This window comes from Vibrio sp. KUL80 (assembly GCF_059725495.1).
The window spans coordinates 1,845,138-1,902,808 of record NZ_AP045842.1 but is presented as its reverse complement, the minus strand read 5'-3'; the positions used below and the strand labels follow the sequence as shown (position 1 = coordinate 1,902,808).

At 44.4% G+C, this 57,671-nt stretch carries 54 protein-coding genes and 2 pseudogenes (1 of these 56 only partly in view); 18 read left to right on the top strand and 38 right to left on the bottom strand.

All coding sequences use genetic code 11. From position 1 onward, the window contains the following. Positions 1-366: 366 nt before the first annotated feature. Positions 367-642 carry an HlyU family transcriptional regulator gene (locus AC6I8U_RS25105; RefSeq protein ID WP_446568529.1) on the bottom strand — a complete coding sequence of 92 codons (276 nt, stop codon included), beginning with the start codon at positions 640-642 and terminating at the stop codon, positions 367-369. A gap of 297 nt (positions 643-939) precedes the next feature. Between AC6I8U_RS25105 and AC6I8U_RS25100 the strand changes: the two genes are divergently transcribed. Next, positions 940-2,178, top strand: a complete 1,239-nt coding sequence (locus AC6I8U_RS25100) for a GGDEF domain-containing protein (RefSeq protein WP_498018948.1) — start codon at positions 940-942, stop codon at positions 2,176-2,178. A 19-nt stretch (positions 2,179-2,197) separates the two neighbouring features. Here the strand turns inward: AC6I8U_RS25100 and AC6I8U_RS25095 are convergent, their stop codons facing one another. Beyond that, entirely contained in the window at positions 2,198-3,151 is a 954-nt protein-coding gene (locus AC6I8U_RS25095) for a Solitary outer membrane autotransporter beta-barrel domain (protein WP_498018947.1), read from the bottom strand. A 156-nt stretch (positions 3,152-3,307) separates the two neighbouring features. Continuing rightward, entirely contained in the window at positions 3,308-4,270 is a 963-nt protein-coding gene (locus tag AC6I8U_RS25090) for a GGDEF domain-containing protein (protein WP_128648724.1), read from the bottom strand. Positions 4,271-4,505: 235 nt separating this feature from the next. Here AC6I8U_RS25090 and AC6I8U_RS25085 point away from each other — a divergent pair, with 235 nt between their 5' ends. Continuing rightward, positions 4,506-4,943, top strand: a complete 438-nt coding sequence (locus AC6I8U_RS25085; RefSeq protein WP_042471605.1) for a DUF3069 domain-containing protein — start codon at positions 4,506-4,508, stop codon at positions 4,941-4,943. Between the two features lie 45 nt (positions 4,944-4,988). Here AC6I8U_RS25085 and modC read toward each other — a convergent pair whose 3' ends face one another. The 4 genes from modC to AC6I8U_RS25065 are packed head-to-tail and all read right to left on the bottom strand — an operon-like array spanning position 4,989 to position 9,051. Continuing rightward, a complete protein-coding gene (gene modC, locus AC6I8U_RS25080; protein WP_498018946.1) occupies positions 4,989-6,101 on the bottom strand; it encodes a molybdenum ABC transporter ATP-binding protein ModC in 1,113 nt (370 codons plus the stop codon). After that, entirely contained in the window at positions 6,098-6,790 is a 693-nt protein-coding gene (gene modB / locus AC6I8U_RS25075) for a molybdate ABC transporter permease subunit (protein WP_234496772.1), read from the bottom strand. The genes modC and modB overlap by 4 nt, the downstream gene beginning before the upstream one ends. 1 nt (position 6,791) lies before the next feature. Further along, positions 6,792-7,565, bottom strand: a complete 774-nt coding sequence (gene modA / locus AC6I8U_RS25070) for a molybdate ABC transporter substrate-binding protein (protein WP_498018945.1) — start codon at positions 7,563-7,565, stop codon at positions 6,792-6,794. Between the two features lie 7 nt (positions 7,566-7,572). After that, positions 7,573-9,051, bottom strand: coding sequence for a cobyric acid synthase (locus AC6I8U_RS25065; RefSeq protein ID WP_498018944.1), 1,479 nt, complete (start codon positions 9,049-9,051; stop codon positions 7,573-7,575). Positions 9,052-9,291: 240 nt separating this feature from the next. On the opposite strand from AC6I8U_RS25065, the gene AC6I8U_RS25060 reads away from it, so the two are divergent. Next, entirely contained in the window at positions 9,292-9,828 is a 537-nt protein-coding gene (locus tag AC6I8U_RS25060) for a hypothetical protein (protein WP_446568522.1), read from the top strand. 101 nt (positions 9,829-9,929) lie between these two features. On the opposite strand, the gene AC6I8U_RS25055 is transcribed toward AC6I8U_RS25060, so the two are convergent. The 4 genes from AC6I8U_RS25055 to nrdD form a co-directional block, all read right to left on the bottom strand. Beyond that, on the bottom strand, positions 9,930-10,631 hold the full coding sequence (locus AC6I8U_RS25055) for an ATP-dependent zinc protease family protein (protein WP_498018943.1): 702 nt from the start codon (positions 10,629-10,631) through the stop codon (positions 9,930-9,932). Between the two features lie 41 nt (positions 10,632-10,672). Beyond that, positions 10,673-11,860 (bottom strand): amino acid aminotransferase, encoded by a 1,188-nt coding sequence (locus AC6I8U_RS25050; protein WP_498018942.1) that lies wholly within the window; start codon positions 11,858-11,860, stop codon positions 10,673-10,675. Positions 11,861-12,073: 213 nt separating this feature from the next. Then, complete coding sequence (gene nrdG / locus AC6I8U_RS25045) at positions 12,074-12,544, bottom strand: anaerobic ribonucleoside-triphosphate reductase-activating protein (protein WP_128648722.1); 471 nt, start codon at positions 12,542-12,544, stop codon at positions 12,074-12,076. Between the two features lie 39 nt (positions 12,545-12,583). Next, positions 12,584-14,704, bottom strand: a complete 2,121-nt coding sequence (nrdD, locus tag AC6I8U_RS25040; protein ID WP_498018941.1) for an anaerobic ribonucleoside-triphosphate reductase — start codon at positions 14,702-14,704, stop codon at positions 12,584-12,586. A 308-nt stretch (positions 14,705-15,012) separates the two neighbouring features. On the opposite strand from nrdD, the gene AC6I8U_RS25035 reads away from it, so the two are divergent. Further along, positions 15,013-15,897, top strand: a complete 885-nt coding sequence (locus AC6I8U_RS25035) for an endonuclease/exonuclease/phosphatase family protein (protein WP_498019661.1) — start codon at positions 15,013-15,015, stop codon at positions 15,895-15,897. Between the two features lie 75 nt (positions 15,898-15,972). Beyond that, entirely contained in the window at positions 15,973-17,283 is a 1,311-nt protein-coding gene (locus tag AC6I8U_RS25030; protein ID WP_498018940.1) for a patatin-like phospholipase family protein, read from the top strand. A gap of 2 nt (positions 17,284-17,285) precedes the next feature. Here AC6I8U_RS25030 and AC6I8U_RS25025 read toward each other — a convergent pair whose 3' ends face one another. The 6 genes from AC6I8U_RS25025 to AC6I8U_RS25000 all read right to left on the bottom strand — a co-directional run bounded on the left by AC6I8U_RS25025 (position 17,286) and on the right by AC6I8U_RS25000 (position 23,186). Next, entirely contained in the window at positions 17,286-17,474 is a 189-nt protein-coding gene (locus tag AC6I8U_RS25025) for a YgaP family membrane protein (protein ID WP_042471591.1), read from the bottom strand. Positions 17,475-17,562: 88 nt separating this feature from the next. Next, the gene (locus AC6I8U_RS25020) at positions 17,563-20,751 is read right to left on the bottom strand and encodes an efflux RND transporter permease subunit (RefSeq protein WP_498018939.1); all 3,189 of its coding nucleotides are present in this window, start codon (positions 20,749-20,751) and stop codon (positions 17,563-17,565) included. 8 nt (positions 20,752-20,759) lie between these two features. Next, entirely contained in the window at positions 20,760-21,764 is a 1,005-nt protein-coding gene (locus AC6I8U_RS25015; protein WP_498018938.1) for an efflux RND transporter periplasmic adaptor subunit, read from the bottom strand. Positions 21,765-21,946: 182 nt separating this feature from the next. Next, positions 21,947-22,390: a DUF6691 family protein gene (locus tag AC6I8U_RS25010; protein WP_498018937.1), complete on the bottom strand. Its 444-nt coding sequence runs from the start codon at positions 22,388-22,390 to the stop codon at positions 21,947-21,949. 9 nt (positions 22,391-22,399) lie between these two features. After that, positions 22,400-22,816: a YeeE/YedE family protein gene (locus AC6I8U_RS25005; RefSeq protein WP_498018936.1), complete on the bottom strand. Its 417-nt coding sequence runs from the start codon at positions 22,814-22,816 to the stop codon at positions 22,400-22,402. 91 nt (positions 22,817-22,907) lie between these two features. Then, the gene (locus tag AC6I8U_RS25000) at positions 22,908-23,186 is read right to left on the bottom strand and encodes an ArsR/SmtB family transcription factor (RefSeq protein WP_252017229.1); all 279 of its coding nucleotides are present in this window, start codon (positions 23,184-23,186) and stop codon (positions 22,908-22,910) included. A gap of 213 nt (positions 23,187-23,399) precedes the next feature. On the opposite strand from AC6I8U_RS25000, the gene AC6I8U_RS24995 reads away from it, so the two are divergent. Continuing rightward, positions 23,400-25,112 carry an FAD-dependent oxidoreductase gene (locus tag AC6I8U_RS24995; RefSeq protein WP_498018935.1) on the top strand — a complete coding sequence of 571 codons (1,713 nt, stop codon included), beginning with the start codon at positions 23,400-23,402 and terminating at the stop codon, positions 25,110-25,112. Positions 25,113-25,168: 56 nt separating this feature from the next. Here AC6I8U_RS24995 and AC6I8U_RS24990 read toward each other — a convergent pair whose 3' ends face one another. The 7 genes and pseudogenes from AC6I8U_RS24990 to AC6I8U_RS24960 form a co-directional block, all read right to left on the bottom strand. Beyond that, positions 25,169-25,567, bottom strand: coding sequence for a cytochrome b562 (locus AC6I8U_RS24990; RefSeq protein WP_498018934.1), 399 nt, complete (start codon positions 25,565-25,567; stop codon positions 25,169-25,171). A gap of 111 nt (positions 25,568-25,678) precedes the next feature. After that, positions 25,679-25,759 (bottom strand): annotated as a pseudogene (locus tag AC6I8U_RS24985) (phosphatase); the annotation flags it as partial. Next, a pseudogene (locus AC6I8U_RS24980) lies at positions 25,745-26,422 on the bottom strand (phosphatase); the annotation flags it as partial. The pseudogenes AC6I8U_RS24980 and AC6I8U_RS24985, both read right to left, overlap by 15 nt. Before the next feature lie 74 nt (positions 26,423-26,496). Further along, complete coding sequence (locus AC6I8U_RS24975; protein ID WP_498019660.1) at positions 26,497-27,021, bottom strand: RNA-binding S4 domain-containing protein; 525 nt, start codon at positions 27,019-27,021, stop codon at positions 26,497-26,499. A 118-nt stretch (positions 27,022-27,139) separates the two neighbouring features. Beyond that, positions 27,140-27,637 (bottom strand): hypothetical protein, encoded by a 498-nt coding sequence (locus AC6I8U_RS24970; RefSeq protein WP_252017180.1) that lies wholly within the window; start codon positions 27,635-27,637, stop codon positions 27,140-27,142. Positions 27,638-27,647: 10 nt separating this feature from the next. Further along, positions 27,648-29,792, bottom strand: coding sequence for an LruC domain-containing protein (locus tag AC6I8U_RS24965; RefSeq protein WP_498018933.1), 2,145 nt, complete (start codon positions 29,790-29,792; stop codon positions 27,648-27,650). 115 nt (positions 29,793-29,907) lie between these two features. Next, a complete protein-coding gene (locus AC6I8U_RS24960; RefSeq protein WP_498018932.1) occupies positions 29,908-30,849 on the bottom strand; it encodes a DMT family transporter in 942 nt (313 codons plus the stop codon). A 110-nt stretch (positions 30,850-30,959) separates the two neighbouring features. Between AC6I8U_RS24960 and AC6I8U_RS24955 the strand changes: the two genes are divergently transcribed. The 5 genes from AC6I8U_RS24955 to AC6I8U_RS24935 all read left to right on the top strand — a co-directional run bounded on the left by AC6I8U_RS24955 (position 30,960) and on the right by AC6I8U_RS24935 (position 37,324). Beyond that, positions 30,960-31,859: a LysR substrate-binding domain-containing protein gene (locus AC6I8U_RS24955; protein WP_498018931.1), complete on the top strand. Its 900-nt coding sequence runs from the start codon at positions 30,960-30,962 to the stop codon at positions 31,857-31,859. Between the two features lie 171 nt (positions 31,860-32,030). Further along, positions 32,031-32,969 carry a ribosome biogenesis GTPase YlqF gene (ylqF, locus tag AC6I8U_RS24950; RefSeq protein WP_498018930.1) on the top strand — a complete coding sequence of 313 codons (939 nt, stop codon included), beginning with the start codon at positions 32,031-32,033 and terminating at the stop codon, positions 32,967-32,969. Between the two features lie 396 nt (positions 32,970-33,365). After that, positions 33,366-35,543 (top strand): YccS family putative transporter, encoded by a 2,178-nt coding sequence (gene yccS, locus AC6I8U_RS24945; RefSeq protein WP_498018929.1) that lies wholly within the window; start codon positions 33,366-33,368, stop codon positions 35,541-35,543. Positions 35,544-35,742: 199 nt separating this feature from the next. Continuing rightward, on the top strand, positions 35,743-35,904 hold the full coding sequence (locus AC6I8U_RS24940; protein ID WP_234496816.1) for a hypothetical protein: 162 nt from the start codon (positions 35,743-35,745) through the stop codon (positions 35,902-35,904). Between the two features lie 160 nt (positions 35,905-36,064). Then, on the top strand, positions 36,065-37,324 hold the full coding sequence (locus AC6I8U_RS24935; RefSeq protein ID WP_498018928.1) for a hydroxymethylglutaryl-CoA reductase: 1,260 nt from the start codon (positions 36,065-36,067) through the stop codon (positions 37,322-37,324). Between the two features lie 76 nt (positions 37,325-37,400). On the opposite strand, the gene luxQ is transcribed toward AC6I8U_RS24935, so the two are convergent. The 5 genes from luxQ to AC6I8U_RS24910 form a co-directional block, all read right to left on the bottom strand. Further along, complete coding sequence (luxQ, locus tag AC6I8U_RS24930) at positions 37,401-39,974, bottom strand: quorum-sensing autoinducer 2 sensor kinase/phosphatase LuxQ (protein WP_498018927.1); 2,574 nt, start codon at positions 39,972-39,974, stop codon at positions 37,401-37,403. A gap of 19 nt (positions 39,975-39,993) precedes the next feature. After that, a complete protein-coding gene (locus AC6I8U_RS24925) occupies positions 39,994-41,067 on the bottom strand; it encodes an autoinducer 2-binding periplasmic protein LuxP (protein WP_498019659.1) in 1,074 nt (357 codons plus the stop codon). A gap of 99 nt (positions 41,068-41,166) precedes the next feature. Next, positions 41,167-41,460, bottom strand: coding sequence for a GIY-YIG nuclease family protein (locus AC6I8U_RS24920; RefSeq protein WP_498018926.1), 294 nt, complete (start codon positions 41,458-41,460; stop codon positions 41,167-41,169). 56 nt (positions 41,461-41,516) lie between these two features. Further along, entirely contained in the window at positions 41,517-42,182 is a 666-nt protein-coding gene (locus AC6I8U_RS24915) for a YceH family protein (protein WP_498018925.1), read from the bottom strand. Positions 42,183-42,227: 45 nt separating this feature from the next. Further along, on the bottom strand, positions 42,228-42,440 hold the full coding sequence (locus AC6I8U_RS24910) for a hypothetical protein (RefSeq protein ID WP_252017166.1): 213 nt from the start codon (positions 42,438-42,440) through the stop codon (positions 42,228-42,230). A 190-nt stretch (positions 42,441-42,630) separates the two neighbouring features. Here AC6I8U_RS24910 and AC6I8U_RS24905 point away from each other — a divergent pair, with 190 nt between their 5' ends. From AC6I8U_RS24905 to AC6I8U_RS24895, 3 genes are all read left to right on the top strand, one after another. Then, complete coding sequence (locus tag AC6I8U_RS24905) at positions 42,631-42,948, top strand: DUF496 family protein (RefSeq protein WP_006072802.1); 318 nt, start codon at positions 42,631-42,633, stop codon at positions 42,946-42,948. A 290-nt stretch (positions 42,949-43,238) separates the two neighbouring features. Beyond that, entirely contained in the window at positions 43,239-43,487 is a 249-nt protein-coding gene (locus AC6I8U_RS24900; RefSeq protein ID WP_042471521.1) for a YgjV family protein, read from the top strand. A 326-nt stretch (positions 43,488-43,813) separates the two neighbouring features. Further along, positions 43,814-44,167 carry a DUF1428 domain-containing protein gene (locus AC6I8U_RS24895; RefSeq protein WP_128650100.1) on the top strand — a complete coding sequence of 118 codons (354 nt, stop codon included), beginning with the start codon at positions 43,814-43,816 and terminating at the stop codon, positions 44,165-44,167. Positions 44,168-44,191: 24 nt separating this feature from the next. On the opposite strand, the gene AC6I8U_RS24890 is transcribed toward AC6I8U_RS24895, so the two are convergent. After that, positions 44,192-44,767 (bottom strand): SOS response-associated peptidase, encoded by a 576-nt coding sequence (locus tag AC6I8U_RS24890; RefSeq protein ID WP_498019658.1) that lies wholly within the window; start codon positions 44,765-44,767, stop codon positions 44,192-44,194. 380 nt (positions 44,768-45,147) lie between these two features. Further along, positions 45,148-46,857, bottom strand: a complete 1,710-nt coding sequence (locus tag AC6I8U_RS24885) for a bifunctional metallophosphatase/5'-nucleotidase (RefSeq protein WP_498018924.1) — start codon at positions 46,855-46,857, stop codon at positions 45,148-45,150. Between the two features lie 259 nt (positions 46,858-47,116). Between AC6I8U_RS24885 and AC6I8U_RS24880 the strand changes: the two genes are divergently transcribed. Next, complete coding sequence (locus tag AC6I8U_RS24880; RefSeq protein WP_498018923.1) at positions 47,117-48,748, top strand: ATP-dependent endonuclease; 1,632 nt, start codon at positions 47,117-47,119, stop codon at positions 48,746-48,748. A 44-nt stretch (positions 48,749-48,792) separates the two neighbouring features. Here the strand turns inward: AC6I8U_RS24880 and AC6I8U_RS24875 are convergent, their stop codons facing one another. Further along, complete coding sequence (locus AC6I8U_RS24875; RefSeq protein WP_498019657.1) at positions 48,793-49,272, bottom strand: DUF1097 domain-containing protein; 480 nt, start codon at positions 49,270-49,272, stop codon at positions 48,793-48,795. A 126-nt stretch (positions 49,273-49,398) separates the two neighbouring features. Continuing rightward, positions 49,399-50,304, bottom strand: coding sequence for a LysR substrate-binding domain-containing protein (locus tag AC6I8U_RS24870; RefSeq protein ID WP_498018922.1), 906 nt, complete (start codon positions 50,302-50,304; stop codon positions 49,399-49,401). Positions 50,305-50,682: 378 nt separating this feature from the next. Here AC6I8U_RS24870 and focA point away from each other — a divergent pair, with 378 nt between their 5' ends. After that, positions 50,683-52,131, top strand: coding sequence for a formate transporter FocA (gene focA, locus AC6I8U_RS24865; protein WP_234496825.1), 1,449 nt, complete (start codon positions 50,683-50,685; stop codon positions 52,129-52,131). Positions 52,132-52,291: 160 nt separating this feature from the next. Here the strand turns inward: focA and AC6I8U_RS24860 are convergent, their stop codons facing one another. The 5 genes from AC6I8U_RS24860 to AC6I8U_RS24840 all read right to left on the bottom strand — a co-directional run bounded on the left by AC6I8U_RS24860 (position 52,292) and on the right by AC6I8U_RS24840 (position 56,313). Continuing rightward, on the bottom strand, positions 52,292-54,457 hold the full coding sequence (locus AC6I8U_RS24860; RefSeq protein WP_498018921.1) for a YadA C-terminal domain-containing protein: 2,166 nt from the start codon (positions 54,455-54,457) through the stop codon (positions 52,292-52,294). Between the two features lie 37 nt (positions 54,458-54,494). Continuing rightward, positions 54,495-54,641 carry a hypothetical protein gene (locus AC6I8U_RS24855; protein WP_498018920.1) on the bottom strand — a complete coding sequence of 49 codons (147 nt, stop codon included), beginning with the start codon at positions 54,639-54,641 and terminating at the stop codon, positions 54,495-54,497. Positions 54,642-54,808: 167 nt separating this feature from the next. Continuing rightward, entirely contained in the window at positions 54,809-55,378 is a 570-nt protein-coding gene (locus AC6I8U_RS24850) for a YceI family protein (protein WP_128650096.1), read from the bottom strand. After that, positions 55,375-55,923, bottom strand: a complete 549-nt coding sequence (locus tag AC6I8U_RS24845; protein ID WP_498019656.1) for a cytochrome b — start codon at positions 55,921-55,923, stop codon at positions 55,375-55,377. Before AC6I8U_RS24845 ends, AC6I8U_RS24850 begins: the two co-directional genes overlap by 4 nt. 153 nt (positions 55,924-56,076) lie before the next feature. Then, positions 56,077-56,313: a DUF2164 domain-containing protein gene (locus AC6I8U_RS24840; RefSeq protein WP_498018919.1), complete on the bottom strand. Its 237-nt coding sequence runs from the start codon at positions 56,311-56,313 to the stop codon at positions 56,077-56,079. 198 nt (positions 56,314-56,511) lie between these two features. Here AC6I8U_RS24840 and AC6I8U_RS24835 point away from each other — a divergent pair, with 198 nt between their 5' ends. Both AC6I8U_RS24835 and AC6I8U_RS24830 read left to right on the top strand, forming a co-directional pair. Next, positions 56,512-57,156: a helix-turn-helix domain-containing protein gene (locus tag AC6I8U_RS24835; RefSeq protein ID WP_128650094.1), complete on the top strand. Its 645-nt coding sequence runs from the start codon at positions 56,512-56,514 to the stop codon at positions 57,154-57,156. Between the two features lie 57 nt (positions 57,157-57,213). Beyond that, positions 57,214-57,671, top strand: partial view of a hypothetical protein gene (locus AC6I8U_RS24830; RefSeq protein ID WP_498018918.1) — the 5' portion only. The gene runs 175 nt beyond the window's last position; only the first 458 of its 633 coding nucleotides appear in the window; its start codon is at positions 57,214-57,216; the stop codon falls past the right edge of the window.

Below are 57,671 nucleotides of genomic sequence, written 5' to 3'. Positions count from 1 at the left end.
GAAGTATTGTTCTTTTTTAACCAACTGAGTTCGTAACATCAAGTGATTTGTAACCGAAAAACATAATTTCATTACATATAACGGAAAGTAATGACTTTTATACAAACCAATCTAGTAAAAAAACCACACGAAAACCCCAAAATGGAGGTCATACCAGTGCAATAATACCGACTCTCGGGAACTTTTCGTGTAAGTAGGTCATATTATGACAATTATTGCTGCAAACAGATGACCAACATCAATTAAATCAATCAACTGAAACTGGTCTTTCCAGAACAAAAATGCATCAGGATGATTACCAAATCTTATTAAAAAGCCCTTCATATCAATGAAGGGCTTTCTGATGGTATGCAATCTTGAAACAGATTAAAAAATTGACTCACCCATCTGATCAATGAACATCTGTGCTTTATTGAGCATCAGTTCGTTCGCATCAGACTCCGAACCGAGTACATCAGAGCGAATGAACTTATGCTCTTTTAGTTCGCCATCAACTTCTTTGGTGATTCGACCGGCGATACGATATTGCCCATTTTCCGCAATAGCCTCTTGGTAGATAAGAAACCCTTTATACTCTACGGGCTCAACCTCTTTTGGTTGCGGTGCTTTGCCGCCTCCGAACAGTTTTGAAAAGAATCCCACAAGCTTTCCTTAACAAGCAGTAATATTGATGATTCATGGTGGCTATTTTCTTGTGGAGGGTCAACCCAAAAGTGTAAAAGTTATCGGTGCATTTACGTAAAAAGAGTTTCTTGGATAGTCGTTGTGTCAACGACCAATGTTTTCTAAACATTTAACCTCTATTGAGATATTTATAAACTTTGCGGATGAGCATCGGCTTTTGGGTGCAAGAATGACAAAATACTTGGCAAAACATTAAATTACCGTATCCTAAAGAATCGAATTATATACAACCTGAAGTACCTGAGTTCTTAGTTAATGGCGACCTCTTTTACCAGCTCCAATCTGTTTCGTCTCTTCATGCCTATGTTGATGATGATTGGTGTAATGGTCAGCGTAAATCACATCATTGACGCGACTAAAGCGAATTCAGGGTTCGTCACCAACCTACCTTATATATTGTTTGGAACCGCAGTCGCCCTCAGCCACACATTCAAACAATCTAGAATGGCGATGGTCGCTTTATCCATGCTTGTCGCCTACCTTGTTATACAACTTCGATTACAAAGCCCCCTTAGCTCGGGGACGACATTACTTGAGCTTTCTTTGCTAAGCTTGCTGTTACCTGTGTCGTGCAGTTTGTCGTATTTGTTCTCAGATACCGGAGTCATTAGCAAAGGCATGGCTATCTTTGGTGCTATTCTGGTCAGTTTTATCGGATGGACCGCGCTCATCCTGTCTCATTTTGCAACTGGTGGCTTTTTAGGCTTCGACAACGATCTTTTGATGGCAGTACCTCAGATATCTCGACTGCCACTTGTTCTAGTTCTTTACACACTTGCTATTATCGGCGCCACAGGCATTTTCTTGCTCAATTTCAATCGTCCAATTGATGCGGCTGTTTATGCATCCATTTTTATGGCCGGTGGGACATTTATTTTCTTTCACATCCCATATATCTCAAGCACCCTGTTCTCACTAGCCGGTGTCCTAATAATTATCTACGTCATATCTGCAAGCCATCAAATGGCGTTCAATGACCGACTGACTAATATTCCTGGTCGCCGTGCTTTAGAAATGGATATGAAGCACTTAGGACGTAAGTTCACCATTGCGATGCTAGACGTTGACCACTTCAAATCGTTCAACGATACCTACGGGCACGATACTGGCGATGACGTACTCAAACTTGTCGCATCTCGTATGCTCAGTGTTGGCGGAAACGCTAAAGTCTATCGTTATGGTGGTGAAGAGTTCACTGTATTGTTCAAGGGAAAAACCGCGAAAGACAGTAAGCCTTTCTTAGAGGAACTAAGAGAGGAGATTCAAAACTACGAAATGGTCATTCGTGACGAACTAAAACGCCCCAATGACCACAAACAGGGGGCCAAGAATCGCGGTTCTAACAGTAAACAATCTACAGTGAGCGTAACGGTGAGTATCGGTGCGGCAGACAGTAAAAATACTCGTAAGCCTGAAGACGTTCTCAAAAAGGCAGACAAGGCACTCTACTCCGCTAAAGAGAAAGGACGTAACCAAGTTCAATGCGCCCGCTAAAGCATTTTAACCTGATTGATTAGTCTTGGTTAAAGAACAGTACAATACTCCCGCCCTTTAAGTCACTTCCGTAGTTTACGCTCAACCCAATGCCAACATTGTCGACAAATGGCACATGAAAAGGTGGTGTCATTAACCACCCGACCGTTCCTTCGTAGTAATGACTTGAGCCTAGGATGCCAAGTGTGTCTCCACCAATATCTACTCGACGTATACTTGTATACACGGTTTGGATTGATCGACCCCAATCAGTAACATCGTAAAATAGCTTCGCTTCATTTGACCAATACCAACCCTCTGGCGTGCCGACGTCTCCCTCGTTTGCTTTACCCCAACCGTATCCAGAAAAATAATTAAACGTTGATTTCAATTTAACCAGACCCCAGCCTTTATCTTTGGAGTAGTTAAAGCCCATTTTGGGTTGAACTGACGTTGCCCATGCAGATGTATTGACCAATTTTCCATCAATAAATCTTTGAAAGAGTTTGGAAAACGGTGATTGAAAGTCATAGTTGCTATGTAAGTATTGAAGATGAAGGCCCATGCCTGTCTCAAACGTCCAGTGTTCACTGAAGCTAATCTCCTGCTCATAGCCTGTGAACACCCCTAATACGTATTTACGATGACTATCGCCAATATCTAAGATTTGATCTTCGATGCGCAATGCGGAAAACCGGAGGGTCGCTCGTTGTTGAAACTGCTTGTTGTCGGATAAATCAAATGTCAGAGGCAGTGCTGAAACGCCAATATTCTTGCGTCTATCTAGAGCTTCTTGTGACCCAATTTCATCATTATCAATATTAAGTAAGTCATTAGGGTCAAAATCCTTGAAGCCAAAGGTTAATGCGTCACTGTCCGTTAATATGATCGCGGCTGCAAAATCTTCTTCGAAGATATCTTTAAACTGTGGGTCAGCACGAGCCGTCAGATGAGTTAATGCGATAATAGATACAGTGACCGTTAAAAGTCTCAATGGACAAACCCCAATAACGATTGATGAACGCTAACAATAACAAAAGCGTTACTTTTTACAGTAACGCTTTGTATTAAGTGTAGAAAAACATGGAAAAAAGAGAAGCGTACAATGAAATAATTGCCGCTCTCTATATGGGCGTGATTCTAGAAGAGTCTATGAGGTGGTACTAACAATATCGTTTTCGAGTTGTGAAACGTAGCGATTTCGACCACTTCTCTTCGCTTGATAAAGCAGCTTATCAGCACTTTCGTACAATTCGCTTAATGACTCATTACCATTAGGAATGGTGCTGTACACACCAAGTGACAACGTCACCCTATCAGAAGTCTGGGAGAATTCATGAGGAATGTTTAGCGAGACGATGCCATCTTTTACCCTTGCTGCGTTCTCTTCAGCTTCGTGAACATCGCTTTTGCTTAGTAAGATAACGAACTCTTCACCACCGTATCGACCTACATACTCTCCAGAGCGAATAAACATAACGTCAAGAAACTGCGCAATGTTTATCAAACACTGATCGCCCTCGGTGTGGCCATAGTTATCGTTGTAGGCTTTAAAATGGTCTACATCCATAAGAATGACAGACAAGGGCATTTGGTGTCTTCCATGCCATTGAATCAGCTCTGTTAGTTTGTCGTCCATATAGCGACGATTAAACAACTTAGTTAGACCATCTTCGTTGGCTTGGTGCTGCAGTGCCCTATTAGCTTCTTCGAGCTGAGAGCTTGCCTGTTTTAACTCGCGACGCATTTGAGCGATTCGTTGCATCGCAATGAGTTTGGACTGCAAGACTATTTTGTTCACGGGTTTAACCAAGTAGTCATCACCACCTGCATCGATAGCTTTCGCAATCATTTCAGGTTCATCGTGACTGCTTAAAAAGATGATTGGTATCCAGTCAGCTTTGTAACGCTGTCGAATTTCAGCTGCCACCTCAAACCCATCCATCTCCGGCATAGAAATGTCGAGTAAAACGAGTTCTGGGTCAAACGTGGGATACAAAGCAAGCGCCTCTCTACCGCTAGCCGCTACCTCTACCTCATGCCCAAGTTGTTTGAGGCGTATCTGTAACTGCATACGCTCCAACTGAGCATCATCTACGAGAAGAATTTTCATCGAAGATTCTATGGACATTATGAGCATCCTTGTCTTTGTATAACACCAACATATGGTTAATATAAACCACATATTAGGATAATATTCAAACAGTCCCACTAAAATTGCAGTAATAACAGTTTGTTTGCGCCCAAATCACAGTTTTGAGTGGGCATTCTGACTCGACTTGGATTATTATTGACGTTTGAAATGATGATCTCTGGATCATCGACAATCTTTACACAGAGAAAGCTGTATGTCTGAAACACAAAACACCGAAACCACTATCGTAGACCTAGAGACAGTCTCCGCTGAGCTTAAACAGGTAATCCTTTTTGATGAGGTACCAGAAGAGCTGTACAACATGGTGGTATCTATCCACGAAGTGACTGAAGAAGCGGTTCGTGAAGCGTGGAACTCTCTGCCAGCAAGCGCGCAGAATATTCTTGATAATTTTGAGCAGTTTCATGCACTCATCTCTGTGAGTCAAGCATTCGCAGGCGTGAGCGCTTTAGAAGAGTTTACTACGATGGAACTACCATCAGATATGAGCGATGACGATAAAGAAGCATACAAAGCAGAGCTCCTTGATAAAGTTCTGCAAAACTGCATTAAAGACATGGTTAAGCAGATTAAGAAAGCGCGCCGTGATGCTATCTTGAAGCGTGATTTCAAAGAAGTTTTTGTAAAATAATTCGTCTCAAAGATGCTAAAAGAGCCACTTTCTGTGGCTCTTTTTTTATAGGTGCGGTTCGAGTGCCACATCTTTTTGCGACACACTCACCCCTTTTATTTGTGCGTACACTTTTTGTCCTTCCTTCAAGCTCAAGTCATCTATCGCCCACTGTGTAACCGTCGCAACTAGCTCACGCTCTTCATCTAGTGACAAGACCACTTCCACGCTTTGCCTCGGCGTTCCCTTACCGCCCAGAGAAATTGATTTTACGACACACGGAAGAATGTTTCGTATTGATGTTTTCTCCGCTCTGTTTAAAGAGATAGAAACATCGCTGGCTCTGACCCGCAACCTAACATGTTCCCCAACATCAGCATTGGTATGTTGGACCCATAAATAATGCTCAGGCGTCAAGGCTACCTTGGTTAAACCATAGGTGTCGTTCTGTTCTAACACTGTCCCTTTGAATAGCGCGCTTTTATCTGAAAACGACTGCCATGATTGCATCAATTTACTCGCCCACACTCGTTCGATTATGTCGGACTCAACAACCTTACCGTCATCAATCACTACTAAGTGTTGAGCTAACCTGAGGATCTCGTTCTGGCTATGCGTAACATAGAGTATCGGTATATCCACCTGATTAGAAAGTGCTTCTAAAAAAGGCATTAGCTCTCTCTTTCTTGGTGTGTCTAAAGATGCCAGAGGTTCATCCATAAGCAGTATGTTCGGCTTGCTTAATAAAGCTCGTCCAATGGCTACTCGTTGCTTTTCACCACCAGATAAATGACTTGGATAACGATCGAGAAGCGCCTCAATAGCGAGTAGTTTTATGATTTCGTTGAAGTAATCCTCATCCCTTTTAGTGACGCCGTAACATAAGTTTCGCTCGACCGTCATATGTGGAAAGAGTCTAGCGTCTTGGAATACGTAGCCGATCTTGCGTTTTTCGATGGGCACATTGATGTTGTGTCGAGAATCGAATAACGGCTCGTGATTAATTGCGATATAGCCTGCATCAGGTTCGACCAACCCACTGACTAAGTTGATAAGCGTCGTTTTCCCCGCACCAGAGCGACCAAAAATGGCAGTAATACCTTTAGCCGGTAATGATGTTTTAAGGTGAAAAGACTGAGACTCGAACTGCTTCTTAACATCGATGCTAATTGTGCTCATTTCACCACTCCTAAACGACGCCCCATCCAGCGATTAAGCGACTCAGAGAAATAGAGGGACGCCAATGAAATAGCAATTGAAATGACACATAAACGAAACGCAGCGGATTCTGCCCCCGGGGTTTCGAGAAAACTATACATAGCCAAAGGAATAGTCTGCGTTTCTCCTGGAATATTGGAGACAAAGCTAATGGTTGCTCCAAATTCACCCAAGCTTCTAGCAAACGACAGCATGGTACCGCTAATTATGCCAGGGATGATCAAGGGTAAGGTAATAGTCCAAAATACTTTTTGGGGAGAAGCGCCTAAGGTCCGGGCGGCTTGTTCTAGCTTGTAATCCACGTTTTCCATAGATAAACGAATAGATCGCACCATGAGTGGTAACGCGACAATAATGCAAGCTAGCACCGCACCTCGCCAACTAAAGCTAAAACTCATACCCGTATACTGATAAATAAACTGCCCAATGAACCCTTGTCGACCCATAGAAATAAGCAACAAATACCCTACCACGACGGGAGGTAAAACCAGCGGTAAATGGACAACGCTGTCTAAAAGGCTCTTACCAACAAAATCCTTTTTACTCAACAACCACGCCAAAAACACACCGATTGGTATTAACCATATTATCGCAACTGACGCGACTTTCAGGCTCAAAAAGATCGCTTCTACTTCGTATTCTGTCAACATATTAACGGGTTAACGTCCCTTCAGTGATAAATCCATAATGTCTCAATATAGCCTGTCCTTTTTCCGAACGCACAAATTGCGCGAACAGAATAGACTCTGGAGAGCCATTCAAACTCGCCATTGGGTAATCAATCGAGTCATGACTTGAAGCTGGAAACACCGAAAGTATAGTGACACCGTCACTCGCTAGTACATCAGAACGATAGACCACACCGAGCGGCGCTTCTTGTCTATCCACGAGCGCCAATACCTGCCTTACATTATTCACAGGTGCCAGTTGTTTTCTTACATCACTCCAAATCCCTAAAGATTCTAGCGCCTGTTTTGTATAGATCCCGACGGGAACGGCATCTGTTTGCCCTATAGCAAGCCTGTTATCTTTCAACAACGACCTCCACTGCGCAGATGAAGATAAATCAAAGGAGTCCGCCTCGAGCTGTTCATGCTTTAATGGCTTACTGGTAATAAGGGCTAACTCATTATGGGCGACAACATGTACGTTTGAAGCTTCAACCGCCCCCTTTGTCTGTAAGTAATCCATCCAACGAGTATTGGCTGAGATGAATATGTCTGCAGGTGCTCCTGTGAAAATTTGTCGCGCTAAAGAGGACGATCCCGCAAACACCGTTCTTACCTTAATATTTTCTTGGTTCTCAAATTCTTCTGCTATCTCATTAACCGCATTCGTCATTGAGCTGGCAGCAAATACAGTCAATGTTTTTGCCAATGAAACGTGTGACAGCGTAACCAACATGACTAACAGTAAATAACGCATAGATACTCTACTCTGCTCTAGCCGCTTCAGTTAGATCTGGCCAAAGCAGATCCAGTTTCAAATGTTCTTCAATCGAGTCAGCAATGCGATCAATCGCATTCTCTTTTTCATCGTTAATGGCGAAACTTTCTACATTAGCGCCATTCACCCACTGCGAGATAACGCTGACGACGTCAGGCAAGTCAAAGAAACCATGAACATACGTTCCTAGAACTTGATTGTCTTCGCTGATTGCACCATCTTTAACGCCATTAGAGAAAGTCACCGGCTGAACTCCCGAGACGTTTGATTGACCCGCGTGTATCTCATACCCCTCGATTTCAACAGTACGTTCACCAAGGTTCAAGCAGCCTTTCACATTCGTTAATTGCTTCTCAGCTTCGAGTTGAGTAGTTAAGTTCAGTAGCTTTAAGCCTTCACTTCGACCAGGCTTTCCTTCAATACCATGCAAATCAGCAATCTCATCACCCAACATTTGGTATCCACCACAGATACCGACGACCTTACCTCCGAATCGAAGATGGCGAGCAATATCTTTGTCCCAGCCCTGTCCACGTAAATAGGCGAGGTCATCGCGCACAGATTTTGTGCCAGGCAGTATGATCAGATCTGCTGAGTCTAAACGCTCGCCTTTACCCACATAGCGAAAGTCGATATCAGGATGTAGACGAAGTGCATCAAAATCCGTGTGGTTACTGATTCTCGTAAGCACCGGAACAGCGACGCTCAACTTGGTGTGGGACTTTTCGTCATGGGAAGCATCGATCGCATCCTCGGCCTCGATATTTAACCCATGTAGGTATGGGATAACGCCAATGACTAGCTTGCCCGTCTTTTCTTCTAGCCAATCCAAGCCGGGTTCTAATAATGATATATCGCCGCGAAAACGGTTAATAACAAAGCCAATTACACGCGCCTGCTCTGACTCAGATAATAGAGCTAAAGTGCCGTAAAGGTGCGCGAAAACACCGCCACGATCGATGTCTGCTACGATTATCACCGGAACGTCTGCTTCTTCTGCAAACCCCATGTTTGCAATGTCATTTTCTCTGAGGTTAATCTCCGCTGGACTCCCAGCGCCCTCAATCACAATTGAGTCAAATTCTTTGCTGAGTTTATCAAATGAGTCCATTACAAACGGCATTGCCATACGTTTATAGTCATGAAAACCGACGGCATCCATATTTGCATGCGCTTTACCTTGAATGATAATTTGCGCACCAGTGTCTGAATTAGGCTTAATGAGCACAGGATTCATATGAACGGTTGGATTCACGTTGGCTGCTTGAGCTTGCACTGCTTGCGCGCGTCCTATCTCTCCGCCGTCAGATGTTACTGCACTGTTTAACGCCATATTCTGACTCTTAAAAGGGGCAACGTTTATCCCTTTACGAGCCAAGACACGGCATAACCCTGCCACTAAGACACTTTTACCTGCATCTGATGTGGTTCCCTGTACCATTAGGGCTTGTGAAGTACGACGCATATTGACCTGTTTTTATTGGTAAGACTCTATGAACAGTTTACCTTGTTTGACTTAGCTGACCAACGGTTTGCTTTGAATTCTAAGTACTTATAACGCTTTGTAGAGCTTGATCAGGCTCTAATTATGGTGACAATATCTCGATATAATCAAAATGGTCTGTATTTTGCAGTACTTTTTTTTATATACTGATTTAATTAAATATTCGAGTTTATATCGAACACTTTTTATCATGGAGTTCTCATGCTAGGTAAAGCAAGTCGTGCTGCACTTTTAACATTAGCAGTCGCCGCCCCTGCGCTGGTTCAAGCAAATAATTTTAACTATAACTCTTTTGAGGTTCGCTTGGGTGCTAACCCTGGTACTATGGGCACTGAGTTTACGACCTTTTTTACAGAAAACACCCATTTTATTGCTCGTGCAGACAGTCGATTTGAAGGCGACTGGGATATCGCGGGTGGTATTGGGTTTAACGGTCCTATCGGTCAGTTTGCAGACGTATATGGTCAACTATTGGTCCACAACGTTAAAACAAAAGACGACGAAAAATTCGACAGCGAGTTTATGTCGGAATTCAATATTGGTTCACGCGTTTGGCTTCTTCAAAATGTTGAAGGTGTTGGGCAAGTAGGTATGCTTAACCGTCGAGACGACACCGTGTTTATCTGGAGTGTTGGTGCTCGATTCCATTCTACTGAGGCACTCTCTTTAGGTGCTGACCTTAAAGACGGTGGTATTTATGGACCTCAAGTTCAAATGTCTGTAGAGTTTGGTTTCTAATCAAAAATTTGAGTTTGTTGTAAACAAATATAGCGTTATAAGATAGCATTAAAAAAGGGTTTTCCTATTATGGAAAACCCTTTTTAGTATCAAGTAGAAATCTAAGGCTTCGGTTGTACGTATTTACGGCTTACGTCGACAATCGCAACATCCCTAAAGAAGCTTCGACCCAGTAGCACTGGATATTTTAGGTGCGTTCTATCCGCTAACGTAAACTCTGTTTTGCTAGTCATGTCGCCAATTTTGATGACTGAAACAATCACAGGTCGCTTGTCGCTTTCTTCTGAGCTAGATTGTTTTACTTTAACCCAACGCTCAACAGGCAATGACACTTCTTTCGATTCCACACCGTCGTGCTTCATCTTGAACTTAACCCAATCTTTACCATCACGCTCAAAAGGTACGATGTCTACCGCACTGAGTGAAGATGTTGTTGCACCTGTATCGATACGTGCCTTAGTCGATACTTTGATGTCTACCAGGCTTACATACTCCTGCTCACCAAGAATGAGTTTGCCATCTTCACTCTTTACAGGGGCTGGCTTAGCCACTGGTTGCTCAGGCTTTTTCTCAACGACAGGCTCTTCGGGCTTAGGTTCTGGCTTTGTCTCCGTCACCTTTTCATCTGGTTTTGCCTCTGGCTCTACGGCCTCTGGAGCTGTTTCAGTATCAGGAGTCTCAGGAGTGACCTCCGTTGAAGGTTGCTCTACCACTGGCGTCGTCGCCGTTTCCGTTGGTGTTGTCGAACATGCGACTAAACCACCTGACAGCATCAGGGGCAAAATTACTTTCCAAGGTTTCATTCATTCACCTTTATTATTGTTAGCTCGTTGCGTGTGTATCTTTATTTTTGACTTACTGCTGCTAGTGCATCAGCAACATATGGCAATTGAGACTCAGACAGACCCGCAATATTAATACGACCATCATCAACACCATAAATGCCAAAATCGTTGCGTAGGCGTTGCATTTGTTCTGCTGTAAATCCTAGCACAGTAAACATGCCTTTGTGAGACATGATGAAGTCAAATTCATCCGTTGAATGTGAATTTTTCAATGCTTTGCAAAGACCATCACGAAGCGACACAAGTCTCTGTTGCATCTCAGAAAGTTCTGTCGTCCACATATTCGTCAGATACTCATCTGCTAAGATAGTTTTTACTAATGCAGCTCCGTGATCAGGCGGCATGGTATAGGTAGCTCGCGCAAGGGTAAGCAGTTTACCCTTGGCGTTATTAGCCTCTGCTGAGTTTTTACCGATTACGATTGCTGCACCAGTACGCTCTCGATAAAGGCCAAAGTTCTTGGAACAAGATGTGGTTAGCAACATTTCCTCGACGTTTTCAGCCATGTGGCGCAGACCTAATGCGTCTTGGTCGAGACCATCACCAAAACCTTGATAAGCCACATCTACAAACGGAACAAAACCATTTTTCACGCTAAGCTCTGTGATCGCTTTCCAGTCATCTATTGAAATGTCAGCACCCGTTGGGTTATGACAGCAGCCATGCAGTAAAACGACATCGCCCTGACCTGCTTGACTTAGATCCGTCAGCATTGCATCGCGGTCTACTTGTTTTGTCGCTGCATTAAAGTAGCGATAGAACTTAACGGTGAGACCCGCGGCCTCCATGACTGGCTTGTGGTTTACGTAACTTGGGTTTGACAACCAAACTGTGGTACCTGGCGCTGCCACGTTCATTAGGTCTCCCAACATACGAAGACCACCACTTGCACCTGGTGTTTGAATCACTGACATACGGTCGTAGATCGGCGTTTCACCGAAAACAACCTTGGCAATGCTTTGGTTGAACTCTTCGCATCCAGCAAGACCCACGTAGGCCTTAGTTTGCTGCTGTGCGGTGACGATACGCTGAGCTTCAGCTATCGCCTTCATAATAGGAGTTTGACCGTCGCTGTTTCTGTATACACCGATACCTAAATCAACTTTGTCGGTACGGGGATCATTTCGGTAAGCAACGGAAAGAGAAAGAATTGGATCGAGCGCTGGCTCGGGTAACTGAGAGAACATGAAAGTCACAACCCTTTGAAATTCAAGCAATGGGCTTCACGTTATCATTAGATTAAAAATATTGAAATAGTTTTGTTATAAGTGGGCGATATTCATTCTGTAAAGCGCACTGTAAACCAGATTATCTATATGAGCCTTGATGAAACCCACTAAGATAGCTCTTGAGCTAGTAACAAGGTAAAACGCAGCAAAAAAGGAGCCGAAGCTCCTTTATCATAAATCAGTAAAGCGATGGATAACCTGATTAGCGCTACCACGCCATTCAAGCTCTGGATCGGCAAGATCTTTTTCAAACTTACCGTCCACCAGCACATCGACAAGATCAACGACTTGTTTTTGCTCTGGTGTGAGTTCACTTAGAAGATAACCCGACCAAAGCCAAATGTCTTTACCCACACACTCAGCTTTAACTCGTTGAACGAGTTTAAGCACAGCAGCGACATTCGCAGGATGAAGTGGATCGCCTCCCGACAAAGACAGACCGCGCTTTTTGATGCGAGTATCATTGAGATCAGCAATGATTTGGTCTTCAAGCTCTTGAGTAAACGGATGCCCAGAATGCAGAGACCATGTTGCCTGGTTATAGCACCCTCGGCATTGGTGAACACAGCCAGAAACAAAGAGAGTACAACGCGTACCAGGTCCATTGACCACGTCGATTGGATGATACTGATGATAATTCATTGGTTGTGACTCTCTTCTATTACTGGTGTTACTTGTTCTTTACAGGTGTTTGACGCGGCGCTTAACTTCTTCTTGTTTACCGAAGTTAAATGGACGAGCATCAGGACTACCAAGATAACCACAAACACGACGAGTTACAGATACACGCGTAGAATCGTGGTTACCACATTTAGGGCATGTAAAGCCTTTGCTGGTACAGTCAAATTCACCCGTGTAGCCACACTCATAACACTCATCAATTGGTGTGTTGGTACCATAGTAAGGAACACGACTGTAACTGTAGTCCCACACGTTCTCCAACGCTTCGATGTTGCGTTGCATGTTCGGGAACTCGCCGTAGCAGATAAAGCCGCCTGATGACACCTCTGGGTATGGCATCTCAAAGTCGATCTTATCGTAAGGGTTTACTTTCTTCTGTACGTCTAAGTGGAAACTGTTGGTGTAGTAACCTTTATCCGTCACACCCTCAATAACACCAAACTCTTTCGTATCGATTTGGCAGAAACGGCTACATAGGTTTTCACTCGGCGTACCGTAAAGGCTGAATGCATAGCCTGTCTCTTGTGCCCACTGGTTTACCACACTCTTCATATGCTTGATGATATCCAACGCCATATCGCGCATTTGGTTATCGTCATACATGTGAGTGTCGTTTCCAAACAGTGCAGTCATTGTCTCGTGGATACCGATATAACCAAGAGAAATCGACGCACGACCATTTTTAAAGATCGGAGCAATCGAATCATCAGCTTTAAGTCGGACGCCACACGCTCCTTCCATATAAAGGATTGGAGCCACACGTGCCTTAACTTTCTCTAAACGACTAATGCGAGTCTCAAGCGCTTTACGTGCCAGCACTAGACGGTCATTCAGTAGTTCATAGAACTTATCGACACTGCCATTCGCCTTGATTGCAATACGAGGAAGGTTAAGACTCACCACACCAAGGTTGTTACGCCCTTCATGCTGCAGTTCGCCATTCTCTTCGTACGTGTTTAGGAAACTACGACAACCCATCGGCGTCTTAAACGAACCCGTTACCTCGACTACTTTGTCGTAGTTAAGAATATCTGGGTACATACGTTTTGATGCACACTCTAAAGCCAGTTGCTTAACATCGTAGTTAGGATCTTCCGACTTGTGGTTCAATCCATCTTTAATGGCAAAGACCAGTTTCGGGAATACCGCCGTCTTTTTGTTCTTACCTAGACCCGCAATTCGGTTCTTAAGAATAGACGTTTGAATAAGCTTAGATTCCCAACTGGTGCCAAGACCAAAACCAAAGGTTACAAACGGAGTTTGACCGTTAGCAGTATGCAGGGTGTTCACTTCATACTCTAATGACTGGAACGCGTCGTAACACTCTTTTTCTGTACGAGCCGTTGCAAATGCTTCTGGCTGGTGGATGTCCCACTCTTGCGCAATTTGAAGATGCTTGTCGTAGCTTGCTTTAACATACGGTGCTAATACTTCATCAATACGGTTGATTGTCGTACCGCCATAAATATGGCTTGCTACCTGAGCAATGATCTGCGCCGTTACCGCTGTCGCCGTCGAAATAGATTTTGGCGTATCAATCTCTGCGTTACCCATTTTAAAACCGTGAGTAAGCATGCCTTTAAGATCGATCAGCATACAGTTAAACATTGGGAAGAAAGGTGCGTAATCTAGATCGTGGTAGTGAATATCGCCTTCGTCGTGAGCTTGCACAACATCACGCGGCAAGATGCGCGTTTTTGCGTAGTGCTTAGCAACGATACCTGCAAGCAGGTCGCGCTGAGTTGGAATCACTTTACCGTCTTTGTTAGCGTTCTCATTAAGAAGATCGGCGTTGCTCTCTTCGATAAGACCTTCAATCTCTTTAGTCAGAGCGCTCTTCTTCTCACGCGCAACATCGCGGTCGTGACGGTATTCGATGTATGAACGAGCCAGCCCTTTATATGGACCCTGCATTAGCTCATTTTCTACATGCGTTTGGATTTCCTGAATATCCACATGTTCGCAATCCTGCAGCTTAAGTTCGACTGCTAACGCCACATTTTTAGCGTATAGTTCGAACTCTTTGTCTGCATGTTCCGCCGCACTTACCACAGCAGCTTCAATACGATCCTTTGTAAACGGAGCACGAGAGCCATCTCTCTTGATTACGATTGTTTTCACCCTTTCTCCTTACCCCTAACATACTCACAGAGTTATCCACAAATACACTATATAGGGTTGTTAGCATTTATTCTGACACAATATATTGTGGTGTATTTAACGAAAAGCACCAACCGAAAGTATTGATTTGGATCAATAAAAACTGGGTAGTGAACAAGAAGAATTCGATCTAGATGAAGTGGATCTCATATGGGGCAATTTCCAAAATCAACGCCAAATTTTCAGGAAAAACAGTTGCATTTTTGCCAAGGCTTGCGGCACATTGCTTGAAACGATTTTTATGAATGGCAAGGGAAATGATAAGAACAATCCGTTATGGTTACCTGACGTTTTCCCTACTAATAGGAATATCACTTTTTCCTACACTAGTAGGCGCAACCACGATAATGACTTGGAACATAGAGTGGCTTACAACGACGCCATCGAAAAAGTTTCCAACGAGTTATCGTACTCAAGATGACTTTTCCGCACTGAAGACGCAATTCCTGCAAACCAGTCCTGATATTCTCGCATTCCAAGAAGTAGACAGCGTAGAGGCAATTTCTCAAGTTGTGGGACCCGATTATGACATCTACCTTTCAGACCGATCATTACCCAGCAACAAACAGCACCAGTTCTCAGAAATAAACCAGTATACCGGCTTTGCCGTTCGTCATGGTCTTACTGTAAAAGACGTTGCTGACTTCCCACTAAGCAAAGGTGGGCGGCTTCGCTTTGCCTCTGCTATTGAGTTGACGTTAGAGAATGGGTCTAGGATTAACCTCCTTTCTGTGCACCTTAAAGCAGGATGCAGTGGCAAATACACATCTAACAACTCGTGTAAGACACTCAAACAGCAAGGCAGAGTTCTTAACAGTTGGCTCAAGCAGCTTGAATCTAATGATGAATCGTATGTATTACTTGGAGACTTTAACCACAATCTCGCTTTTTCAGGCGACTGGCTCTGGGCAACACTCACGAAAGATCTCAATGCTGTGCCAAGGCTGACAACGAAATCCACTAAAGCCGAGTGTAAAGTGCGTTCTAATCGAAACTCGAACAAGACTCATCAGTTTCGGTCGCTAATCGACCATATAATCGTCAGTCCCGATTTACGCAGCAGTCCAGCCCTACAAAATGTCATGCCGACGAAGAGTGTTCTTGATTACCAAATGAGCGATCATTGCCCAATTTCACTAAGACTGTATAAATAAACAGTTATTAGTAAAAACGGTGAAGATGGCTAAGCTTAGGAAACACGTATTATAAATTCGCTTACTGCATACCCAATGAAATTTGCCGTCATTTCTCTGTTTATTGTTTCCCTCTGCGGCTGCGCTACTAAAGGCGCGATAGAAAATGAGCCCATGGTCAACAGTAGTGATTTACCACCCTATTCCGTTGGCGAGTCTATTAATCAGAGAGATGAAGGTGATATCTCTGTGACTCTCGCCTTTTCCGGCGGCGGCGTTAGGGCTGCAGCGCTCGCATACGGCACGCTGTTGGCGCTTCGGGATACCAAGATCATGACCTCAAAGGGCGAAGTTAGACTTTTAGATGAAGTCGACTATATCGCGTCTGTGTCGGGAGGTAGTTTCACATCGGCCTATTATGGTCTGTACGGGGACCGGATCTTCGAAGACTACGAGTCAGAGTTTCTCTATCGAAAAGTTGGCGACGACCTCATTCATCTATTGTTTAGCCCGACCCTGTGGTTTTCAGAAAATGGACGCTCGGAAAAAGCGATAGAGTATTATCAAGAAGAACTGTTCCACAACGCAACGTTTGCTGACCTGCAGCGTTCAGATGGACCAATGATCGTCATTAACGCGACGGATTTAGGTGGTGGTGTGCGCTTTTCCTTCCTTCAAGAATATTTTGATTTGATATGCTCAGATCTCCATTCGTATCCAGTCGCAAACGCAGTGACCGCATCAGCAGCAGTGCCCATAGTTTTTAATCCCGTCGTACTTAAAAACCATCACGCCTGTTTGAGAGATACTCGATTCGTGTTGGATAGAGAAAGCGATAATGCGCAAATTCAAAATACGTTGGAGGGACTGCGCAGCTACAGTGACAAAGATGCTCGCCCTTTTATCCATCTAGTAGATGGTGGAATATCGGACAATCTAGGATTACTGGCGATATATGAGGTTGTTGAAAGTGCTGGCGGTGACCAAGAGTTTTTCGAGACAATAAGAGCCAGACCACTATCCGACTTTGTCATCATTGTTGTCGATGCCTCGACGACACCCAAATACGGTTTTGAGCTCTCAGACGACGAACCCAGCTTTGCTGATACGTTTAATGCGATGAGTGATGTACAACTTCACCGATACAATGACGCAACCAAAGATCTCATCAGAAAGAAGATGCCAGAATGGTCTGCCGCTGTCGCCAATGAAAACATAACTCCCAAGCCGCATTTCATCGATATCACGTTGAACTCGCCTCACTACAAAGACAAAAAATTCCAACTTAATGCGATACCAACGGATATGTCTCTCGATGATGAGTCAGTCACTTTACTCATCGATGAAGGGCGACAACAGCTTCTGAACAATCCTACCTTTCAAGCCTTGGTAGAATCGCTTAAATAGGACTATTCCTTTAGACCAAGCTTTAACAACAGTCTTCGTGGCGGACAAAAACCGGTGAAACCACTTTGAATCAAATTAAGACCGATAAATACCGTAAACCAGACAAAATGATGGCTAACGTATACAGTCAGTATTAACGAGATCAAAACCATGGTTCCTGCGAGAATTCGAATGCCGTTTTCAACTTTCATAAACAACCTCTTAATAAGATATAGCTAATATAATTATGCAAATAAAAGCTCCGTTTCTAACACGGAGCTCTCCGCTACGACGGCATTACTACACTGCCGCTTTCACTATGCCGCGATTCAATGCGACGTAATACAGAATCGGAATCACAAGTAAGGTTAATAATGTCGATACGAAGATGCCGAATATCAAACTTATCGCTAACCCATTGAAGATTGGGTCATCTAAGATAAAGACCGCGCCAATCATCGCAGCCAGTGCGGTGAGCATGATAGGTTTAGCACGGACGATAGCCGACTCAATCACCGCTTCACCAAGCTCCATTCCATCTCTTAACTGATGGTTAATAAAATCCACCAACAGTATTGAGTTTCGAACAATAATGCCCGCAAGCGCTATCATGCCGATCATCGACGTCGCGGTAAACTGAGCCCCCAGTAATGCATGACCCGGCATCACGCCGATAATAGTCAAAGGAATCGGCGCCATAATGATCAGCGGCACTAAGTACGATTTAAACTGTGCGACTACCAGCAAGTAAATCAGCACCATACCAACTGCATAGGCAATACCCATGTCTCGGAAAGTCTCGTAGGTAATCGTCCATTCGCCATCCCAAAAGATCTCTACGCCTTTGAGTCCTGAGGGCTGATTGACAAAGTACTGCTCTACATCCATGCCTTTATCCGAAAGGCTTGCTGATATATCGGCCATACCATAGAGAGGGCTATCGAGTTCACCGGTCATGTCACCCACAACCATGATCATTGGAACTAGGTTTTTATGAACAATATAGTTATCCATCGCTTGCTCACGTACCTTAATTAAATCGGCAAGGATATACTGCGTACCCGATGAAGAATTGATCTTCATATTCATCACCTGCTCCAAACGCACTTTGGCACTCTCTTTGGCCTGGATCTGAATTGGGATCGGATATTTGCTCTGCTCGCTATGCAAGTAACTCACAGGCTTTCCGCCTACTGCAGTCGCAAGTGAATCGACAATTGATGAATAGGCGACGCCCAAGCGAGAGGCTTTACTACGATCAATGATTACCTGCCATTTTTGATGCGCTTCTGGTAAATAGAGATCGACATCAACAATGTCATCCGTTTCGCGAAATATCTCTCTAAGTTGCAGTGCGGCTTGTTCGCGGACTTCTTGTGTCGGACCGTACACTTCTGCCAAAATTGGTGACCACACGGGTGGACCCGGAGGCACTTCAACCACTTTCACTTTGCCACCAAATTTCTGTGCAATCTCTACAAGCTTTGGTCTCACTTCGACAGCAATCTCATGGCTTGAACGAGCGCGCTCTGACTTATCCACTAAGTTAACTTGAATGTCCCCTTTCTCTGGTGCTTGGCGCATGAAGTAGTGGCGCACTAATCCGTTGAAGTTAATAGGTGCCGCAGTGCCTGCGTAAATCTGATAATCACTGACTTCTTCGACATCATTAAGCGCATCGCTGAGCTCGAACAACACGCGTTGCGTGCGCTCTAACGAGTTGCCCTCTGGCATATCCAAAATCACTTGGAACTCAGACTTATTGTCAAACGGCAACATTTTCATGACGACGAGCTGCTGTACAGGTAGCCACATTGATACGGCAATCGCCACCAAAACACCGACACCTAGCAATAAACGATTGCGTTTTTGCACTCGACTAACAACAAACGGTGACATGACCTTTCTAAAGAAAGCCGATTGTTTGCTACTGACCTCTTCTTTATGGTCAGTGCCCTTTTTCAATAGGATTCGAGCTAACCATGGCGTTAATACAAACGCGATAATCAACGAGATCAACATCCCCATTGACGCATTGATCGGAATTGGGCTCATATAAGGGCCCATCAAGCCAGATACAAACGCCATTGGTAACAAAGCAGCGATAACAGTTAAAGTCGCTAGGATAGTGGGTCCACCAACTTCATCGACTGCACCAGGAATAAGCTCCGCCAATTTTTGCTTGCCTTTCACCATATGTCGGTGGATATTTTCCACCACAACAATGGCATCATCGACCAAAATCCCGATCGAGAAAATAAGCGCGAACAACGACACACGGTTAAGGGTAAATCCCCAAGCCCATGATGCGAATAGAGTCAGCAACAAAGTGATAATGACTGCGACACCAACCACAACCGCTTCGCGTACGCCCATAGTCACAAGAACCAACAGAACGACCGCTCCCGTTGCAAAAGCAAGCTTACCAATCAATGTATTGGCTTTATCCGCAGCAGTCTGGCCATAATCGCGAGTCACATCTACCTGAATGTTATCTGGAATTAGAGTGCTTTCGAGCTCACCTAAACGTTCATCAACCGCTTTAGCCACATCCACCGCGTTCTCACCGCTTTTCTTAGCTATCGCGATTGTCACCGCTGGTTTAATGTCACTCTTGTCACTCGTCCAAACAACTTGCGTTGGCGTATCTATTCCTAAATTAATATCTGCAATATCCGACAAGTAGACAGGCTGACCATCATGTAAACCGACCACTAGCTGCTTAACCTCATCAACGTTGGTAAGAAACTCACCTATTTGCAGAGGTATGGACTGGTTGTCTTGTGTCAAAGCAAGCATAGGTGATGCTGAGTTAGCATCCGGCAACATCTGATTAAGCGAATCTATAGTGACACCGTAACCTGACATTTTTGCAGTGTCGAGTCTAACATCGACAATTGTTGGCTGACGGCCAACCGTGTAGATATCTCGCGTACCTGGAATGCGTTTTAACTCTGTTTCCAACCCATGAGCCACACTGGTGATCTCTTCTAGCGATGCTGAGTCTGACTTAGGTGACAAGGTCACGTTTACAATCGGAACATCTTCGATACCACGAGGTTTGATAATAGGCTGCCCAACCCCCATGTTTGCCGGCATCCAGTCGTTGTTGGAATAGAGCTTGTTGTATATCTTAACCACGGCTTCATTTCTTGGGATCCCGACTTCGAATATCGCAACAATCATTGCTCCACCTGGTTGGGAGAACGAGTATATTTTGTCAATGCCGTTGATCTCGGACACGATTTGCTCAGCCGGATTGGTAACTAGACTCTCTACTTCTCTAGGTAACGCGCCCGGAAATGGAATGTAGACATCGGCGAAGGTCACATCGATTTGCGGTTCTTCTTCTTTAGGCGTCACGGCAATCGCCATCAATCCAAGCAGCAGTGCAATCAAAGCTAATAGAGGCGTCATTGCCGATGACTGGAATGCGGCTGCAATACGGCCAGAAATTCCCATCTTCTCGTCGTTTATGTTATGACTCATACCGCCCCCTACTTCTCGGCCAAATAGCTGACGACATCGGTAACAATTTCATCGCCCACTTCAAGGCCACTAAGTACTTCAAGTTGACCGTTATGGGATTGACCCACTCGTACTGGATTCATCGCCACTTTTTCATCGTCGACACGATAGACAACACTCAGTTCTCCGCGGTGAATAACAGCGGACTCTGGAATTTGAATCGATGGTTTTTCATCATAGGTAAAGGCGACTTTCACCCACTCACCTGGTAGTAGGTTTTGTGGCTGCTCGAGAAGCTCAAGACGAAGGCGGAAGGCACGAGATTTTTCATGAGCGTAGTTAAACAGCTTAGCCTCGTATGGCTCAAGGGTCGCGCCATTGAGAGTGGTTATAGAAAACTGATTGGCATCTGCGACTTTTTCACGGTAGCGCTGAGGAATTTCTGTTACTACACGAAGTGGCGACAGTGAAAAGCCTGTCATCAATTGACTGCCTGGAGCGACCGTTTCGCCCAGTTCGACATGACGCTGAGTAACAACTCCCGTATAAGGAGCACGAATGCTGGTGTAGCCCAACGACTCTTTCGCCTGTGCGACAGCGGCCATTGCTCGTTTAACCTCTGCAGCAGAGGAGCGCGCTTCGGCTTCAGCTGCATCTAAACGTTCTCTAGAAATTGCACCTTTAGGAAAGAGTTCGCGATATCGCTTTATCTGTGCTAACGCCTTAATATTTTGAGCATTGGCGCTGTTTAACTGGGCTAATGCTGCATCTAATGATGCTGATTGTTGCTCTGCACTGATTTCTAGGAGTACATCACCTTGGCTAACGATGTCATTCACATCAGCATTCACAGCAACGATGCGACCGGAGGTTTGTGCAGATAGCGTTCCGCGATTAACGGCTTCTACGGTGCCATCTAATTCCACAATAGAATCAACGCGTTTGATAGCAATGATTGTGGTGTCGAAAGCGTAGGCTGTTGGTGTTCCCAGAACAGCGACTACTACTGCCCACTTAGCTAGAGTAGATTTCATTTTGACCTCACGAGTTTATAATTAGATATTGCTAATATAACCATATAAATTAGCTTTGTCTAATGTTAAATTTAGAATTTGCTAATTTACCTAATTAGTATCACTATCCCTCTAAAAATTAGACAAAAAAAAGGCCCGATCGTACGATCGGGCCCACAAAAACTATCTTTAATTGGTTGATATTATGACTGGTTTGCCAACTCTGATGTTGCGCGCTTTTCCACGACTATGTCGGTAAGCACCATGCCAACTAACATAGCAGCCACAAAACCCAAAATCCCAAAACTGCCATTTGCCATAGATGAAATCGCTGGTCCAGGACAAATACCTGCAATACCCCAGCCGATGCCAAACAACGCGGCGCCACTCAACAGCTTTTTGTCTATCTTGTTATTGTCACTTAAACAAAACTGATCGGTACAAACTGGCTCTTGCTTCTTACGAATCACCAACCAATAACTCGGAACAAAGACAAGTAGCGCACCGCCCATTACGAACGCCAAATCTGGAGACCAGGCTCCAAAGATATCTAGAAATGCCATGACGTTGGCTGGATCGCCCATGCCTGAAATGATCATGCCAGCACCGAACAAAAATCCACTTAGTATAGAAATAACACGTTGCATCTTTGTCTCCTAAAGTACATGAAGCATAACGAAGGTCGTTACCATGGCAACGCCCATAAAAGTCATTGTGGCAGCAATCGAACGCTTAGATAGACGCCCCATTCCGCAGATGCCATGACCACTCGTGCAGCCATTACCCAGCTTGGTACCAATGCCAACTAGTAGTCCACTGACTATTACGAGTGGAGTAGACACCACCATTTCAGCGGGTTCGATACCTAGCCATTTTGCAGACAGCACACCGCCGAAAACCATGCCAAGTACAAACAACACGCGCCAACTGGTATCGCCAGTTTTAGCTTTGTAAATGCGACCGACAATACCACTAATACCGGCTATTTTACCGTTAAACAGTAACAGTAAAGTAGCTGATACACCGAGTAGCATTCCGCCCAAGAGCGAACCCCAAGGAAATGTAAATTCCATAACTACCTCATTGAATTTAAAACTTAAAATGATTTAAGTTGCAGAATTCATGAGAAAACTCTGCAAGTTAAACCAACTTAAACGGTGGGGTTTAATGACAGTAGAGCGAATGCAATTGTTGGATCAGCCCAATTACACGTTCATCCTTCAGTGAGTAGTAAACGTGTTGGGACTCTTTTCTAACCGAAACTAACTCCGCCTTTTTCAAGACAGTTAGGTGTTGAGAAAAAGCGGATTGGCTAAGATCTGAGTTTTCCTGTAGTTGTCCAGCACCCATCTCTCCTTCTACTAACTGGCACAACACAAACAAACGATCCGGGTGAGCCAGTGTTTTTAGTACGTCAGCGACATCCACGACTTTCGCTTTCATTTGCGGTAAGTTCACCTTGCTACCTCAATGTGTTGAATAATTGGATGCATTATCTAAGTACTCATTAATTTAGTCAATACTTAATTAGGTTTTTAATATTTAGCCAAAAATATATTAGACATTTCTAATTATAGGAATTATAGTGTTGCTCATCCGTTAGTGAACTGAATTAATTTTTTGGGCAAAGTACCAAAGAAAACAAAGAGGTAAGGTATGACTAAGATTGTAATTGTAGGTGGGGTTGCTGGTGGCGCTTCCGCTGCTGCGCGTGCTCGTCGTCTGAGTGAAGACGCTGAAATCATCATGTTTGAACGTGGACCATTCGTGTCATTTGCAAACTGTGGACTGCCTTACCACATTGGAGGAGACATAAAAGATCGCTCCAAACTGCTACTTCAAACGCCAGAGAGTTTCTTGGCGCGCTTTAACGTCGATGTTCGAGTAATGAACGAGGTAAAATCGATCAACCGAGCTGACAAAACGGTGACGATCAAAAATCTTCTAGACGGAAGTGAATATCAGGAATCTTACGACTTCCTTCTATTAAGTCCAGGTGCGGCACCGTTCGTTCCTGCGATTCCGGGAATTGATAATCCCCTGACCCATTCGCTGCGCAACATTCCTGATATGGACCGCATCATTCAAACCATTCAGATGAATAAGCCAGAACATGCAACGGTTATTGGTGGTGGATTCATTGGCCTAGAAATGATGGAAGCCTTCCACCAGCTGGGTATCAAAACAACGCTTATCGAAATGGCTGATCAGGTAATGACGCCTGTCGATAAAGAAATGGCTGGATTTGCACACGCGGAAATCAAGCAACGCGGCATTGATCTGCGACTGGGTGCAGCGCTTGAATCTGTTGAGTACATCCCTTCAACTCAAGTTGCTGATACCAGTGCCGGTGAATCAAGTGAACATCAGCATCTCCAAGGTAAGTTGGCTCTATCATTGAATAATGGCGATACACTCGAAACCGACTTACTGATTATGTCAATCGGTGTACGCCCAGAAACTAAGCTAGCACAAGAAGCAGGTCTACAACTTGGCGAACTTGGCGAACTTGGCGGCATTTATACCAACGACAGTATGCAGACGAGTGATCCTTCGATCTACGCGGTTGGTGATGCCATTGAAGATAAAGACTTTGTCACAGGCAAAGCGGGATTTGTTCCACTCGCTGGACCGGCAAACCGCCAAGGTCGTATGGCTGCAGACAACATGCTGGGACGCAGTGAAACATACCAAGGTACACAAGGCACTGCCATTGTGAAGATCTTTGATTTGGCCGTAGCGTCAGTTGGCAAAAATGAAAAAGTCCTTAAACGTGAAGGCATCAACTACGAAAAAGTATACGTTCATACTGCAAGTCACGCTGGATACTACCCAGGGGCAGAGATAGTGTCACTGAAACTACTCTTTAGCCCTGAAACAGGCAAGATCCTCGGAGCACAAGCGGCTGGTAAAGACGGTGTCGACAAGCGTATTGATGTGCTTGCGGTGGCACAGCGTGCAGGCATGACGGTTGAACAGCTCCAACACTTAGAGCTTACTTATGCGCCTCCGTACGGTAGCGCTAAGGATGTGATCAACCAAGCCGCATTTGTAGCAAACAACATACTGAAAGGCGATGCAACACCAATTCACTTCGATGAAATAGACAACTTGAACGACGATCAAGTGCTACTCGATGTGCGTAATCCAGGTGAGTTAGAGAGCGTCGGCTTTATCGAAGGTGCAATTAATATCCCTGTCGATCAGCTACGCGGCCGAATGGACGAACTACCAAAAGACAAAGAGATTGTAATTTACTGCCAAGTTGGGTTACGTGGTAACGTGGCTTATCGTCAATTAGTCAACAATGGCTTTAAGGCTCGTAACTTGATTGGTGGTTATCGCACCTATAAGTTTGCTAAGGCATAGTAATCACAAGATAACTTTCAATAAATCAAAAAGGAGCACCTAGGTGCTCCTTTTTGCTAACCAAATAGACGCTTCCAAATACTTGGGTTGCGCTTTTCGTGATATTCGAGGCGAAGACTATCTACTTCACGAAGGGATTGTTTTGCGGCTTCAAGATCGCCACTATCCAATTCAGAATCGACTTCTTCAATCGCTTGAGACAACTTTTTAAACCCTTCCTGATACAAGTCCGCTTTCTCTGGTGGATAGTCCCCTTGTTTAGAGTCTGCGATCAACTTATCCAGTGTATCAATGGGCACACGCATCTCTTCTACTGATTGAGCTTCTGCTGCTTGTTTGAACGCGAGCTTCATCGCTTGCATGTTTTTCTTGAGATCAAATGGCTCACTCGCAAAAGCTGACGTAGACACGAGCACAGTTAAAGCGACTAGGCTAATTAGGTTTGTTTTTATCATTGTTGGTCCTTTTGAGTGCAAAAGCCCTCAGTTACCTGAGGGCTTCGACATTGTACTTGAACTGGATTCACAAGAGGGATAAAAATTGTTTAGAAACGTTTAACGCTTTACTTACAGTTCTGCAAATTCAGCAATTGGCTCGCGCCCTCTGAGCTCAAGAAAATCTAAGAACTGTCTTGCCGAGCTGGTAATGATTTTATCCGTTGGCATCTCGATTTCTCGTAGGAGTTTTTCAGTCAGGTCAAATTTACCAATGGTGTCGTAAAAATGTGAGTCGCTGCCAGTTGTGATATAACCACCCGCAGCTTTTACGGCACGTGCTATTTCATAACAGCGTTCGACGCTTCCTACTCGGCTATGTCCTCTAAGGGTAGAGTTGTTAATCTCAATAGCCACATTATGCTCGGCCGCACATGCTGCAACCGCATCAAAGTCGAAATCAAAGTTCGGATTTCCCAAATGTCCAAGCGCATCAACGTCGCCACTCTCAATGACATTCAAAAGTGCCGTAGTATGTGCCTCTTTAGTCGACGGCTTAAACACCGGTTCATGGAAACTTCCAATAATCCAATCTAATGATTTATAGGAAGTTGGATGAACGTCAATGTTACCCTCAGTATCGAGTATGTTAGCTTCAACGCCTCGAATAATCGCAACTCCGGATAAAAATCGAGGAATTACACGTTGGTTTGAAAAGAACCAAAAGTGCGGCGCACCCGGCATAGACTCAGCGTGGTCCGTAGTGCACAAGATCTTTAAGCCGTGGGCTTTCGCAGCTTCAGCGTTTTCTTTAATCGTGCTATAGGCATGACCACTCGCATAAGTATGGGTATGGGTATCCACCACAAGTTTCATTCTTCTCTCCTCGACATTTTTAAGCTAAAGACCAGTATCAATCAAAGATATTACAGTTTTTGAGTCTTACCTCTTTAAAAGAAGTCAATGGACCCGCGACCACTGTTAGGATCTTTGTTGCCACTCTTTTTCGATGGGGCTTTCTTTGATTGGTCTTTGCTTGAACCGTTTTTCTTAGACTTCTTTGAAGCTGCGTTATTCGCTTTATTCTGCTTCTTGCCAGCGCTTGAGCTGTTATTGTGACTTTTTTCTTTCTTTGCTTTATCTGACGAAGCCGCTTGCTTACTTGGTTTCGTTTCTTCTGGCTCCACCGGTGGTTGGTCACACACCACAACATAGTATTCTTGGTTGAATTCGAAAAAGTCACCATCATACATCTTACGGCGCTTACGAGTTTCTAACTCTCCGTTTACCGCAACATAGCCTTCTGCAATAAAGTGCTTAGCTTCACCACCGCCACCAACTAAGTTGGCAACCTTGAACAATTTGTACAGTTCAATTGGATGACTTGATACTTCGATTCCAATCGCTTCAATTTCAATCTCTTCGCCTTCTTCGTAGTCGAAGTCTTCCGGCTCATTTACGTAATCTTGATTCATTGCTTTCATTACATGTGACTTTTCTCGCATTGTACTTGCTTGAGTCGGTACAAGCCATAGAAAGCCCCGCGATGGCAGGGCTTTTTTCACACAGCAAATAGGATTACGTCTTTGGCAGCTACCAGGTCAACGTTGAGCTTGTTGCAGATATCTGCTTTTTCACTGGATCGTTACCATCATACGTCCATATTTCCACTAAAAAGGTACCGACATGTTCAGCTGCGTTGAAAGATAGCTTCGCTTTACCAGAAGTCAGTGCTTGTGACGCCACTTTACTTTCATACTTAGGCTCAACTTCGCCCGAGGCAAGCTCTTCGAACTCGGTATATACAGTGACAAAAGCTCTTCCACTTACATCGCTAGAAGCATCGATTGTTAGTGAATATTCCTCTATCGGTTGATAATCAAAGCTATCTGGTATTGATAAATCCTCCATTGTTCGAGCTACTGAAACTGGTGTTGGCGCAGGCGCTGGTGTAGGTTCCGGTGCAGGTGCTACAGCCGGCGGAGTCTCTGCCGCAACACTACCACCGGAGCCACCATCACCGCCGCCGCCACCGCCACAGCCAACGACTAAACCTAGAGAAATAATTGATGTTACTGTTAGTGCTTTCATGACGCGTCTCCTATGGGATATAACATTTGCCTGGGGTGGCGAATTGCGATTCGAACCAGTTTTGCGATTGTTCACCACTAGATTCGGCATACGTTGCATATTCTGGGTACGCCTCTATCAAATCCGTATTCTCTGTCGGCCACTGCCATTGGTCATTGACTAGTAGAGCCCACGGTAAGTTTTCCGCTGTCTTGAAGTAGGTACCTGTTGCCGCATTACTGACATCTCGGCCTAAACCACTAAACATATCGGCGTCAAACTGCTCTGTCGGTTCGTAGTTAGGTAGGTGCACTTCCCACTTTCTGCCCGGTTGGAAATAACCTTCACCATGGTAGTAACCTGGCGTAGCAAAGATGAACGGGTCGTAAGGCATGGCCATAAGAGAAGTGGTGTCCGTACCGTCGACGATGTTGACATGAAGAGTAAAGTTGAGCTGTACGTCTTCCTTCGCACAAGACAACAGGGTTCTGTGGAACTCACAACTTCCAAGTTTGTACTCGGATGTGTCTTCGCTGATGATAAAGATTGCCTCATTCGAAATGGCTTCTAAACCACTACTCTCTGCTTGAACGTCATTCTTGATGAGACGAGTTGTTGCTGTGTCAACATCCGTTCTATTCAAACCTTTCAGACGAATAGCAAAGCCGTTATGGTAAGAAGCACCAACGGCTCCAAGATGACCTTCGATTTTCGATTTAACAACATTGTCGTCTCGTAGGATCTCCGTGATTCGGTAGCTAACAACGACGTCATTCATGTCGTAATCTGCTGTGTAAGGCCAGTTATCTTCATAAGCGACCGTGGCATAATCTGTCGCACTTGGGTAGTAACGCACAGACAACCCTTCACCTGTGACTGCTACTTCATGATCTTCAACTTCGCCAGAAGTAGAACCACCAAAGTAATCTAGACCTGTTTGTTGACTGAAGCGGAATCGACTCCAAGTAGTACCGATAAATGCGGCTGCATTAACTGTAAAGATAAGATCGTTGTTACCTGCGTCGAGTAGTTGGTCTGCAAATACCTGCTCGCCATCATCCGCAAAGTCGCCATCTTGGTTCCAGTCGAACCAAGCGGATAAATATCCCGAGGTTGACGCATTTACGCGGACGATGCTATCCAGACCTGGTTCGATAGCCGTCACGAAGCCAACACCATCTTCGTCATCAATCCCAGTCTCGTCATCGGCGAGATTATTAGCTCTGCCGTCTTGGTCGCCATCAGGTGCTGAATCACCTAGCCATGTTGAGCCATCCAACTCATGTCGAGGGCCATTATCGGCGAGTTTTGTTTGGTAGGTAGTAGGCGCGTCACCGAAGTCGATGTTAGAGTCTTCATCGATAAGAGGTGCGTTTGCACAGCGAGCGCCATCGTTTTGGCTAGAGTTAGGACCATCGGCGAACTTCACGGCAGGAACCACACCGTTGGCTATGTTTGTAGCGTTACCCTCGGACAAATCAATACGGTATATCTGACCATCTTGGTTGCGAGCAACATAATAGTAGCCATCGACGTCAAAATACCCCGCACCGAAGGTCCCTGTCTCACCTGTGTCACCGATGTAGGTTTCTTGCCCCGTACTCGCATCAAACGAATACAGAGCACCCGAATTGTTGTCGATACCATACAGTTTGCCGTCACTAGGATGAAACGCGAAGTCTGTTAGGTTAACCACTGCGCGTGTAGTGACTCGATTTACCGCAAGTACCGCGCTCGAGTCCGATTCAAGTGGAGTTAGATCAATGGTAAATAGACCTTTCCCTTTGCGGTAAAGGTAATACACACTTTCATATACATCGCCCACGTAAAACGTATGGTCTGTGGGAAGTCCGGAAGTATTCAGTATTTCTGCTTGAAAGTCCTTACCCAAGCGAACAATACGTTTGTTCGTGGTATCGTAGCCGTAGATGTATCGGCCATCAAAGTCGAAACCTACCCCGTTGATATTTGCGTTGAGCCCCGTATCGCCTTGCAACAAGCTCGTTGAGCCTGTCACCAAGTTGACGCCGTACACTTTTACCGGGTTTGCCTGGAAAAGATAAGCTTTGCTAGGGCAAGTATCGAACGCAGTCGCGTGACTCTCGAAGCCTAACAGCGATGCTGCTAACCCGCTCCCAAGTATTGTTAGTGATCTGTATTTGTGTGCTAGTACCATGAGTTTGTCCCTTTGCTGATGGCTTGAGACTGAAGGTACAAAACACGTGCCAACTATTTAAGCGTTTAAATTCAATTACTTATTCTGAACCAGGTTTCATTTTTCATTATGAGAATCAATTTGGCGCGTTTTGAGGTTGAGTTTTCTGGTTGTGAGAAAAATATCTCAGCTTAAGCAATGGGAATATAGAAGGAATGCTATTTCCTAAAATGATCAGTGCGATGCCAGCTAACTGACTCAAAGTAAATGTTGTGTCAAACAGAGTAAACTGGAACATCGCGGTAAACACTAAATTGGTATAGATCAGTGGAGCAACTTGTGTGTTGGTTGCTGCACTCTTGTAAGCTTTATATCTACATACCTGAGTGTTGATGATCATCACTGTTAATACTGCAATGCCGGCATACATAATGGTTGATATGTCTCCGATACCGTAATCAACACCTATGGCCTTATGAAATATCACAGCAAAAGGTATTAAGAAGATACCCGCGATTAAGAACGTCCACGCGTTGTTTTCAACTCCCGACATCTCTCCTTTTGATGCTCGATGTAGACTCAACTGTGAACCTGCATTGAACACTCCTGACAATAACCCAATAAAGAGTTCGGGCTTGAAAGTGAAACCTGAGGGGTCGCCAGCCAGGAAAATCACCCCAATAAACGTAAACAGCAATGCCGTGGTAGTCCGAGCAGTAAGCTCAATGTTGTATAGGCACTTCTCGAACAGTGCGATAAACAGAGGACCAGTACCAAATAACACAACACTTTCGATTAGTGACAGTTTCCCCAACGCATAGATAAAGCACAACTGACAAGCTGCGATGCTAAACGCGCGTATCGCTAACACTTTACGCATCGATGTGGGAGGTAATCGCAAACCCGTTATTGTAAGGATAACAAACAGAATAACGGCAGGAACTAAGAATCGAATCAGAGCAAGATCGACAGCAACAAAATAATTCGCTAGATACCCAGTTATCAAACCAGTTACGGACAAACTCAGTGTTGAGGACAGCATATAGCTCAAAGCAATGGTTGACTGGCTCGCTTTCATTGATACATCTCGAAAAATTCAAATCATAATCGCATTATAGTGATACTTTTCTCTGAAAAATAACGAGTTTTAGTTAAGCTTAATGTAAGTTTTACTAACAGATTAATACTATGAAGCAACACGTTGCATTAAAGTCTCTTTATTCTTTTGTTGCCGTCGCAGAGCTAGGTAGCATGACTTTAGCCGCAGAGCACTTGTTCGTGAGCCACTCAGCCGTTAGTCAGAGCATTAAAAGTTTAGAATCTCAACTCAACACTAAGCTGTTCCATCGCGTAGGCCGGCGCGTCGAACTCACAAAAGAAGGAAAGAACTACTACAGAGATGTTGGCCCCGCGTTAGAGCAAATCGTGAGAGCAAGCGAGGCGCTTCTTAACAAGCATAACGACGAGCGCCTGACGATTAACATGGTTAACTCATTAGCGCTTCACTGGTGGATTCCCCGTGTCGAAGACTTACAAAAAGAAATTCCATCGTTAGATGTTCGAATTTCTAACTTAATTGGTCCGTTCGACTTAGAGCGTGAGGGGGTCGATGTCGCCATAGTCCATGGCAACATCGATGATTGGAGTGATTATTACAGTGAAAAGCTTGGAGACGATGAGTTAGTTATGGTGTGTAGTCCCTCAATAGCCAAATCTCATCCAAAGGAAGACGTAGAAGGACTTTTAGAGCGATACCCAAGTATCTGGGTGACGAACGATAGACGAAAACACGATTGGGACTTATGGTGTAAAGCCCATAACATTTCTTCACCTAGTAAACATGGAACACTCAAATTCAACGCGTCAGTACAAGCCATTCACGCCGCAATAAGAAGCTTGGGGTTGCTGGTGACACATAGATTATTTATTAAAGACGAAGTTGAAAACCAGTTTTTAATCGAGATTGGCAGTCCGGTCGTCAACCCTCATCAGGAATATCACTTTGCTTGTCTACCTGAACGGTTAAAGCTGGAGAGCACACTCGCACTGAGACGATGGCTTAAGAAGGAGTTTAGTGTGCAGACATAGCCGTGTGTTTAAGCGCTTTGTCAATACGCGCCGTTACCTATACTTTCTTTAGGTGCAGGTTCATGCGGGTAATTTCTAGACATACGCCTGTAATTAAATGCCTGCTGGGCTTTACTATCTGAGCCAAGCTCATACAATGTGCACAAAATTCTAAGTTAAAGGTTTTCACTCATGTCTATCCAATGGTTTCCAGGTCACATGCACAAAGCGCGTAAAGAGATCGAAGAAGTCATCCCACAAGTTGACGTCATCATTGAAGTTCTCGACGCACGTATCCCTTTTAGCAGTGAAAACCCAATGATTTCCGAGCTTCGTGGTGATAAACCCGTAGTGAAGGTATTGAACAAACGAGACTTGGCGGATCCTGAAAAAACTGAATTATGGATTGAACACCTAGAGAAAGAGCAAGGTGTAAAAGCGATGGCGATCACGACCTCAAACCCGCAAGAGGTAAACAAGATCCTCGATCTGTGTCGTAAACTCGCGCCTCACCGTGAAGAGATTGGTAAAAATATTCGCACCATGATTATGGGCATTCCAAACGTAGGCAAGTCCACGATCATCAACACACTTGCAGGTCGCACAATTGCGGTTACGGGCAACCAGCCAGCAGTAACTCGTCGTCAGCAACGCATTAATTTACAAAATGGCATTGTACTTTCCGATACTCCAGGGATCCTGTGGCCTAAAGTGGAAAACCCACACAGTGGCTTCCGCCTAGCGGCGACAGGCGCAGTAAAGGATACCGCTATTGAGTATGACGAAGTAGCGTTTTATACGGTGGAGTATTTAGCGGCAGTCTATCCTGAGCGTTTAAAAGAGCGCTACCAAATCGACGAAGAACTCCCTGAGTCTGATCTGGAGATCATGGAGTTGATTGGTCGCAAGCGAGGTGCTCTGCAATCGGGTGGACGAGTTAACCTACATAAAGCCTCTGAAATCCTATTACATGAACTTCGCAACGGAACACTAGGTCAACTGACATTAGAACTGCCTGAAATGATCACTAAAGAGCTAGTAGAAGTAGAAATCGAAGCGACGCGCAAAGCAGAAGAGAAAGCGAAGAAGAAAGAAGAGCGCCGTAAGCGTTACCTGAAGAACAAACGCTAAGAACTAACTGTTCAGGCCAGTACGAAAGACTGAGTGTTCGCACTGGCCAACTTCACTCAGTCCCTTTCCCTTCTTTCTGAGATTCCAGCGCGTAAGTTCATGTAGAGACTTCACTCAAAAAGTACCTCGATCAATGTGATAAATACTAAAACACCTGACGCGCCTATACGATTCGCGACCAAAAATTAGAAAAGCATTGAACTCAATTTCATTAAACTTTGCAATTTAGCATCTATAGAGAGATCTCATAGAACTTAAGCACTGAGGCGCCAGCTAACAGCTTTGGTGAACACCAGATAAGCACATCACTTTAACTAGGGTTCAAACAATCCCAACATTCAAACTGACTAAGTTTCTGTTAAGATAGTCATTCTTTTCACCTACACAGTGTCAATTGTGAGCATTCTTGGTCAACTTCGCCTTCAATGGGCCAACAAAACATTTAACTACAGCGTTCTTATACTTTTTGCATTACTTGGGGTGGTCATTCCTGCTTGGTATTTGGACCAGCAAACCTGGGTAACACCTTTAATCTTAGGTGTCATAGCAGCGGCTCTTGCAGAAAGTGATGAAAGTTTCACAGGGCGGATTAAAGCACTAGTCATCACCTTAATTTGCTTTGCTATCGCTTCGTTCTCAATAGAACTACTCTTTGATACACCTTGGCTATTCGCGATCGGACTTTTCCTTTCGACGTTAGTATTCGTGCTTCTTGGCGCAATCGGCCCTCGATACACCAGCATTGCTTTTGGGTCTTTGCTCGTCGCGATCTACACCATGCTTGGCGCACATGAGAGTACCAACCTTTGGATGCAACCCGCGCTTTTACTCGGTGGTGCATCTTGGTACTACTTAGTGTCAATCATGTGGAACAGTGTGTGGCCTTTGCAGCCGGTACAACAAAGTCTCTCTAATGTGTTTAACGAGTTGAGTCTCTACTTGGATGCTAAACGAAATCTCTTTCATCCTACTCGAGACCTAATTCCCCAGCCACACCGACTAAAAGAAGCGAGTTTGAACGCGTGCACTGTGTTTGCTTTGAATGAATGCAAAACGACTTTACTGAATCGCTCTAAGCGCGGGCATGTAGACGGACCTAGTGACCGCTTCTTACAGGTCTATTTTATCGCACAAGACATTCACGAACGCGTAAGTTCAAGCCACTATCGCTATCAAGAATTAGCGACACAATTTTCTCACTCTGATGTGTTATTTCGTTTTAAACACCTATTAGAGATGCAGTCAAAAGCGTGTAAAGAGATCGCATTGGCTTTAAAGCTTGGTAATGAATATTCCCATAGCAATGATTCATTGGTTGCACTTGTAGAGCTTCAAGATTCTATTGAGTATCTGCAACAGCAAAATGTTGAAGAATGGAAACCTCTGTTACTTCAAATTCAGTATCTATTTAATAACCTAGCAACAGTTGAAAAGCTTCTGAGTAACGTCAACAATCCTGACATCATTTCTCATGATGACAGTGTACTAGATGACACTAATGCCCATACCCCACTTGCGATGTGGCGCCGTGTTAAGTCAGCCTTTTCTCTTGATTCTATGTTACTCAGGCATGCTATTCGATTGGCTTGCGCACTCACGCTCGGATATGGAGTTATCCAGTTCTTCGACTTGGAAAGAGGCTATTGGATACTTCTCACTACCCTTTTTGTCTGCCAACCCAACTACAGTGCGACTCGCAAAAAGCTTACAGCTCGTATTGCGGGTACAATTGTGGGGCTGTTGGTTGGCGTACCGCTACTGACCCTGTTCCCATCGACAGAAAGCCAACTGGTGCTATTAGTGATCTCCGGTGTGATGTTCTTTGCTTTTAGGATCAATAACTATGGATACGCTACAGGCTTTATCACCGTACTGGTCCTACTCTGTTTTGATCAGCTAGGAGAGGGTTATGCGGTGGTTTTACCAAGGTTGATGGACACTCTCATTGGCTGCGCTTTGGCTGTATGTGCGGTGTACTTTATCCTGCCCGACTGGGAGTCTAAACGTATCTCAAAGATCATGACCAACGCCTTGAAAACCAATCGTCTCTACCTTATGCAGATTATTGGTCAATATCGCGTGGGTAAAAAAGACGACCTGGCCTATAGAATTGCAAGGCGCGACGCTCACAACGCGGATGCTAATTTATCTAAAGCGATTTCGAATATGCTTGCAGAGCCAGATAGGTATCAACTACCTGCTGACGAATGCTTTCGATTCTTAACGTTAAACCACGCCCTGCTTAGTTACATCTCTGCGCTAGGTGCACATCGTCAAAGACTAGAAGACGAGTCTATACACCTGCTTGTCCTAGAGGCTCATCGAAGTATCAATCAACATATTGAAGTGATTGAAGCAAATCTAGGCGACAATTTAGAAGACATCACTCATACAACGGTTGACCAGTTTGATATCCATCGACGTCTCTCCGAATGGCGCGACGAAGACGATCGTTCTGCGCGCATGGTATTGCAACAGTTACATCTAATTTATCGAATGTTGCCTGAATTTCAGACCCTATCGTCAAGTCTCAAGCAGACAAATGCACTAGAAGACAAAGCGACCGAAAGCTAGCTCTTCAGATTTTGCTGACGTGAATCTTTGCGTCAGCATGACTTTTCTTACAGAGTGATTAACGCTCTCTTACAATCCTCGGACAAAAATCACACTATTAATTTATAGAATACCCAAATAGCGATTCATCATTGATGAACGAAAGGAACTCTAACCGCTTTACATTATATTAACCATGATGCGTATTTACGGTGATTCCATGCCAACACAACAATTTGAGAAACTTCGAGAGCAACTAAAGCAACTATCTCCTCAGCAACTTAAAATGCTGCAGGGTGAGATTTCTAGTAAGCTTCAACCAAGCTCTGATAGCTTGCTTAGTGAAGAAGAGCTCTCCGCACTGTCTCAATTGTTTCGTTAATCACTCGCAATGACCGATATTCACCTATTCCCTCCCTGTACAGTAATCGGTTCAAAATCTACACGTCTGTAATAAGATGTCACAGAACTTTAAAGCCACGCCTTGTATCTCTGTGCTATGCGGGTAGAATCCCCCTTCAAATTGATTGACTAAGATCGACATGCCTAAAGTAAACCTTCACAAGCGTGACTACCTAAACAACTTAGGGACCGAACTCGATATGTCTGAGTTCGAAATCAAGTTAGCGCCCAAGTTTGATTCTCCAGCGAAGCGCGTCAATCGCAGCCCTTATCTGAATCAACGTAACATCGATTATCGTTGGAAGACTCTGAATAACCCTAGCGCACAAGCACAGCTTCTCGATCCACACACAGAAGCTCAAATGGAAGCTTACGAGAAAAATATCGAGTTCTTCATTGGCACTTTAAAGATGCCTATCGGAACCGCAGGACCGCTCAGAATCAACGGTCTCTTTGCCCAAGGTGACTATCAAGTACCCCTTGCCACAACGGAGGCAGCCCTTGTTGCATCATATAACCGTGGAGCAAACCTTATTACTGCCGCGGGCGGTACAAGTGCAATGCTGCTTAACGAAGGGGTAACGCGAACCCCTGGTTTCGCGTTCAAATCGCTAGTAGAAGCCGGTCAGTTTGTCGCTTGGCTAGTGACTCAATTCGACCATTTTAAGCAGTTAGCAGAATCAACCACCTCACATGGAAAACTGAGTGATGTGAGTGTGAACATCGAAGGTAATCATGTTTACTTAGTCTTCGAATACCTGACTGGCGATGCTTCTGGTCAAAACATGGTGACTATCGCAACCAATGTCGTATTCAACTACATCTTAGAGCACACGCCAATCGAACCCGACTATGCATTTCTTGACGGAAACCTCTCGGGAGACAAAAAGGCAAACTCCCAAACCTTAAGAAGTGTCCGCGGTAAAAAAGTGACCGCTGAGGTCACTATTCCAGCCGAACTCGTTGAGAAGTATCTGCATACCACTCCAGAGAAAATGGCGCAGTTTGGACAGATGACCACAGTCGGTGGCGCGTTAAGCGGTACCATCGGTATCAATGCTCACTATGCAAATGCTCTCGCCGCACTCTACATTGCTTGCGGTCAAGACGCTGCGTGTGTCGCTGAGTCCGCCATAGGTATGACTCGAATGGAGGTCACTGCTAAAGGCGAACTTTATGCCAGCGTGACGCTACCAAACTTGATGGTCGGCACGGTTGGTGGAGGCACAGGGTTACCAAGTCAGAAAGCCTGCTTAGAACTGCTTGGCCTATATGGCTCAGGAAAATCTCAAGCACTTGCCGAAGTCGCTGCCGGACTTTGTTTAGCCGGAGAGCTGTCCATTGTCGGTGCGTTCTGTGCAGGTCACTTTTCAAGAGCGCATCATAAGTTGGCTAGATAATTGTTTGTCGAACAAACCTGAGGGCGCTGATGCGCCCTCTTTTTTTGTCTCTCGACTTCGCCTCTAGGACAATCGATTATGCTGCGCGATAGTGAAATTGTTGGAAATGTTTAAGAGCTTCGTTCAATGACTTCTCTTTGATCGGTTTTACTATCACAAAATCAGCGCCTGCGGCAAAAAACGCCTGACGGGTTGATGTTTGATTGTCGGCAGTACAGGCATAAATAGGTAACGACTTATCGATATCTTGGCGTATCTTCTTAGTAATTTCGATTCCCGAAACCGAAGGCAGTTGATTATCCATAAGCACTAGATCAAAGCTCATTTGGTCTATGTAATCGAGAGCTTCTTGCCCATCTTTCGCCCACATAACCCGCATTCCGTACTTTTCACAGAAGGCTTTTGCAATGAACGCGTTCGTGTGGTTGTCCTCTACCAATAACACCATTAACTCGCGATTAAACAAATCGAAGTCAATTTCTGTCTCTTCAGCGATCGTCTGTTCTGATTCCTCTACGATGTCTATCGGCAGATTTATCTTAAACTGTGTCCCCTCTCCGACTTCACTCTGTATTTGGATGTCGCCGTCCAATATCGTGACGAGATTTCGAACGATTGCTAACCCCAAGCCACTGCCACCGTACTCTCTGGTTAGAGTAGATTCTGATTGAACAAACGGGTCGAATATTTGTTCGAGTTGATTACTACGGATCCCAATACCCGTATCTTCCACTTGTATATGAAGCTCAGCCGTTTCCTCTGAACGTTGATGAGATAGTAGGAAAGAGACTTTGACCTCTCCTTTGTGAGTGAATTTAATGGCGTTGCTCACTAGGTTGAATAGTATCTGATTAAGGCGGACTTGGTCGGTGAACAACACTGTTTCTTGTGGCAACTGATTGTCGATAACGAGTTCAATGCTTTTTTCGTCACAGAGTGGTCGATAGATGCCATCCAAAGCGTTAGCAACTTCTTTGAAGCTAAAGTTATGTTTTTCTAGCTTAAAGCTACCATTTTCTATCTTTGAGAAATCAAGTATGTCGTTAAGCACGGCAAGCAGATGCTCACCACTGTTACACAAAACGTCGATCTGCTCTTGATATCGAGTTTCCTTCGCCTCTTTCTTTAGAAGTTGAGAAATACCTAAGATGCCGTTAAGTGGCGTTCTTATCTCATGGCTCATTTTTGCCATAAACTCGGTACGGGCAACAGCAGCGCGTTCAGCTTCCACTCTGGCCTTGGCACTTTGTTTCTCCGCTTCAACAAGCTTGGTAATATCCTGGCCTTGCGACAGTACGAGCTTTTTGTCTTTGCGAGTCTGAATTGACGACAGGTTCCAGCGATAAACCATATCATCAATGGGTACGTCTATACCGGTAATGGTTACGCCATGATTGGCTTTAATTACATGTTGTTCCATCGCTTCAACAAATGTTGTAAACGATGACCCATGATCACGGTCTGACCCAGGCTGTATTCCTAGTGCTTTTCTCGCAGCAGGGTTAATTTGGAGTATCGTTGAATCTTCAGTCCAAACGATGATTGGCGATAAAGAGAAGTTAAACAAATCTTGGAACAGCTTTTCTTGTTCTGAAAGCCGCTCAAACGTTTGGCTAAGCGTTTTTCCTATGTGGTTAAACTCATGTATTGCAGAACCACTGAATCGCTCAAACTTCTGTGTATCCCCAGCAATCTTTGTATACACCATGAGCTTAGCAAGCTCTTTGGTGACTTTACGATTTAACCAACGCCTAGTGGCTACTGATGCTACTGCAATGACGACAACGGATAGCAAGATAGAAAATAGATAACTATTACGCAGCGCCAAGACACCTGGGTTGCGTTGTATAGAGTAAACAGTGATGTCTGAAGGCTGGCTGCCGATGAATAAAGGGGTTTCTGTCACCAAGATTTTATTCAAATCCATCTTACCATTTTCAATCCCCTCCAACGCTGATTCCGCAGTGTAATTATCATCGGAGGAGATTGAAGAGGCAATAATGTCAGCTCCGAACTTCAGTACAACATCATCACTATTACTACCCCTCAAGAGGCTTGTAAGCAGGCCTGCATTGTCGTCTAAAATGACGCCAGCAGACAGATGACCAAACACTTCTCCGGAGCTTCTATCAACAATCGGTGTACGACGAAGTAAAATATGCCGCTCTCCCAACTGAGAATCGGTAGAAACCGTCGTCCAGCTATTGGTTTTACTGGCTGCAACATTCATTGCTGATAAGCTGTTTTCTTCAAGCCCGTAAAACAACGCATTGCCGTCGTCCCACACAATGTTTGAGTTGGTAGTGATGTATCTAAAGTCCGGTGTATGGGTTGGCTGCAAGTTATCTTCACGAAGAAAAAAATAGTCAAGCGACTGAGCATCACGCGATTGGAAGAAGTTCTCTACCGCATCACTTTTCGCATTACTGTCTTGTAAAATTTGCAATGTCGCTAAGCGATAATTGAAGTAGTTCACTACGAGAGCGCTCGTTTGACGAGAGCTTCTTTGGACTTCTTCTCTCACTATATCGCGACTTAGGTACCAGCTTTGCACCAGCATCCCTATTGTAAACAGACCAACCACCCAAATTACAGTTCGAGTAATTAAGGTTGCTAGAGTTTTCCTGTTGTTAAAGTCAGTTAAAGGCATAACAATCTATCGAGTCGTGTTAACGATCTGAATACCGAAACGCCCTTTTTTTGAGAGCTTCGATTTTTTCATCCGAATCGGTACTGGTCACCAACTCAAAAGTACCGGAATAAACTAAAGGCACTTCCTTATCTTCTAGATCCCACTTGATCGCCTCTGCCATCGCGACTCCTGTATCATCATTCATTCTCATAACGGTTACATCAAGTTCACCATTTTGAATGGCTTCTAATTCAGCAGAACCACCACCCCATCCATTTACCACCACATCTTTACGATCCAGTTCGTTCAAGGCATCGGCTGCTCCGAGAGCCACGTCGGTCGAACATGCGTAGATAAAATTCACGTTTGGATGTTGTTTTAAGGTATTCAATGCTGCTTCACGGCCACTGTCTCGACTCGCTTTGGTGTAGTAAGACGTAGCCAAGGAAAAACCATTAAGCTTGTCCATCTCTTGGATAAATGTCCCCCCTCGAGCATCACTCACGTATCCTTCTGAAAAATACAGCACTGAGTAATCGGCTTTATCGCCATTGAAACGCTCCTTGAAGTAGTCAGCGAGCAATAGACTGCCTTTCACGTGGTCAAACCCGACATACATGAACGGAGGATTCTCTGACCAACTCTTTAAAGGCGTGGTGATATTTTGCAGTATGAGCTTTGTATCCGTCGCATGCAGAACATGTTCGATGAATTTTCGGTGCCGCGAAGTATCAAGCGTAAAGATCAAATAACCGGACTTGTTTTTTACCGCTTCCATCAATGACACACTTTGCTGTCTAAAATCATCATTGGGCCTTGTGAAGACTTGGTTCAGCTCGTACTCCACACCCAGTTCTTCTAATCTGGTTTCAAATGCTTTTATATTCCGAACCCAATAATCAGACACTTGTTGGCCAGGATACACCACGGATATAGTGATTGGTTTACTTTGTTTTACAGAGAGCGGCATAGGACCTTTAGACACTGCTAATTGCAGTTCATCAGTTAAGGCCATTTGCTCAGGATGAGCTTCTAAATAATGTTGATAGTTCCAATAATCAGACAGGAAAGTATTTGCATGGCTTGTTAGTACAGGCGTTCCCAGCAACATAGAGATAAAGAAAGTATGAAATTTGCGCATCGGATCTATACATTTTTGTGTTTAAGAACAAGTGTATACAATAGATTTGAATTCAGCCAGCAACGATCCTTATTCCATACCATTTAATGCAAAAGATTGCTGGTGTAAGACCAGTTCTTCTTTGCGCTTCTTCGTCAATTTCTTAATCGCTATCTCTGTTTTTAAGGCGCTACTTTTATCACGTTCTTGTTGGCTCCAAACCAATGTTAAAGGTCCTCGCCCTCTCAATGCCTTCGCACCTTTTCCCGTTTGATGTTGATTAAAGCGGCGCTCGAGATCATTGGTAATTCCGCAATAGAGCTTGTTCTCTGCGGTGCGTATTAAATACACATACCAAGGTGGATTTAAACTTACTTGAGTCATATCGATACGATTCAGATGGACGTAGAATCGGCGGCATCATATGCCGCCAGTTCAAATTACAGCAGTGAATTGACCAGTGACTTGAGCTCATTCAGCTCTTGCTTAAGCGCTTCCACTTCATTCTCTAGTGACTCGATACGAGCCTGGGTTGGTGTTGAAACCGTTTGGCTTGCTGCAGCAGCGGCTTCCTGTGTAAGTTGCTCAACATCGACTGCACCACTAAATAGATGCATGTATCGAGACTCACGCTTACCCGCTTCGCGTGGCAGTTTCACTACGAGCGCTCCACTATCGCGTGACGCCATTGAATCAAGAACAGCTTCGACTTCTTTAACGTCAGTAAAATTACAAAGCCTGTTGGTACGAGTGCGGATTTCGCCTGGAGTTTGTGCACCACGCAATAGCATGCAGCAGACAATGCCTTTTTCCTGTGCTGTCAGCTTGAGATCGCCAAACTCTGTATTACAGAACCTATGTTGAAATTTAGAGACTCTGCTGTTGAATCCACTCTCATCACTTACTAGGCGACGATCGATAAGCGCCGTAACAGCGTCTTGAACTTCAGCATCCGTTAAGCTCAGCACTGGATCGCGGTTACTTTTTTGATTACATGCTGTCGTCAGACTGTTCAGGGTCAGAGGGTACTGGTCTGGAGTAGTGACTTCTTTTTCAATAAGACAGCCGATTACTCGAGCCTCAACCAAGGATAATTCTATATTCATTGTTCTATTCCTTTGTAGTCCGATACATTGTCACACAGATTAAGCTTAGTGCTCCGAGAGAAAAGGAACTCGGATCATTTTTCCATCTTGGTCTATCATTACAACCTTGCTGCGATTGAGTTCCACCTCGACAACCTCTAGCTTACTGCGCTCGTTAATGTACGCACCTTTAAGTTTGTCTTTAGGTGTCGGCTTGTCCTCACTAGGGAAGACAATCTCACTAATCGGTTCAGTTGAAGATTTTGATAACAGTGACATGGTTTACATTGCGATTTATTACATTGGTGTGTCGAAATCATAGCGCTATTTAAGAGTGCAACTCAATCGTTTCTTTAACTGAGTGGTGACAATATAAGCAATAGCCAGAGAGTATTGATCTAAGGGCTGTTATCAATGAGATTGTTGTGCTTTAATCAAGCCAGATATCAACACGAATTAGGAAAGGATTATGAGTAGCGTATTTGAAATCGTTGCGCAGGCGCGCCGCAAAAACAAATTAAAACGTGAACTACTAGACAACGAAAAGAAAGTTCGAGACAACCGTAAGCGTGTCGACCTTCTAGAGAACTTGATGGATTACATCAAGCCAGAGATGACACACGACGAGATCGTTACCATCATCAAGAACATGAAAGCAGACTACGAAGACCGCGTTGATGACCACATCATCAAGAGCGCTGAGATTTCAAAAGCTCGCCGTGACATCAGCCGTCGTATCCGTGAGCTGACTGAAGAAGACAAGCAAATGGTACAAGGTAAGAAGTAATTTCTACCTAACGAATGCCTAAAGCCTGCAAACGCAGGCTTTTTTATTTCCCGCACACCTATTGATAGTTTCAACACTTCTAGGTATCAACTCCCTATTCCTTCATGCCAAAACGTTTGCGTAATCGCTAACCCTCTCCGTATCCCAAATTGACGGTTCCATCACAGAATAGACGCTGTTATAGTGTCCGCGAATTACAGTATTACCATTCGAGGCACGGAGCTTCCTCACTAATCTCATGAAGAGAAGAATAGGTACCAGAAACCCTGGCAATATCTGAGGAGGAAAATATGGACTTTAGTATGGTAGAAATACTTGGCTACGCGGCGTCAATTATGGTCGCAATCTCTCTGACAATGAAAGACATCATTAAACTACGCGTGTTGAACTTTGTTGGCTGTGCACTTTTTACCGCTTATGGATTAGCGATCGATTCAATGCCTGTTGTGATCACCAACGGTTTCATTGCTTGTGTTAACGTTTATTTCTTGCTTCAGATGCAAAAAAAGAGCGACGCTAGCACAGAGAGCAATGCTTAATCTGTAGCAATCTAGTTATCTTAGCCCTATTTAAGAGCCTCGATTTATATCGGGGCTTTTTTGTGTCTCCTATCCGAAGAAGCGGCTTACCCAAGTGATTTCTCCAAACGCTATCAAATCATAGATGGTGAAAAAGACAGCCGATATTACCGCTAATTTAAGTAGGCGAATAAAAATGAACATATTACTTCTCTATACATAAATTCAGGGCTCTAGTGTATCTTCGTGCTTGTAAGATTAAAACTGCCTTAACCTCCAAATGCTCACTAAAACAATGATCTTGGTTCATACTGTATGGTGAACACCATCATTGCACGGGGGCAGATATGGAATATGTAGATGGATTTGTGGCGGCCGTACCCAAAGAAAACAAGGCCTTGTATCGTGAGCATGTATTAAAAATCGCCCCGGTTTTCAAGCAACACGGAGCGCTGTCCGTTATTGAGTGCTGGGAAGATGATGTTTCCGAAGGTCAGCTAACCTCTTTTCCTCAAGCGGTAATGAAGAAAGAAGACGAATGTGTCGTGTTTTCTTGGATTACTTGGCCGTCAAAAGATGTTCGAGATGCTGGAATGAAAGCCGTGTTTGACGACGAAATGATTCAACGTGAAATGGCAGCAATGCCTTTTGACACTAAACGATTGATCTATGGTGGGTTTGAGGTTCTAGTGGATGAATGAGCCCTGCCCAAAGTTACAGGGTCACTAACCAACCTTAGCGACCTGCCATAACTCATCGCTCACTAAGCTATTTAATATTTCATCATGCCTATCTATCGATGGTACCAACCACTGCATAGCAGCTTGTGGGGTTAATATAAGTGGCATCCTATGATGATAGCGTGAATAGTGCTTCGTTGGCTTGGTTGTGAGTGTTACTACCTGCTGGGTTTGAGGATAACCGACAGCGGCCATGTACAGTGGGCGATGACTTTCGGCACTGAACAAATATTTAGTTTTCTCTGACAGCTCGTTTTGCTTCCATTCATACCAACCTGAACAAGGCACAATCACTCTATGGTAAGCGTACGCCTCGGCAAAAGTCGGTTTCGTTACCACGGATTCTGCTTGGGCATTGATGATAAGACGTTTACTCCAGCTAGGTTTAATCCCCCAATTTAGAGGCAAAGTAAACAGCGTTTGTTCTGTGCTCGAGACAATACAGTCTATTTGTTCAGAAGGGAATAACTCTGTTTTCTGTGACGTAGAAAACTCCAGACCCAGTTGTTCTGAAACATACTGGCTGAAGGGATCATCGATAATGTTAAGTCGACCGCACATAGACAATAAACTTCCTTATTTGTGGTCTATTATAGCGTATCGCATGTTTTTGCTCTTGACGCCAACTCCAAACCCTCATAGTTTTAGTTCGGAACGCCTTTGCTTGCGCGTCTGGAAAGGCCGAGATTCTGCTGTTCTCGGCCGACCCACCTTTTTTGCTGTCGCAATTTATGAGCTGATGGTTAAATAGCTCCGCTAGGTATTAAATAAACCAACAGTGACCAAGCGCCTATCCAACCGACCACTACAAATGTGTCGAGCCAATCTTTGTTCCACATAGCTCCCCCGATGAACCATTCTTCCAATGATATGTGTTGGCAATCTATTGGAGGTAGACGGCCAAAACCCAATTAGGTTCAACTGGAGCAAAAACTATTCCGTCATTGTGGAAGCAAGCCCGCATTTTTCTGACGTTTGTCGCTAACTATTTGAGGCTGTTCAGATAAAAGTTTGATAAAGCAATCGGCCATCGACCACGTCGTAACAACGCCATTGTCTTCCATGTTTTTAATGGCGTCATACCCTTCTTTACCTTTCATCGTGTAAGCACTTGAGGTGCCTGTATAAATCTTTTCAGGCTGTAATGGTGAACCATCGACGAACACTTTACTGACTCTTTTCCCTTTTGCGAGCGTTGGGTCATAATGAAACTCAAGTTGCGAGGTGTACGGATAGCTTCCCGATCCTGTCCCCTGTACTCCGTTGCTATACGCATTATCAAGTGCGCCTTCTAGAATCAGAGGAATATGGCGACCACGAATTCGATAAACACCAATAGGCACGGCAAACGGCAGAAGTTTTCCTGCGACATCAGCAACAGAGACGTCACCAACGCCAAGAGAGTTCCTGACACCTCCTGCGTTGTGCATTGCAAAATCTACGTTATGCCCAAGAGATTTCATCGTGTACAAGAAAGAGTGTGCAACAAGTGGTGCTAGCTGGCTTGGTCCATGTTCGTCAGGAAGCCTAACATGACGAAGTTCATGATCGATGTGAGCAATCGTCTGAGTTTGAAGCTCTTTAACCTTAGGTTGATATTTCTCTGCCATTGCCGCTTTAATTTCGCGGTCCTTTCTCACTACGGCCACATTTTGGTGTGTTTGAACGTTTCTCTTAAGAGCTTCCAAATCAACCAACGTATTCTCTTTATTAACATCCATGAACACGCGCCTGCCAATCAACAGTTCGTTTTGACCTTCAAAGGAAGTGACGAGGCCATTTTGGTCGAACTCGATGTGGCAATGACCTAATGTCATTGAGTGAAAACCCGCTTGGACGATCAAAGTATTTTTCACACGCACACCATATTGGTCTTGCGACTTGATGCCTAACGCTTTGAAATCACCTTGAAGGACATGACTATGGCCACCAATGATCAAGCCGATGCCTGTCACTTGCTCCGCCAATTCGAGATCTGCCTCATAGCCCATATGGCTGAGTAGTATTATTTTGTTGATTCCGCGCTGATTAATCGCTCTAACCGTCGATTTAGCGGTCTGTGCACAAGGCTCAAAGCTCGTATCACAATCAGGGTTGGCGATATCGGCCATTTTTTCGATCGATAAGCCGAATATGGCTACTCGTTCACCGTTAACCTCACGCTCAATCCAGCGTGCAACGCCACGTGATTCATCGAAGTCGATAAGATTGTCGTGTCCTTTCAATGGATACTGCTTATCGCCCTCATTAGAGACATTCCAGTTACCTGCTAGAAGTGGAAACTGAATACTGCGAATGAACTGTCCCACGGGTTCATTGCCCATATCGAGTTCATGGTTTCCAAGTGTCATTGCGTCAATGTTCAAAGCATTAAGCATCACCGCATTTGCTTCACCTTTGAACAGAGAAAAATACAAAGTACCCTGAAAACAGTCCCCTGCATGAAGAAATAGAAAGCCATCTGAACTGTGGTTCTGTTTTAGCTCTTTTACTCGTGTCGCGATTCGTGCGAATCCACCAGCACTAACATAAGGCTGATGAGTTTGACCATCGAGTTCAATACTTAAAGGGAGAGACGTTGGTTCAAAGTAAGAATGGGTATCGTTGATATGCGCTATTGTCAGCGATAGAGGCTTATTATTGTGTGTCATCGATTTTCCTCTTTATTTTCACTTCTGATGGTAGCGCGCTTTATGTGACATTCCAATGAGTTTTATGAAATCACATACCGATTATACAGGTCTTTTTATGATAGAGGTCACAATGAAATCGTACAAAAAGCGAGCAAACAAGGCTCTAACAACAGACACAAACGAAACAACTATGAGCTTGATTACAGTCCAATGACAAAAAGCCGCTTATAATTGAAATAGATAGTGCCATATGCATCACTTTCTTTAGGAGAGTTGAATGAAACTAGAACGAATTGATGTTTCCGGTTTTCGTGGAATCAAACGCCTCTCTATTGCGCTAGACGACCTCACCACCTTGATTGGTGAGAATACATGGGGTAAGTCTTCTTTGCTCGATGCATTGAGCGTTGTCTTGCCCGCAGACGGGTCACCTTATCAGTTTGAGATGAAAGACTTTCATGTCGACTATGCCGCATCTCATCCCCAAACTCGTCATCTACAGATTGTTCTCTCTTTTATATCGACCGAGAGAAATGAAACCCTATCCGGTCGATACCGCAAACTTAAACCTATTTGGTTTGAGGATGAAAATGGTATCCAACGCTTCTATTATCGCATTAGTGCCACTCTAGATGGTTATGACATCACACAAAGGTATGAGTTTTTGGACCAAATGGGTAATCCATTGAGACTTCATCATTCTGAAAGAATCGCTCAAGAACTCATGACCCTTCATCCTGTTATCCGATTACGCGACTCAAGGCGCCTCTATACGCAAGATGCTCCAAGTAACGGTATGAATTCACGTTCGGAGAAGCGAATTCACAACACCGTCAGACGTCTAATGGCGATCCCTGGACATGTAAACAAAGGAGAAATGAAAAGCAGCCTGAACTCAATGAAAGCCTTGGTTGAACACTATTTTTCATTTAAGAGCCATTCCAGAAAATCAGGCAAAGGACATCGTGATGGCGTTTTCTTCTCACGCCCCAACACGGAACAAAACCTTTCTCAGGTTATCGATGAAACCAAAAACCATCAGACACGCTTACTACTATTGGGTTTACTCAATGCGTATTTGCAAGCAAAAGGTCCAACAGATCTGAGACGTTGTGCTCGCCCAATTCTGATTATTGAAGATCCAGAAGGACGCTTGCACCCTACACACTTGGCGCGAGCATGGAGTTTATTGCAAATGCTGCCCATGCAAAAGATCCTCACGACTAACAGCAGTGATCTTCTTGGTGCTGTGCCGCTTCAATCCATCAGACGATTGGTGAGGCAATCAGACAAAACGATTACTAAGAGTATCGCCACTCATAACCTGACTAAAGATGAACTTAGACGCGTCGGGTTCCATATTCGTTTTCATCGCTCCAGAGCCTTGTTTGCACGATGCTGGCTACTGGTCGAAGGTGAAACTGAAGTTTGGCTGTTTAACGAACTTGCCAATCAATGTGGTTACAACTTGGCTGCAGAGGGCGTTCAGATCATCGAGTTTGCTCAATCAGGCTTAAAGTCATTGATTAAGGTAGCAAAAGCGTTCGGTATTGACTGGCACGTAGTGACAGACGGTGACGCCGCCGGCAAAAAATACGCGTCAACGGTCATGCATCAGCTAGAAGGTGAGCATCCTCGCCATCATTTAACAGAGCTCCCCGACCGTGATATCGAGCACTACCTCTATGTGAATGGATTCGAACTATTTTTTAGGGATCTTATCAAGATTCCTCATGACCACCCTATTCCACCGAAAAAAGTGGTGGCACGTGTGCTCAAAAAGTTTGCAAAACCTGATTTGGCCTTGGCTATCGTTTCGGAGTGCGAAGATAAAGGGGTGGAAAGTATTCCCGTATTGATTCGGTGGATACTACGCAGAGTCATCACAATGGCGAACGGCAATACATAGTAAAAAGCCACTATCAGATTTTATGATAGTGGCTTTCGAGATTTCTATTCGTTAACCAAAACAGAGTCTGGCTCGTCACTCAAACGTTTATGAAGCCAAAGTCCACTTGCTTTCATCGTATAGCCAAATAACCCACCTAGTACTAGTGACGGCACGACGAGTTGCCATGCACCATCGGCCGCAAATGTCGCACACGCGCCAATAAACGTTCCAGGAATATATTGCAGCCATGCACGTTTAGCTTGGATACACATAAAGAAGGATACGAGTGCCGTCATTATGTAACCAGCGATCTCGAGATTGATCAATGATGAGCCATGAATAATAACCATCGCCCACACCACACCTGACATGTTGGTTAATAAGCTCTGAGCAAGGCCGGTAACACCGTCTTTTGGAGACGCAAAATAACTCGTACAACCCAAAAATCCAGCCCATGACAATAGACCTAGCGATAACGCCGTCCAGCCCCAGATGCCAGACAAAATACCCGTTGTAAGAGAAATTGCGATTAATGGACTCATATCGTCAACCAATTGTTCGATTACGTTAACCATAAAGTAACCGAACATTGATTGAATTTAAGAGATCGAGATCACGACAATGAAAGTAACATACATTTCATTGCATTATAATTGTGACAAATGTCACTAAAAAACGGATGGTTTCCCTTTCATCATTCTCGAACCTTCGCGTTTTACACACTCAACAAGCGGGTTCTCTGCCATATCCGCACGCCAAATAAAGGAAAGTGTACGCTCCATTTCTAGTTCGGGAACATTCAATGCAACGAGCTCACCTGCTTCGATAAAGCGCTCAACATCTAAATAAGGTAGACACGTTAAGTATTGACCATTTGCCACCATACTACGGAGCACCGGCACGTGTTCATACTCACGCCAAACATCAAGATCACCTATCAAATGATGAATAGAGCTATCAAAAATCTTTCGAGTACCAGAACCATGCTCACGGAGAACCCAACGTGCTTGCTCTAATTGTGCAAGGCTTACTTTCTCACGACGGGCAAACGGGTGATGTGCTGAAGCGACGACCGTTAGGTGGTCACGGCACCAGATCTCTTGATGAATTCGATTGTCATCGCAGCGCCCTTCAATGATGCCAAGGTCATATTTATAATCCAAGACCCCTTCAATCACCGAATCGGTACTTTTTACGCCAAGAGATATGCGCATTTCAGGAAAATCGTTATCAATCGAGCTGATAAGGTCTGGCACCAAGTGTTCCGCTGGAGTTTGACTTGCCCCTAGCTTTAACTCGCCACTTAAAAGGTGTTGCTCGTAAAATCCCATTTCAATCTGCTGCGCATCTTGTAACAAACGTTTAGCCTTGGGTCTTAGCCATACGCCCCAATGCGTCAATGCCATCTGCTTGCCTTGTCTCTCAAACAAGGGTCTTCCAAGCATTTTTTCCAACTGTGCCAATGACATACTTGTCGCTGACTGTGTTAGCGACAACTTATCCGCCGCTTGACTGACGCTTCCCGTGTCCGCCACTGCATCAAAAACGGCAAGTTGTTTTAATGAATATCGCATCCGTTTTCCTTACACCACCAATTCTTAAAATATTGTGTTCGACTGCAAATCACGAACTGTTTCTATCAGTTTCTTTTATGTCGCTTTTTCGATGTTCGTTCTGTGACGAATTTTTCACCGATTGAGAATCACGACGCTCGCTAGTCTCTCACTAAAAAACAGTACGTTATGGACTTGAGCCCTTATTCTACCTTGTGCAGCAAAGTTATCAATATTTCTGATTTCAATTTTAAAAATTATCAATTTTACCACTACACCTAATTGCCCTTAATCTAGTTTCGAACACAGCACGGGGTTATGTTCTCGCACTTTTATCTCAACCACTTAAGGAGTTATGAAATGGGCGATTCACACACAAACGAGGTTAAGGAGTAAGGAATGGCATCAGCTAGCTCCGAGAACAATCTGCTCTTCTCGCCACTAGAGATGATGGCAGAAGCTGAAAAGTTCGCATTAAGTAAAGCGAAGAAAACCAGTGGAATGACAATGAGCTTGGCCATTATGGCGGGCGCCTTTATCGGCTTGGCATTTCTATTCTACATCACGGTAACGACGGGAAGCGCAGATGCGGGATGGGGCTTAAGCAGGCTAGCTGGCGGACTTGCATTCAGTATGGGGTTAATTCTCATCGTGATATGCGGTGGCGAACTGTTTACGAGCTCAGTGCTATCAAGCATCTCCTGGGCAAACAAACAGATTAGCTTTAGCAAAATGCTTTCAATTTGGGGAAAGGTTTACGTTGGAAACTTCATTGGCGCGATGTTCTTGCTTTTGATTGTCTCTGCCGCAGGTCTTTACCAAATGGACAATGGTCAATGGGGGCTGAACGCTCTGCATATTGCACAGCATAAATTGCATCACACATGGGTACAGGCTTTCGCTCTTGGCGTTTTATGTAACCTATTAGTATGTCTAGCAATCTGGCTGACGTTTAGCAGTGCAAATGCGATGACCAAAGCCGCAATGACGGTTTTACCCGTCGCGATGTTTGTCAGCAGCGGTTTTGAACACTGTGTAGCAAACATGTTTATGGTCCCACTGGGCATTGTGATTCAAAACTTTGCAGGCGCCGAATTCTGGGCAGCAACGGGCACAACCCAAGCTCAGTTTAGCGACCTAACACCGATTCACTTTTTAACGAACAACCTTATACCAGTCACGCTAGGAAACATTATTGGTGGTTCGGTTTTGGTAGGACTTGCTAACTGGAGTATCTACCGCAGACCACAACTAAAAGCAGCAAATGTAACTGCAATTACACAAACCACTGAACTTACGTCAGTAAAGGAGACGCAAATGAACAACAACATCATCGTAAAAGACATCATGAACACTCAACCAGTAACACTAAGCGTTGAAATGCCAACAGCTGTTGCTCTAGATACACTTTTGGACCACAACCTAACAAGTGCTCCAGTTACAGACATCGAAGGTCGCTTGGTTGGTTTCTTCTCTGTGCACGATGTAATGGTTGATTTGTGGTGCCAAGACTACATCCCTGAGCAAGGTCAGAAAGTGGTCGACCTGATGAGCCGTGATGTTGTCGCTATCAACGCGTCTGAAAAATTGGTAGATGTAGCTGAATTCCTTTGCATCGATAAAGAGCAGCTATATCCGGTAAGTTCAATGGGCATCGCTACTAGCTTCTCTACTCTATCACTAGAAGAGCGTGCTAAAGCGATGAAAGTAAACAAACCACATGTGTTGCCTGTACTAGAAAATGGTGTCTTGGTTGGAATTTTATCAAGAGCTGAAGTAATGAAAGCTGTCCGCCCTATCTATGGCGAACGCTTGAATGTTGTTGAACGCGAACTTGAATCAGCGTAAGACAACAAACCAATTTTTGGCTAGGAAATAAGTCGTTTGGCCGAAAAAAGCCCCGGTGTAAAAACCGGGGCAACTTTGTTTTTAAGCCTATATTATTGTTTTAACGCGTGACGTTGTGTAGCGTTTTTTATCCTGTAATAGATTTCTACTCAGAACTGAACTACCAGCGGTATTGAACACCGGCACCAGCAGAAACTTGCGATTTCGATTTCTTACCAGACGTCTCATAGTTCACTGTCATAGAGCCAGACCAAGATTCATTGAACTGATAAGCACCACCCAGTGCTAACGCCTTCTTAGAGCCTGCAGCCCCCATACCAACACCAACACCGAACTGACCAGCCGTCGCAAGAACAGGACGTGCATTGTTGATTGCGTGAGAGCTTGCAACTACACCGTCCATGCGATCTTCCATAACTAGCATTTGGTCACCCATTGCTTTCATTTCGCCTTCTAGGTTATCAATACGCTTAGTGTTCTCACCGATACGTGCAGAGTTCCCAGCAATCTTAGTGTCTAGCTCAGTGTAAGCACCGTCAGCTACGCGTGAAGCCCATTTACCAGCTTCATCACCTGCTTTGTAGATTTCTTCGATTGCAGCTCGGTTAGAAGCAATGTCTTCCGCGTTAACTTTGCCTTCTTCTACATCGTTAGTAGAGCCACCGTTAGAACCACCGTTCTTTTTAAGGTCATCAATTTGAGCTTGCATAGCAGACAATTGAGCTGTCAAAGTATCAACATCTTTGTTGTACTGCTTTTCAGCAGCTACCACTTTAGCTTCTGCATTAACTGAACGCTTAGTGTTAGATTCGATACGGCTAGCCGCTTCTGCCACAGCAGATTCAACTTCTTCGTTAACCTCAATGTCCATGCTGCCATTGCTGTTGTTGCTCTTAATTTCGTTGCGAACCTTAGCAAATTCAGCCTCGATAACGCCTTTAGCTTCAACCGCTACAGCCTCATGACCTTTGATGCGGTCAGTGTTATCAATGATCATTTGGTTGTTGCCGTGTGCAACTTCACGGTTAAAGGCAACTTCTTCACCCATTTCATTGTAAGCTTTCTGACCTTGCTCAATTGCTTGTGAATAAGCAGCAGAGATACGAGTATCAACGTAGTCTTTAGCTTGGTCTACAGTTGGGTTAGTTACATCGATGCGCTCGCCGTTGTTGCCGTTGCGGTCGACTGGCTTAACGTTGCCGTTCTCATCAATGTCTGCAATGTGCTTACCGAATTTGTCTTCGATGCGACCGTTGCGAGTGTTGATGGTAGTACCAGTGTACTCACCAGCATTGATACGCAGACGCTCACCACCTTCACGTTCAGGAGTAATGTCTAGGTCTTTAGCAATGCGTTCCCAAGCGTTGATTGGCTTTGGTGCTGGTACTGGTATCTTTGAATCATCTTGGAAGATGAAGCCGCCACGTTCACCTGTGCGTGCATCAACAAAAGAGTAAGCACCAGTGCCAGTCTTGTTAACTACACCTGCTACGTTACCGTCTTTATCCAGAATTTTTGCGTTGCCTTTAGCGTCAACGTCAAATGTATAGCCTTCTTTTTCAAGCTTAGCCAGGTCAGAAGTCTTAACTACGTTGCGAGTTGCACCGCCAATTTCAGAACCCCCATTGCCGTTCTTGTTTTCTGGGTCGATGATGTAAATTGGCTTTTTGCCGTTGTTTGGAGTATCTGGCTTCACTGGTGTGTGAATGTCGTTCTCAAAGTCAACACGAACGCGTTCACCAGAATTAGCATTTACAACCTGGTACTCACCTTTGCCGTTCTTAACAGCTACAGCAACAGCAACAGTTTTGCCGTCTTTAACCAGAACCGCGTTACCTTTAGCATCAACGTGAGTCTCGATACCCTGCTCTTTAAGCTTAACAAGGTCACTAGCTTTTACTTTGCCAGCGTAAGAAGGAGCAACGTTAGAGCCATTGTTACCGTTACGGTCATCTGGCTTAACTGGGTTTACTGGGTTAACAACGTCTGGCTTAGTTGGGTCAACTGGAGCATGACGGTCTTCTTTAATCTGGATGTTTTCAATCCAACCTTCTTTGTCTGACCATACTTCACCTTTACCAGTTTTCTGATTAATACGTAAACCTGTGCGGTCTTTTTCGTTGGTCATAGTGATATAGCCATCACCTTCAAGAGCAGTACCAATGTAGTTGTAGTTTGCGTCTTGAACACGGTATTCACCGTCAACTTCTACAACCTTCCAATCTTTGGTTGCTGCCTCAATGTCACGAACCTTGATTGTTTCTACTGCCATTGCTGGCGCTGCGAATACAGAAGCTAGTGATAATGCGATAAATGTCTTTTTCATAAATAAACTTGTTCGTATCAATAAGGAAAACTAGGATTTATATCTGGCGACTCTCCTTTCGCCTTATTGAACCGCTCGCTAACCATTGATGGCTGAGCGCTTCTTCAAACACCCCATTACTGCCCGGTGCTTGATTGGTGGTGTCCGCTTGGAACACGGGGCGCATCCTATTGATAAAAGACATTTCAAAAGTAACCTACCGTTATTTGTATTACTTAAAGAAACGTTAGAGAAGAAAAGTGAGCTGAGAAGAGTGATTAATAATCAGTGAGTTAGTATTGTTTTTGTCGTACAGACAAAAAAAGCCCCGAGACTATACTCGGGGCTTTGATGAAAAATAGTTGGTAGAAATTACTTCTTAATACCTTCTACGTGCAGCTCCATGTCTACGTAGCTTGATGCACCCATAACAGGGATTTTGAAATCAGCCAGTTCTAGACGAGTTGTGCCGTTGAAGCCAGCGCGCTCACCACCCCAAGGGTCTTGACCAGCGCCGATGAATTCAGCTTCGATCGTGATTGGTTGTGTCACACCGTGAAGTGTTAGATCACCCATTACGTCAAGTTTGCCGTTGCCTTTGTCTTTCACGCTTGTGCTCTTGAATGTCGCTTGTTTGAATTTACCAGCATCGATAAAGTCAGAGCTGCGGATGTGCTTATCACGCTCAGCATGGTTTGAATCAAGACTTGTTGTATCAACGACAACGTTGACAGATGACGCTTCGATGTTTGCAGGGTCGTAGCTAAAGTCACCAGAGAAAGTGTTAAAACGGCCTTTGATGTAGCTGTAACCTAGGTGGCTTACTTTAAAGTTGATAGAAGCGTGTGCGCCTTTTGTATCAATTGCGTAGTCAGCAGCGTTAGCACCCAGTGGCAAAAGCATTGCCGCAGCCATTCCTGTAGCGATTAGTGTCTTTTTCATTTCGAAACTCCTAACATTTTTCGAAGAGTGTTGTCTTTGTTTATAAAGTGATGTTTCAAAGCAGCTAGCGCATGACCACCAGCGGCAAGAATAACGAACCAAGCAGCGTAAAAGTGCACTTCGCCCGCAATGTCTGATTGATTAGGGAAAAACTCTCCCAAACCTGGAACTGTAAACCAGTTAAATACTTCGATTCCGCGACCATCTGAAGTCGAGATAAGGTATCCACTAACGAAAATGACGATAAGTGCAACGTACATGGCGAGATGACCTACCTTAGCGCCAACCTTTTCGAACTGGTTGCCTTCTACTTTTGGTGCTGCAGTCACGTGCTTCCAAACCAAACGGAAAATGGTGAGCCCTGCCAAAAGGATGCCGATAGAACGGTGCCAGTGTGGAGCCGTTTTATACCACTCACTGTAGTAAGTGAGATCGACCATCCACAAACCCACTGCAAACATTCCAATCACTACAATAGCTGAAATCCAGTGCAGTGCTCTTGCTATCGGGTTGTAGTTTTTTACTTCTTTTACCGCCATCGTCATTTCCATGATTTAATCTAACTCGCCAATAATGTTAACAACTCATCAACTTATGGGATACAGTATTTACCTAACTTGACACTTTAACGACAACACCTCTTCGATAGAGTCATTCAGTTTTTTCGAACATCTATAAAACTGATGTGCTACAACAGGTTAGAGATCGTCCGGCATTTCAATTTCGTAGAGTTCATCCGCTATGTCTGCTACTCGCCTGTCAAGAACCCCTTTTGCGTCCTCTAACCCTTGGTTGTAAAAGGCTGGCCCTAATTTCTTAATCAGGAAGTCTAATAAGAATTCAGCGTCAAAATGGCCTAAGTCTGTCTCTAATTCTTGTTCAAAATACTTTTGCAACTCCGACACTATTGCGGCTCTTTTCTTGGTATCAAACATTGTTAATCTCATTTTTTGTTACAAATATAGGATGGTTATGGGTGATTAACGTTATGATTTCAATGCTGATTGTCGATTTTTAACACTAGATCACGATTCAACAATCTCGCAAGAGTCTCATTTTCAAACATTATTCAAGAACTCCGTTTCATTTCTGAAACTCATAAACTACACTATGCAGGAAATTACGGAGGAATCATGGATTACGGCTATCAAGAGCGCATTGTGTCGCTGCTTAAGGAAAATAAAATCACTAACAATGAGCTTGCAGAAGCTATCGGCAAAGGAAAAGCCACAATTGGTCGTTACCTAACTAAAGGTCCTACTCGCACCTACCCCTCTATCGAAGACCTTGCTCTTATCGCAGACTATTTCAACGTTCAGGCTCACTGGCTCTGTTTTGGTGTCGGCGACAAGTACACGGAAGCCAATGAAATCACCAAAGCGGCGAGCACCAGTGCCGCGACAGTGTCTTACTACAGCCGAACCGAGGTGACTAAACTGCTTGAAACGGGTGAAGCAGAAAGTAAAGGAACAATTCCCGTGCCTCCTGAGTACAAAGATTGCTTTGGGGTCTTATATCCAGTAGGAGGCACCGTCTCTTACAAATGGGACTGTGTCGCTCTGGTCAATCGTAATCAGGAATGGATAAACGATGACATCGTACTCGCTCGATTACCTGGTAATCCCCACCCAGACTTTTTTACGCTTGTAAAAGTCGGTACCACCATTCACGTTTGGTACGGTGACGACACAACGAAGAACGCGATCCATCAGGTAAACGACGACGAGATCGAGATTCTTGGTGTTGTACGTTGGGGGACTTGGGAAAAGCGTATATAAGGAATTCTGATACGGAGTACGCCTCTGGTAATCCGTATCTGAGACAAGGAAAGAGTTATGCTTCTCGATAACGTCGTGCATAGCATCCGTCGATTTAAAACGGACTGCCAAGCACTTTGTTTACAACATTATCCGGCAGTACATAATGGTGGACTTACTAGCCATCATTTGTCACTTGCGTTCGCACGTCGTATTAAATCTGATTTCGAACAGCAGAGTTTAAGCGCTGAAATTGTACCTCTAGATTGTAGTGAGCCGCCTAAATTGAGCAGCACCTACCGTGTGACCACCTCGTACGGTACAGTTTGGGTCCTGGCATATCATTTCGTCAATGGAAACCAAAATAGTCGCGACCATATTTACTCACTGATTAACGAGTGGCTAGCGGAATATCAGTTTGCAGTACAGCAACGAGATCTGTTAGTAATTATTGCTGATCACTGGCTAAGTCGCTGTCACCAGAGCCGCTCTCTTATTAGCTGGTGGAACAACGACACGCAGTTAGATGAAGCAGC

Coding starts and splice junctions, on each gene's coding strand:
- AC6I8U_RS24970 (WP_252017180.1), bottom strand. CDS start 27,637: ATGAAAGCACTAACAGTAACATCAATTATTTCTCTAGGTTTAGTCGTT.
- AC6I8U_RS24935 (WP_498018928.1), top strand. CDS start 36,065: ATGCCTAAAGTAAACCTTCACAAGCGTGACTACCTAAACAACTTAGGG.
- AC6I8U_RS24910 (WP_252017166.1), bottom strand. CDS start 42,440: ATGTCACTGTTATCAAAATCTTCAACTGAACCGATTAGTGAGATTGTC.
- AC6I8U_RS24965 (WP_498018933.1), bottom strand. CDS start 29,792: ATGGTACTAGCACACAAATACAGATCACTAACAATACTTGGGAGCGGG.
- AC6I8U_RS24900 (WP_042471521.1), top strand. CDS start 43,239: ATGGACTTTAGTATGGTAGAAATACTTGGCTACGCGGCGTCAATTATG.
- AC6I8U_RS24885 (WP_498018924.1), bottom strand. CDS start 46,857: ATGACACACAATAATAAGCCTCTATCGCTGACAATAGCGCATATCAAC.
- modA (WP_498018945.1), bottom strand. CDS start 7,565: ATGCGTTATTTACTGTTAGTCATGTTGGTTACGCTGTCACACGTTTCA.
- AC6I8U_RS25085 (WP_042471605.1), top strand. CDS start 4,506: ATGTCTGAAACACAAAACACCGAAACCACTATCGTAGACCTAGAGACA.
- modB (WP_234496772.1), bottom strand. CDS start 6,790: ATGTTGACAGAATACGAAGTAGAAGCGATCTTTTTGAGCCTGAAAGTC.
- AC6I8U_RS25055 (WP_498018943.1), bottom strand. CDS start 10,631: ATGAAACCTTGGAAAGTAATTTTGCCCCTGATGCTGTCAGGTGGTTTA.
- ylqF (WP_498018930.1), top strand. CDS start 32,031: ATGTCTATCCAATGGTTTCCAGGTCACATGCACAAAGCGCGTAAAGAG.
- AC6I8U_RS25000 (WP_252017229.1), bottom strand. CDS start 23,186: ATGAAAGCGAAAGTCGTGGATGTCGCTGACGTACTAAAAACACTGGCT.
- AC6I8U_RS25065 (WP_498018944.1), bottom strand. CDS start 9,051: ATGCGTCGTACTTCACAAGCCCTAATGGTACAGGGAACCACATCAGAT.
- AC6I8U_RS25100 (WP_498018948.1), top strand. CDS start 940: ATGGCGACCTCTTTTACCAGCTCCAATCTGTTTCGTCTCTTCATGCCT.
- AC6I8U_RS24880 (WP_498018923.1), top strand. CDS start 47,117: ATGAAACTAGAACGAATTGATGTTTCCGGTTTTCGTGGAATCAAACGC.
- AC6I8U_RS24890 (WP_498019658.1), bottom strand. CDS start 44,767: ATGTGCGGTCGACTTAACATTATCGATGATCCCTTCAGCCAGTATGTT.
- luxQ (WP_498018927.1), bottom strand. CDS start 39,974: ATGCCTTTAACTGACTTTAACAACAGGAAAACTCTAGCAACCTTAATT.
- AC6I8U_RS25050 (WP_498018942.1), bottom strand. CDS start 11,860: ATGTTCTCTCAGTTACCCGAGCCAGCGCTCGATCCAATTCTTTCTCTT.
- AC6I8U_RS24860 (WP_498018921.1), bottom strand. CDS start 54,457: ATGAAAAAGACATTTATCGCATTATCACTAGCTTCTGTATTCGCAGCG.
- AC6I8U_RS24840 (WP_498018919.1), bottom strand. CDS start 56,313: ATGTTTGATACCAAGAAAAGAGCCGCAATAGTGTCGGAGTTGCAAAAG.
- AC6I8U_RS25030 (WP_498018940.1), top strand. CDS start 15,973: ATGAAATTTGCCGTCATTTCTCTGTTTATTGTTTCCCTCTGCGGCTGC.
- AC6I8U_RS24975 (WP_498019660.1), bottom strand. CDS start 27,021: ATGAATCAAGATTACGTAAATGAGCCGGAAGACTTCGACTACGAAGAA.
- AC6I8U_RS24835 (WP_128650094.1), top strand. CDS start 56,512: ATGGATTACGGCTATCAAGAGCGCATTGTGTCGCTGCTTAAGGAAAAT.
- AC6I8U_RS24905 (WP_006072802.1), top strand. CDS start 42,631: ATGAGTAGCGTATTTGAAATCGTTGCGCAGGCGCGCCGCAAAAACAAA.
- AC6I8U_RS25010 (WP_498018937.1), bottom strand. CDS start 22,390: ATGCAACGTGTTATTTCTATACTAAGTGGATTTTTGTTCGGTGCTGGC.
- AC6I8U_RS24960 (WP_498018932.1), bottom strand. CDS start 30,849: ATGAAAGCGAGCCAGTCAACCATTGCTTTGAGCTATATGCTGTCCTCA.
- AC6I8U_RS24850 (WP_128650096.1), bottom strand. CDS start 55,378: ATGAAAAAGACACTAATCGCTACAGGAATGGCTGCGGCAATGCTTTTG.
- AC6I8U_RS24955 (WP_498018931.1), top strand. CDS start 30,960: ATGAAGCAACACGTTGCATTAAAGTCTCTTTATTCTTTTGTTGCCGTC.
- AC6I8U_RS24855 (WP_498018920.1), bottom strand. CDS start 54,641: ATGTCTTTTATCAATAGGATGCGCCCCGTGTTCCAAGCGGACACCACC.
- modC (WP_498018946.1), bottom strand. CDS start 6,101: ATGAGCACAATTAGCATCGATGTTAAGAAGCAGTTCGAGTCTCAGTCT.
- AC6I8U_RS24845 (WP_498019656.1), bottom strand. CDS start 55,923: ATGACGATGGCGGTAAAAGAAGTAAAAAACTACAACCCGATAGCAAGA.
- AC6I8U_RS25005 (WP_498018936.1), bottom strand. CDS start 22,816: ATGGAATTTACATTTCCTTGGGGTTCGCTCTTGGGCGGAATGCTACTC.
- AC6I8U_RS25060 (WP_446568522.1), top strand. CDS start 9,292: ATGCTAGGTAAAGCAAGTCGTGCTGCACTTTTAACATTAGCAGTCGCC.
- AC6I8U_RS25090 (WP_128648724.1), bottom strand. CDS start 4,270: ATGAAAATTCTTCTCGTAGATGATGCTCAGTTGGAGCGTATGCAGTTA.
- AC6I8U_RS24925 (WP_498019659.1), bottom strand. CDS start 41,067: ATGTTGCTGGGAACGCCTGTACTAACAAGCCATGCAAATACTTTCCTG.
- nrdG (WP_128648722.1), bottom strand. CDS start 12,544: ATGAATTATCATCAGTATCATCCAATCGACGTGGTCAATGGACCTGGT.
- AC6I8U_RS24895 (WP_128650100.1), top strand. CDS start 43,814: ATGGAATATGTAGATGGATTTGTGGCGGCCGTACCCAAAGAAAACAAG.
- AC6I8U_RS24915 (WP_498018925.1), bottom strand. CDS start 42,182: ATGAATATAGAATTATCCTTGGTTGAGGCTCGAGTAATCGGCTGTCTT.
- AC6I8U_RS24870 (WP_498018922.1), bottom strand. CDS start 50,304: ATGCGATATTCATTAAAACAACTTGCCGTTTTTGATGCAGTGGCGGAC.
- AC6I8U_RS25015 (WP_498018938.1), bottom strand. CDS start 21,764: ATGAAATCTACTCTAGCTAAGTGGGCAGTAGTAGTCGCTGTTCTGGGA.
- AC6I8U_RS24995 (WP_498018935.1), top strand. CDS start 23,400: ATGACTAAGATTGTAATTGTAGGTGGGGTTGCTGGTGGCGCTTCCGCT.
- AC6I8U_RS24940 (WP_234496816.1), top strand. CDS start 35,743: ATGCCAACACAACAATTTGAGAAACTTCGAGAGCAACTAAAGCAACTA.
- AC6I8U_RS25020 (WP_498018939.1), bottom strand. CDS start 20,751: ATGAGTCATAACATAAACGACGAGAAGATGGGAATTTCTGGCCGTATT.
- AC6I8U_RS24990 (WP_498018934.1), bottom strand. CDS start 25,567: ATGATAAAAACAAACCTAATTAGCCTAGTCGCTTTAACTGTGCTCGTG.
- AC6I8U_RS25025 (WP_042471591.1), bottom strand. CDS start 17,474: ATGAAAGTTGAAAACGGCATTCGAATTCTCGCAGGAACCATGGTTTTG.
- focA (WP_234496825.1), top strand. CDS start 50,683: ATGGCATCAGCTAGCTCCGAGAACAATCTGCTCTTCTCGCCACTAGAG.
- AC6I8U_RS24875 (WP_498019657.1), bottom strand. CDS start 49,272: ATGAGTCCATTAATCGCAATTTCTCTTACAACGGGTATTTTGTCTGGC.
- AC6I8U_RS24920 (WP_498018926.1), bottom strand. CDS start 41,460: ATGACTCAAGTAAGTTTAAATCCACCTTGGTATGTGTATTTAATACGC.